Here is a 57,671-nt window from a genome sequence, read left to right as displayed (position 1 = left end):
CAAATCAATTGGCCCCCAAGTCGTATACCCCCAAAGCTCCACACCATCTTGAAGAGCTTCACTGACTTGCATCAAGTGTTTTTGAAGATAATCATCTTCAACTGTTGAACCATCAGGACCATCGACAAGGACATCCTTGGCAGCCAAACCATTTTCGACAATAAACAATGGTAATTGATAACGCTCATAGAAGTCATTCAAAACTAGACGAAGACCGATTGGATCAATTGCCCAACCCCACTCAGATTTCTCAAGGTAGGAATTTTCAACACCACCCATAATATTTCCTTTACCAATCGTATAGTCTTCTGGATTGTGGGCGGTTGCCACAGACATGTAATAAGAGAATGAAATAAAATCAACGGTATTCTTCAAGATTTCTTCATCACCAGGGACGAATTGTATTCCAATACCATCTTATTTGAAATAGCGTTTAATATAGTTTGGATATTTTCCACGAGCATGGATATCTGAGAAGAGATAGTTTTGATTTTCAAACTCGTGAACAGCCAACTGATCCAAAGGATTAGCTGTCATTCCATAAGCGGGCATGGCAAGAACCATACAACCAATCTTGGTTGCTGAAGCTGATGCGACTAACTCATGGTGGACTGCCTGATAGAGATCCTGTTTAGAGAGCTCTTCCATAGGTGTCGCAATACTACCTGACATGAATGGTGCATGTAGAACAGAGTTCACCTCATTAAAGGTCAACCAATATTTGACCTTATCTTTATAGCGTGTGAAGACGGTACGGTCATAGTTTTCATAAAAACCAATTAATTTTACGATTAGTCCATCCATTGTATTCACGCGCCAAGTTTAGAGGTGTTTCATAGTGAGACAAGGTTACAAGTGGTTCAATGCCGTACTTAGCCAATTCATCAAAGACTTTATCATAGAAGGCTAGTCCTGCTTCATTTGGCTCAGCATCATCACCATTTGGAAAATACGAGACCATGCAATTGACATACGAAAGACCTTGAAGTCCATCTCTGCCAAAAGTGCTATGTCCTCTTTATAACGGTGATAGAAATCTATACCTTCTAGCTTTAGATTATCTGGTGTTGGTTCTTCAGTAATCAAAGGATTCAAAGACCCAGGTTCAAAAGGGACACCACCTTTTGGAGTCACATACTGGACAGACAAACCTTTACCATCTAGGTTATAAGCACCTTCAAACTGGTTGGCAGCTGTTGAACCACCCTAGAGAAATTCTTTCGGAAATGTATAAGTCATCTTTTATCTCCTTGTATTGTTCAATTTACTCATAGTATAACACTTAGAAAACGATTGCAATTATATTATTGAAATCTGATACTATAACACGAAAAAACAGACCGAAGTCTGTTTGAATTAATCACTATTTTCTAAAGAAGCAACTGCTTTGGCTTCTTCGCGTGTAACCACATTATCCTTAACAATCTGATAAAGGGTTGCGGCTACTGGAACGGAAACCAACATACCCAAGATCCCCGCTAAGGCAGATCCTATGGTAATGGCAAAGATAACCCAAATTCCTGGAAGTCCGGTAGAACCACCAACCACATAGGGATAGATGAGATTTCCTTCAAACTGTTGCAGAATAACCACGTAGGCGACAAACAAAAGTGCCAAGGTCACGGAATGAGTCATAATCAAAATGGTACCAATGGTAACACCAATATAGGCACCCACAACCGGTATCATTGCTGAAAAGCCAATCAGGATAGAAATGGTCGCAGCATAAGGAAAATTAAAGATACGCATCCCAATATAACATAAGGTCCCCAAAATGCAGGCTTCAATAGACTGATAGACAAAGAAATTGCGGAAACGATTATTTAGAATACCAACCACATAGTGGAAAGTTTTACCATAACGCCCCAAATAGACATCTACTAAGCGATTAACCTGATTACCAAGTTTCTCCTTCCCAGCTAAGACATAGCAAGAAAAGACAACACTAATAAAGAGATTAATCAAAGTTGACGGTAGGCTAGTCAAGGAAGTCAAGAAATTCGTCAAACCAGTCATGATTTGTTGAAGTAACTGAGCACTGTAGCTATTGATTAGCTCTCTAACCTGTGTCACACCACCCAGGTCTTGGATAACCTTCTGCAAAGATTTGTTCTTAAGTAACCAATTAATCAAATTATTAATAGCCGAGCGATCTTGACTAATCAAGGTATTGATACTGTCAATCAAATCAGGAAGGACAGTGAATACTACCCAAGTAAAGACCAAACCGATGGTCGCAAAAGCCAAGAGCAGGGAAACGGGACGTTTAATTTTAGTGATAAAACCAAATGGTATAAACTTGACCAGTATTTTTTCATAAAAAGACATCAGGATATTGACCACAAAGGCAATTCCCGCTCCAACTAAGAAGGGCTGACTGGCGACAAATATCGTGTTACAAATCGAAACAACTGTTTCCCAATAGGTATATATCAAGAAACAGCTGAAAAACAGCACAGCCATCCAAATGAACTGATTTTTTGTAAACTTCATAGGCACTCCCAAATTTAAAATACCCTTCCATTATACACTAAAAAAGGGGTTCTTACTATCTTTTTTTAAAGAAAGAAACTAAAACTCCATGAATTCTTGATCAGTTAAAGGATCTATTAGTTTGACAAAGTGAAAGTCCGATCCATCGTAATCAAAGACCAAGATGGCACAATTGCCTGGACAAGACTGAAAAGCACGCTCTGGCTCCACAGCATGAAGAAAAGTCATCAAGGCTCCTGCGTGACTGACAGCCAAAATGGACTGGCCTGGATGTTTATCTACTATCTCCCTTGCACCATTTACAACTCGTTCTACAAACTGGGCTTGACTTTCCCCTCCAAACTTAGCATAATGGTCACCGAAATGGCCCTGAATTTGAGTTTTAGGATGAAGATACTCTGGCTGACCCTCAAAGATACCAAAATGCATTTCTTTAAGCCCCTTGATACGATGATAATCAGTACGCCCAGTAGCCAATTCAACGGTATCAGAAGCTCTTTCAGTTGTCGTACAATAATATTGATCAAAAGTCATATCATGTTTTTCAAAATAAGCACGCACCTGACGAGCTTGGTCTCTACCTATTTCAGTCAAAGGGGAATCACACCAACCTTGAATCCGATTAAGTGTGTTAAAAAGTGTTTGTCCATGTCGCATTAAATAGAATCTTGTCATTCTTCTCCTCCGTAGATATACTCTTCTTCCACAGGGTTATAAATTGAAACCAATTCAAATTGACCTTGATCATAGGTAAAATGTAAGATAGAACAATTTTTAAGGCCATGCATATCTGGAGCAGGATCTAAAACACGCCTACAGAACTGCAAAATAGATGGACCATGACTAACAAGCAAGGACTTAGAGCCCTCGGCCACACTCTCCATGATAGCTCTAACAGTCAACTCCATACGATCCCGGACTTGAGTTGTACTTTCACCACCAAATTGAACAAAGAAATCACCAAAGCCTTGTCCATCAGGTAAGGCTTTAGGGGTAAGATATTCTGGTTGCCCCTCAAAAGATCCAAAATCCTGTCCTCTAAGACCTTTAAGTCTTTCATAATCTGTTCGTCCTGTCACAATTTCTAGAGTATCGCTAGCTCTCTCAGAGGTTGACGTAAAGACATGATCAAAAATTGTCTCTTGCTTGGCTAGATACTGACCAGCCTTTTTAGCCTGTTCAATCCCGACTTCCGTCAAAGGAGCATCGCAAACCCCTTGAAGTCTATGTTGAACATTAAATCGTGTTTGTCCATGTCTCATTAAATAAAATTCTTTCATAATGTCACCTCTAAACCAGAAATCGGGTCAATCACCTGAAGAAGCTCCAATTGACCTTGGTTATAATCATAAACACAAACATTACAATTTCCAAAGCCCACTCCTTCAGGAAAGGCCAAGTCCATGAAAATGATTAACCCCCATAAAGCCGCTCCATGACTAACAAATAGAAGATTCTCAGCACCCTCCTTAATATGTTTTTCTGCTTTCTCTATGACAGTCTTTAAAACCCTCTGTCCAACCTTGCGAATATCTTCGCCACCGTATGGGACCAAGAGATCTTCAAAAGATCGTAAACCTGGACGATGTTTGGGTAGGAGATGCTCTGGTTGAGCTTCAAAAGACCCAAAATTCATTTCTTTAATTCCCTTGAGCTGGGTTACAGTGTACTCAGGCGCCACAATCTTTGCCGTGTCAGTTGCTCTCTCTTGCGTAGATGAATAGACAGCATCAAAAGAAATACCTTTCTTCGCAAAGTACTGCTTAGCTTGTTCTGCCTGACAGATTCCATTTTCAGTTAGAGGAGAGTCACACCATCCCTGAACACGCTTTTGTGTATTAAATAATGTCTCACCATGTCTCATTAAATATAACTTCATTACTTTACCACCCTTTTTTACGATAACCTAAATAATCTTCTAAGATAGTCAATACCCCTTGATCCTTATGGTGCGGTGCTATTTGGTCTGCCACTTGCAAAAGAGCAGGGCTGGCATTTTCCATCGCATAAGAATGACTAGACATACGCAGGAGCTCAATATCATTATCACCATCACCAAAGGCCATAACATTTGCCTCAAACAAATCCAATCTTAAGTGTGAACTCCTTTTTGAATGAAATCAATGGCATCAAAACCGCTTGGAACATCGACAAGATTACCATCGAAATCACGATTAAAAGCCTCTGAAACACGATTAGCTTCTTCAGGACTCAGTAACATTGTAATTTTGATGAAATCATCATCTAACTCCTCCAGCCCGTTCAAACGCTGAATGGCAGCTTCTAGGGCTTTTTGCTCTTCTTCTGTTATCTTCTCAAAATTAACCCTAGACCCTTTTAACATATAGTAGCCTTGAGCACCATTAAATATAGTTGGTCTATCTAACAAATTATAATTGAAATAGCTTAGCAGGTTTTCAACATCATTTGATGCCATAAACTCCTGACATAAGAGCTGACCATAGCTAACCACCTGTCCACCATTTTCAGCTACAAAATGCAGGCGGTCAAAAGTCTCTGCAAACATGGGTTTAAGACTACTCATACTATTAGCTGATGCAACGACAAAGTGCATATCACGCGCAGCCATAGCATCTCAAATATGATTAAAACGCTCCTTATCATAGCTTCCTTTATCCTCTAAAAATGTCCCATCCCTATCTGATGCAATCACCTTAATAGACATAAAGTACCTCCTTGACTAACTTACTCTTATTATAACCTTTTTAGAAAACGCTTACCAGTATCATGATAGGAAAACTGATACTATTCTTGGATATTTAATGTTCTTAAGATTGTGTTGCCAGCCTAGATTGTTTATAATGATAGTATGAAATTAAAAAAATTTTTAAGAATGCTATTTTATCTTCTAATGATAGGTGCTATAGTTGGTGGACTGCTCTACCTCACCATCTATTTCAACAATCGAGATATTAAAAAGCTTTCCATGCCATCAGACAAGGATGGATTGACCTTTAACATAGAAAATAAGGAGCTCCTCGACCAGTCAGTCCTACTTGAAAAAGGCAGTATTAAGAATGTAGATATGCAAATTCTATCTTTCAAAAAAGACGGAAAGTATGTCCTTCAAAAAGGGAGAACCGAAGATAATAATCCTGAACTCACAGAGCAAAGTATTAAGTACGAGGCTAATCGTAGAGAAGCTCTTGCTCTGATTAACTCAGGTTTTTGGTCTTATGAGGGTCTAGATCGTCCTTTCGCTCAAAAAGAAATCAAACTTGGCAAAACTGGCCTTCTTTATGGGGATGATCAAAATAATATAACTGCTGGGACCTATCCTAATATAGACACGGCACAAATGTTCACACACATGGGAAGTAACGGTTGGGATACAGGTGCCTTCGGAATTATCGTTAAGGATAAAAAGCTAGATAAAAATTGGGAAAAAGGTGATCCTGACCAACCGAATGCCCGTTCTATTTACGTCGAGACCTATGATGGTATTATCCGTATTATCCAAACCTACGGCCACACTTCTCTCAATAAAGGATTAAATCACGAAGATATTTATAATCTTTTGAAAAATTTAGGCTACTCAAATATTCGCCTAGCTTTCTTACTTGATGGTGGTGGAACGACTCGCATGTACACCCGATCTGACAATGGTAAAGAAAAGGTTGTTGGCGCCTTTGTTGATGACAGAACCTATATTGAGTACCTCTATCTCGCCAAGCGTGACAGCAATGCTACTGATCCATATATATGGCGTGATCAAGAGCTCGTAAAAGCAGGTAAATCCAAGTCAATCACTTATAAGGACTATATTGAAGCAATCTTTTCAAATGGAACAGTTCCAGGAACCCAATACCAATTTGAAATCTCTAAATAATACAAAAAATCCTCACAAACATGAGGATTTTCTTATTTCAAATTGTTTAATGCTGTAATCAGATAGTGACCATCACGGATGCCTTTACCAACACACTTAGCATTTTCAACCAAATCTTGATAGTTAGTATCTGAAAGATTGTCGATTGTCGTCTTCAAATCATGAAGCGACTCTACTGCAATCCCACAGCCGTTCTCAAGAACAAAGTGAGACAAGGCAGACTGTTTCCAAACCACAAGCGGAAAACCTGAGGCCAAGTATAGTGACGCCTTGTGAGAGTTGTTATAGCGTAGGTACTCACCAAATACACCACTACATGTCTCAGCGCTATCACCATCCCAGACAAGCCCAAAACCACCCTCAAGAGCTGATGGTAGCTCGTCAGGTAGGAATGACCCAAAGTAAGTCTCATTCGTAAGAGCTCTGCTCTCGTCGAAACCAACACCATAAAGGTTGTAAGCAGGTTCTTCAGGAATGGAGTAAAGATAACCAGCTTTTTCCTGAGCCAAATTACCAGCTACAATAATTGGTTGATTCTTAGTAAGCCCCGTCTTATCTTGGAAATTTGGAATCAAATAGTCGAAAATGCCAAGGCTAATAATCTTATCTGCATCGACCCCTTTATCCACCAAAACAGATTTCATAATTGGATTGTGGGCAATGATACCATCAGCTACACCTAAAAGACCTGATTCCTGGATTCTCATTCGAATTCTATGTTTTAATCGAGCAGCTTGACTATTCATAAAACGAAGTGCATCCAAATCATGGATGATAAACTGAATTTTCACACCTCTTTTTCTTGCTTTTTTAACAAGTAAAGTAGTGAAAAAACTATGATGAAGCATTGGAAATTGAATTAGAAGTTCATCCCCTTTATTCAAACGATTTAAAGACTGGCTGAATGATTTAGCCTTATGTATTTGAGCCTTTATTATACTCATATTGTACCAATTATCAACCGAAAGAACCAAGGCCTGATACCCTTCTCTCTTTACAATTTCTTCAACATCATTCCGTGCCTTATTACCTGCATTTTTAACATTGTTATCGTGTAAAAATTCTTCTTTTAAATAGTATTTCATCTCTTATTTCTCATTTTTCAAAAGCTGATTTCTCAGGATAGCGCTCTTTCAAGATTTCCTTAAAACGAATGATATTCTCCTCTTTAAAGTCAACATCGTCATTCACACAAAGTAGCTTTTTATGTTTATCTTTAAAGATACTCTCTAACCTATCAACTTGATTTACACCTATCGACTCTCCAAAATTCTTTGATACAGGATAAAACTGATTACTTTCAATTTGCCAATGCTGACAGATGTATTGATTAACATCCACTCCATAGTCTCTAATTTTATTTCGTGACGTTTTATCTAACGTTTCTGCTTCAATTTCCCATAAATGCGCCAAGGTACTCTTTTTCATAGGAACAGGTAAATGCTGGTTCACATAGCCTGTTGGCCCCCATGGCAAAAGTAGCAAGTTTTTAATAACTAAATGCCCATAGCGGTAGTTAAAAAATTTCCAGGGCGAAGACTTTAGGGCCTTCTTATTAGGAAAATGGCGATATATTAATTCAACATTATTGTGATAAGTATTAGTAAATGGTGACCAAGGAACTAAGGCATCATAAACAGCTAAAAGCTTAGGCTGACCATTTTTATAAAAATCCGAAGGCTGGCTATCCCTTATTAAGTACATATCATCATTGAAATACAAGTAGTTCTCCGACAACCCTTCAATACGATGAAGATTAAGCTCAATAGCTGCTGAATTATAGGTCGGTAGGTATTCTTTAGGCACAAATTCCCTATGAGTAACAAATTTGAGTTTTGGATGTTCCAAATTCAACCAGTCTGGCTTTTGCCCATTGGTAATCAAATAGACATTATTTACCCAAGGAGCATGTTTTTCAATCATTCGAAACCAGTAATTAAAAATACCATAATCACGATAACGTTGCTCTCCATCAATCTCTTCGCCCAAATCAGCAAAATGACCAGTCACAGCTTGTTTCTCACGGATAAACTCTGGATCACTACCATCGACCCAGGGAACAACGATATCAATCTTTTCTTGTGTCATTTAGTAAATTCTTTCTCAACGACTTCCAAGGCACGCTCAATGACCACGTGCATGTCGTAGTATTTATAATCTGCAAGACGTCCACAGAAGATAACCTTGTCATTTTTCTCAGCTTCTTCTTGATACTTAGCAAACATGGCATTGTTCTTTTCATCATTGATTGGGTAGTATGGCTCATCCCCACGTTTCCAATCAGCTGGGTATTCGCGCGTGATGACAGTCTTTGGTTGGGTTCCATACTCAAAGTGCTTATGCTCAATGATACGAGTATAAGGAATCTTACGCTCTGTGTAGTTGACTACAGCATTACCTTGATGATTTTCCTCATCCAAGATTTCGTGTTCAAAACGCAGGCTGCGGTACTCCAACTCCCCATGCTTGTAGTCAAAGTACTGGTCAATCATCCCTGTAAAGACAACTTTTTCCGCTGATGCTTCAAGCTCTTCACGATTGGCAAAGAAGTCAACTCCAAGCTCTACTTCTACATCGCCAAGCATGTTTTCAATGATAACATTGTAACCACCGATTGGAATACCTTGGTAACGGTCATTAAAGTAGTTGTTATCAAAGGTCAAGCGGACTGGAAGACGTTTGATGATAAATGGTGGAAGATCTGTTGCAGAACGTCCCCATTGTTTTTCCGTATATCCTTTGATCAACTTTTCATAGATATCCGGACCAATCAACTTGATTGCTTGTTCTTCCAAGTTTTTAGGATCAACATCCTTCATGTCGGCTGTTTGCTCCGCAATCTTGTCCTTGACTTCTTGTGGAGTCTTGGTCCCCCACATAGCGTAGAAGGTATTCATGTTGAAGGGAAGATTGTAGAGGCTCCCCTTGTAGTTAGCCACCGGTGAGTTGATATAGTTGTTAAACTCAGCGAATTGGTTGACATAGTCCCATACTTTTTTATTAGACGTATGGAAAATGTGGGCACCATACTTGTGAACATTGATGCCTTCAACCTCCTCACAGTAGATATTTCCACCGATGTGATCACGTTTGTCAATCACTTTTACTTTTTTACCACGTTTTGTAGCTTCGTATGCGAAGATTGCTCCAGACAAACCAGCACCAACGATAAGATAATCGTACATATTCTTCTCCTTAGTTTTTCATTAACTGTTGCTTCAAGTCTTTCATATCAACGACACGCAAGACAAAAATTAAAATGACATAAATAATAGCTCCCACAAAGCCATCTACTGCTACATTTGCCATAGGTTTAAATTGGACAAACATCTTAAAGACAAAGAGCCCAAGATACATGACAACTGATGCTAAAATGATTTTAGACATAGCTGGAAGGATAGACACATCTTTCATGAATCCCCTTGAAAATTTCAGTTGGATAACCCATACCAAAGCCTCTGTTAAAACTGAAACAATAGAGGCTCCGACAAAACCAAATGGAGGAATTAACAAGAGATTAAGTCCGACACTAACAACTGCCGGAATAGTCGTAGAGAGCATAAACTCACGATGTTTATTGTGTGGAATCAAAATCTGAATCCCCATAATATTTGTCCATCCGATGAAGAACATCCTAAAGACCATGATGGCAATAGCAAGATAAGCCTCTTGAAAATCTTTCCCTAGGAAGAAACTCACAAAGTCCTTATTGACAATCAAGAGACCTGCTATAATCGGGAAAATTACCAGATTATAAATCAAGAAAGAAAGTTCATGCATCTTGTTAACTGCCTTATAATCACCACTAGATAGTAGACCAGATACCCTAGGAAGCATAACACTTCCTAAAGAAGTCACTAGAGTTAAAAGGATATTGATAATCTTCAATGCTTGATCATAAATACCGACATCATTGGTAGATGATAAGGCACCTAGCATCGTACGATCCAAAGTCACGTATAATGAAATGGCAACCTGCGGAAGAAAAAGCAAGATAACAGGCTTGAGATGTATCCTAGCGTAAGACAAATCAAAATGAGGATCACCAATATAAGATCTGGCTGGTAACCACATACTCAATTGGCCTAGCAATTCGAAGAAGGTCAAAAGGAAAACATAAAGATACAAATCACCAGGTGTTTTCACAAATAGGAAGATGGAAATAACACCTAAGACCTTCACCGTTGTATTCCTTGCGGTAATACGACGAAAATCCTCCAAGCCTTGGAATAACCAAGAAATATCCATTCCTTTTGATATCAAACTTAGTCCTAAGATATAAGCCACCATATTTTGCATGCCAGGAAAGAATAAACACAAAAGCGTATACAAGGCAAGAGACAAAATAGTAGCTATCAATTGAAGAGTATAAATACCCCAGAAATTTTTGCGAATATCCTTACGATGTGCTGAAATCTCCTTGGTCCCATAATTGGCAACACCTAAAGTCGCCAGGAGAATAAAGTAGGTCACAATCGAATTAAAGTAACCATAAGTACCTAAATCCTTTGAACTGAAAATACGAGTAACATAAGGTGTCGTAATGATCGGTAAAACAATAACCAGTAACTGGTAGGAAAGATTGTAGGCGTAGTTTTTAAGAACTTTCATGATAATTCAATTCTATCTTTCGTTTTGTATTGATTTGGCAAAAGACTTGCAAATAATGCAAACATAAAGATATTATATCCTGGTCTTACCCAAAAAGCTTCAATCATACAATTCACTGTAATAAGCGATAATAAGGCCAAGAATAAAAACATACCTTGTTTATAAATCCTTTTTGATGCAATAACATAAATCAATACCAGTAATACAACAGGAACAACTCCGTAATAGAATAACATTTGAATATAAGAGGAATCTACATAATTATAACTGTATACTGACTCTGTGGTACCACCATATCCAATAAACTTAACTCCAGTTGTTCCAAATAAATGTATGTCATAGGTATCTATTGCGTTTTTTCCTAAAAACAACCTCATACTGAATAAGTTGTTCAAACTTACAAATAGAGAAGAAGACCAGGTAAAGAAATATGTCAAATAAAACATTATGGAAGAAAAAATAGCTGCAGAATAAGGTAGGATTCCATAAATTTTAAATTTTCTTTCTTTAGTCACATACATTAGAATAAAAATGACAGTTGCTAAAAGTACAGAAAGAGCATTTAGCCTAGCGTCACAAAATTTGATAATGAAAAATGACAAACTAAGACCTACCAAAGTTCGTAATACGATGAGTCTCTTACGTAGTATATATCCCCAAGCAATAAATAAATAAAAGCAGTGAGATGCAAAGTCAGTTGGATAAATGAAACCAAAGGAATTTCTAATCACTAAAACTGACGAACGGACCTGAGCAAACTGTAAATTTGGAATAACTCCCAGAATTGAAAGTACGAAAACTCCTAATACTATCGCTCCTGATACAATAACGTATGTTTTTAATATAACATCGATATCTGCATCATATAATAATAAAATTAACAATGAATAAAGTAAGAAATTAGTCCCCCCTGTACTCATAAATACGACAGAGCTTGTTGCTAGTAATAAAATAGAAGTTAAGATATAAAAGAAAGTGAATTTTTTTATATATAAAAATCTAAAACATAATAATAATGAAAAACAGATTAATAAAATAACCGGGAGATTTGGTATCGTTCTGTTTAACATTGTTGTCATAAGAGTATCGTACCCAACAATTAGGGTCAACACTAGGATAACCAAAAGGTTCTCAAACTTAATTTTTAACATAATACCTTTTTACTCTTAATAAAATAACTACACCTATTTAAAAGCAATTTTACGTAAGATTGGATTCATTTTTAATTTTTCAACAAATATGACAGTACTAAATTTTTTTCTTGCAAGAAGATCAATACATAGTCTCCGAAGAAAGGAGGAAATATCTTGCCGCCTTAATAACGTCTTATAAGACCCAATAATTTGATTCCTATTTCCTGAAAAAATATCGTAAAAAGCTTTATTAGCAATTATAGATCGCAGTAATTCTATCTTATCTTTCCTTCTCATATTTAAATTAGAAATTTGAAAGGTTGCGCTTACAATGATTTTCGTCTTAATTTCTTGAATTAATGTGGCATCTTCTAATTGGAACTGTTCAAGCAATTTATGTAATTCTTGAAGTTCATCTAATTGAATTTCAATTCTCCTAGGATGAAAACTGGTTAATGCTGAACCACTTCTACCAGCAATATAATTATAGAGTGTCGAATCAATAAATAGAATAGTATTTAAATGTCGATAAACTTGAAAATTGAATAAAGTATCTTCTCCTATTTGTTTATTAGGAAACCTAATATCATGCTTTAAAATAAATGTCTTGTTATAGATTCTTGACCAAACATTATACATCATATCAGTTTTGAATAATTCTATAAATTCATTTCTAAATTCATTCTTTCTAAGAAGACCACAATGTGTATAAAAATGAGGGCGACAAGACAATACAGTATTCTTATTTTCTTTAATTTCATTGTAGCCAAAACAAAGAACATCCCATTTTTGTTTTAAATTAGAAGAAATCTTATCAAAGAAATTATCTGACAAAAAATCATCCGGATCCATAAAATATAAATAATTTCCCTTTGATAAAGAAATACCTAAATTCCTAGCTTCTGCCACTCCGTTATTTTCGATGTGACTAACAAAAACATTTGAAAAATTACTTTGGTACTCATCACAAATCGCACCACTTTTATCACTTGAACCATCATTAATTAGCAGAATTTCATATGTGATTGATGACGGTTGCAAAAGTATTGAATCTAGACCCCTTCTTAAATAATTTTCAACATTATATACTGGAATAATAATGCTCAAATCTATATTATTCATTTACTCTTCATCCTTAACTTATGTCGAATAAAACCTAATGTCCATTTTTCTCTCTTAAACTTCTTTAAAAATGTTGACTTAACATATTCCCAATAAAATCTATTATTTGTTACTTTTTCAATCTCTTGTATAGAAATTTTATCTCCAACGACTAGTCGGTTAGGTATAACATAAAATGAATCGACAACCTCAAACTCTGGACATTCAATCGTCCTTTTTTGGAAATGTACATATAATGGATGTTTAACGACTAGCTTATTCTCTTTAATTTCAATACTCTCAAGTCCATTCTTTTCTGACCAAAAATAATAGCGTTTAGGTTCATTTTCACCATATTCTCGAAATGAGAAATGACTAATATCGATATCATGAAAGAATTTATCTTGCAGTTGTTTGAAATTACTTTTTTCAAAAATCTTTTGGATACCATCTGCTTCATCAAAAATAAAAGTTTGCTCATTAGTGAAGACATTATGATAATCTAATCGATAGTTTAAACCTCTACCAGACATGAATACATGATTAACTTCTTGTGAATTTTTAAATATTTGGAGGTGACCAAAAAGACCATATCGAGCATAATCATTCTCAAAAAAGCTATGCTTTTCCAGAAATTGATAAATATCACCAAGTAAGACATCTGTATCACAAAATCCCCAGTAATCATACTCTTTTAATTCTTCTTCAAAAATAAGCCCGTAGGCAGCCCTATAGTCACATAATTTATACGGAGTTTTGAGAGAAATTTCAAAATCAAATTTAGACTGTACTTTTTTTCTTAAATCATCAAACGAAAGAGTCTTAAATTCAATATTATCAGCGTTTAAAACTTCAAATTGGTCAACATTTTGATCAGTATAAATTAAGAAATCAATCTTTTGATTACGTTTAGCGGTCAACAAAAAATAAGGGAAAAACTTTGGAAGTTTTCCAAAATATGGAATAATGAGTCTTATCTTTTTCATTTACTTAAATCCTCTCCGCCCTTATTCAACCAGGTAACAACATTAAAATAGCGATGATACGTTTTCAAGTCGATGCCAACATGTCCTTGCTTTTCAGCTGATTTGAAATGAACTAGGGAAGGTAAATCACTATAATTCTTAGAAGAGAAGATGACTTTACTCTTGTATGGAAGCTCTTCGAACTCTTTCATCAATTCATAAGTACAAGCATCATTATCATTGAACTTGAAATACAAATTATCCCAATGAATTCTTTCTAAACGACGGTTCCATTTTTGAGTTGCTTCTTTCTCATCTGCATAATGTAAGAAATGTAATTCGATATCGTCTAAAAGGGCAAGTGGATAAGCATTATCAAAGTCTTTAATGTATTTAGATTCCTTAACAAATTTCAAGGGGATATTTCCACTCAAATAGTGTTTTAAATTCTTGAGCATCTTGATGTAATCAGGAGAGAAAACAAACATCCCTATAAATGGCGTTTGATAAGGTAAGCCCAATTCCTGATAGACTTTTCCAGCCCAACAATTATCACAAATGATAGTAAAGTTTTTATTCTTAAGTCTTCTTCTAGGAATAAAGTTAATAATTGGATAAACAATTGGTTTTAATTTATTCTTAATTTTTTCAATATTCATCTTAGTATTTCTTATATAGCTCTGAGAAATTACGAATATAACTTTGTAATGAGAAAAGTTCTTTTTGACGTTTGACCGATGCCTTGCCAAATTGCTCTCTCTTCTCAGTCTTCTCAACTAATTCTTGAATGGCCTTCGATAATTCTGCAGGCTGATTTGGAGTGGCTAGGAGACCGTTTACCCCCTCCTTAACCATTTCACAGACACCACCATGACGGTAGCCGACTACAGGTTTGCCACAAGCCATTGATTCGAGAACTACAGTTGGTAGAGGATCTGGATTAGTACTTGGCAAGACAAAGATATCAAACATATTATAGAGTTCTGTCGTCTTACTATAATAGTCGATACGCTTGATTTGTCTAGCTACTGGTAAGTCTGATATAGCTTTTTCCAACTCATCAACACGCCACTCTTCACCCTCAAATGCACTACCAGCCAAAAAGGCAACTGCTTTTGGATTAGCCTTCAAAATTGGAGTCACTGCTTCTAAAAAGTCGCCTTGCCCTTTCCAGGCATTAACTCGACCAACCATACCAATGACAAGCGAATCTTGTGCGATGCCAAACTGATCACGGACGGCCTTGGCATCCATTTCATGATAAACGGTATTGTCAACGCCATTATAGATAACTTGAACTTGGTTATTTTTTACAAAGCGAGACTGCTTGACGTGGTTAGCTACAGCATTTGATACCGTCACAATCGTATCAGCATAACGTCCCATCAAAAAGTTGATGAAATCTGAGATTGCTTTTGGTTTCACAATAATTTCATGCACATGCCAAATTAAAGGAAGTTTCAATTTACGTTTGAGATAAATCCCCTCAAGTACTGCAGTAGTATTGTTGTGAAGGAGAGTAATTCCATTTTCCTTAGCATATTCGGCGATTTTCTTTGAATAACGATTATATGAGCCAAAATACTCAAGAATCCCCTTAGGATTAAAATATTTACGACGCAAGATTGGATAATCGATAACTTTAACTTTAGCACCAACACTCTCCAATGCACCGGCTAGGACACCATCATTGGGTAAGATAACGTGTGCTTCAAATTCGTCTTTATTCAAACCTTTAATAAGCTCCAACAAAACCTTATCAGCGCCATACATTTCAGCACCAGCGTGGAGATATAAAATTTTCTGCATTTCTATCCTTTAAATACTTTTTCGTAATCTGCAACAATTTTTTCCCAAGTAAAGGCTTCAGAGATACGTTTACTTGATTTTTGATTGAGATCTTCTATAGCTTGTTCATCCAATTGCTCAGCTTGATCAATGACACTTGCTAATTGATCTTTCTTCCAATAGAGAGCACCATCTTCACCGACTTCACGGTTAAAGCCAACATCCAACAAAAGATTGAGCTTAGTAGACTCAAGAGCCTCAAGAAGGGACGGATTGGTACCACCTACTTCATGACCATGGAAGTAAGCGAAGGCATTCTCACGAATGTATTTGAGCAATTCTTGATCATAGACAGTCCCGACAAACTTAACACGAGGGTCCTTGTCAAAACCTGTTTCCTGTCGCAACTTGTCGTAGAATTTATTTTCTTCAACATTGGTAATGAGAACAAAGTCCTTGTCAGAGTTAGATGCCATAAAGCCACGAATCATAGCCTCATAGTTATTTTCAGGCACAAAACGTCCTACAACAAGGTAATAATTGTTTTCAATGACACCCTTTTCAAAATACCATGTGCGTACCTTATCATCAACTTTAGTCAATCGAGATTTAGTAGTATCTGTTCCATAGGCAATGTAGGTTGTTTGAGGACGATACTTGGCATAATCCTTCTGAATATATGATTCAATGTTTTTACTATCACAAATCAGAAGGTCTGCATGCTTAACCATAAGTTGTTCTGAAATCTTCCAATATTTACGGACAGGAAGACTCCATTTAGCACGAAGCCATTCATGACCGTCCGGGTTAACCATAAGGGTACCACCGATATCCCTGATTTTCTTTTTAATACTTGAGATAAATGGACCAATTCGGCAGGCCAAAACATAAAAGATTGGTGCTTGGTCTTTATTTTCCTTGGCAATTTCAATGGCCTTATTGAGAGCTGCGATGTCATAAGCGATGGCACGTGCAGGCCCGATATTTGGGACGTCGATATTGTAGCATTTAGCACCGTTATGTTCGAAAGTGTCTGCTGTAATACCTGATTTAGCAGAGTTTTCACGCATACAAGCTACATAATACTGAATATCTTTATCTTGTTGGAACTCTGTTAACTTCTCAACAAAGGTTTCAAATCCCCCATATTTTGCTGGAATTCCCTTAGAACCAACGATATAAACTGTTTTTGTCATTTAATCACCATCAAAAGAAATGGAGAAAGCTATCACTTTGCTCCATCCTTCTTTACTACTACTTTAATTGTCTTTAATAAGATTCTTATATCACGCCAGATTGTCCAATCGTCCATATAAGCAACATCTAGTTTGACAACTTCATCAAAATCAGTAATTTCACTACGACCACTTACTTGCCAAAGACCAGTGATTCCTGGTCTAAAGCTTAACCGACGTTTTTGTTCTGGCGTATACGATTCGTATTCGTCCAATGTTGGAGGGCGTGTTCCAACTAAACTCATATCACCTTTTAGAACATTCCAAAATTGTGGAAGTTCATCAAGACTCGTTTTACGAATAAAATGTCCAATCTTGGTAATCCGTGGATCATTATCCATCTTAAACATACCACCAGACATCTTATTTTGAGACATCAAATTCTTCTTAATTTCTTCGGCATCTACACGCATCGAACGGAATTTATAAAACTTGAAGATACGTCCATTTTCACCTACGCGATCTTGAACAAAAATTGCTGGTCCACCATCCCTACGGATAAGAGGGTAAAGAAAGATTCCGACTAAACCACATAGGAGCAAACCAAATAAGGCCCCACAGATATCAAGAAAACGTTTAGCTACGATATCACCGTAACTATAAAACTGCGTTGAAAATGTAACAACATTAAAAGGACCCAACTGTTGGATACGTTTTTTACCTTGACTCATAAATTCAAGGGAATTTAAATTAATGGATACTGGAATTCCCATAAGCTCAAAAGGCGAGGCATAGTCCCAAATTTTGTACTGTTCACTAGGTAGATTAATTAGCACTTGGTCAACAACCGAGTGTGTAGCATATTCAACAAGATTTTCAGGTTTCACACTCTTAATAAAAGGACTTGTAAAATAAGGATTATCCAAAACACAGACCGCAGTAATCCTACCATCCATATTGTCTTTCATACGAATCAAAACATCTTCCAGACGTGCTTGATCAGAAATTAAGAGGATATTTTTATTTCCTTTACGGCGCGTATAAATGGATGAGCGGAAGTACCTTAGAAGAGTATTTGTCAGATATAACAAAGTACATGTGATTAGAGTGACGTATAGAAGACCTCGTCGTGAAATCGAAAAATCACCATCTGCAAAAAATGATAGGAAGGTTACAACTAGAGCAAATATAAAACCATACTTAACAGTTGCAATAAGCTCATCTAAATAGCCCCTATATTTAAGATTTTCATAATAACTACTGATATAGTATGTGACAACATGGACCACGCCTAGAATGACCATACTTCCTTTGGTTATCTCAGTGTAAGGTAATTTACTAGCTAACCAGGCTGCAAACACAACCACAACTAACTGTACAACTCCAATTTCAATGCGACGAATTTCTTGTTTTTCTTTCACTCTTAACTCCTCTTTAAATATTAATGCATAAGGAGCCGCATTATCACCATTAACGCTATCCTTTTCTACGACGATGTGCTCTTGAATGACTTTCTTTTTGTTTTTCTTTTTTTCCGTACTCACCATATGATCCATACGAACCGTACGAACCGTATGACCCATATTTATCAACTGTCATATCAACTTTATTAAGAACGACACCTAAAAATTGAGGACTACTTTGTTCCAATTGTTCAACAGCTTTGGCTACAAAGCGACGTTTAATTTTTCCAGCTGCTGTAACTAAGATACTTGCGTCAGCCTGATGGGCAATAATAGCGGCATCAATTACCAAACCAATTGGTGGCGTATCGATGATGACGTAATCATAACGACTGCGAGCAACATCCATCAAATGTCTAAAATTATCATTTTGCAAAAGACTTGTTGGATTAGGTGGAACAGGGCCAGATGCAATGACATCCAAACCGGAAATATTAGTTTGACAAATTGTTTCATTTAAATCAGCATTTCCTGAAAGAAAATTTGAAAGACCTTTATACGGCGCATTTGATTTAAAGGTCCCTGACAAAACAGAGTTACGAGTATCTGCATCAATGAAAAGTGTTCGAAGCCCAACACTAGCAAATGAAATCGCTAAGTTAACAGATGTCGTTGATTTTCCTTCACCAGCTTCAACAGAGCTAATAGAAATCACTTTCATCTGAGCACCAGAAAATTGAATATTTGTGCGAATGGCATTGTAATATTCTTCTGTTTGTTTGGCAAACTGTACTTTAGATTTTACTAACTTTAATAGAGGCATTTCTTCTCCTTAAATTTTATCTGTATCAGGGACAATTCCAAGAAGTGTCATTCCAAGAGTCTCTTCAATATCCTCTGGACGGCGAATGCGATCATCTAAGATTTCACGACCTAATACACCAACCACTGCAAGGAATACCCCAAACACTGCTCCAATAAGTACATTACGTTTAATGTTTGGTGAAGATGGTGATTCCGGTAATTTAGCGTCTTCAAGTGTTGTAACATCTTCAACTTTTGTCACGTTCTTGATTTTTTCTGAAGCAACTTCACGTACCTTATTAGCAAGGAGTTGAGCGTCTTGACCTGTTTTAGCACTTACAGAAATCGAAATAAGACGTGTATCAGTAGGGATATTAACCGAAATCTTTTTAGCAAGCTCAGCTTCAGTCATCTTCAATTTTTCATCCTTGATAACTTCAGATAAGACATCATTAGATGTAATAATTTCTTTATAGTCTTTTGTCAAAAATGTACCAGCCTGCAAATCTTGAGCTGAAATATTTTTACTGTCATTGGTTTGATTAGCCACATATATGCGTGTAGATGACGTATATGTAGGCTGAATTAGGAAGTAAGTTCCCAAGAAAGCAAAGACAGCTACATAAAAGGCCGTGAAAAGGATGAACACCTTTTTACTCCAAAGTTTATGTAATAGTGCAAGCACATCGATTTCAACACGTTTCGTGTTTTCCTGAGTCATAGTTTCTCCTATATGTATTGATTTTCAAGTAGTGTTTGGGGGTTATCGATAAAGAGATTACGTGCGCGTCTAGTCCCATATGTTTTTTTAATAATAGCATATGCATCCTTCATAAATGGTGGTCTTGGACCAAGATTATGCATATCACTAGCAACAATATGAACTAAATTATTTTCCAAGAAAAAGCGTACACGTTTCTTTCTCACTTTTTCTTTATCGCCAAATAGCTTTGTTTTTAAGACATGAGAGCTATTAACTTGTGTGTAGCAACCCATATTGATAATTTCACGAACTCGATCAGCGTTTTCTTCGAGGGCGTCATAGCGTTCAATGTGAGCAACAATCGGTGTTACCCCTGCTCGTATAACATTACTCAGCCCGTCATGAATTTCCTTCCAAGATGTTCTGGCACTAAACTCAATCAAAGCAAATTGCGTGTTGTGCATACGCGGAATAAGATTCTTTTCAAGTTTCTCCACAATGTCTGAGGTGTAATAAAGTTCACCACCATAATAAATAGTTAAGTCTGGATAAAGTGCTTCTGCTTTTTCTTTAACTTTTGAAAAATTTGCAAAGATTTTATCCTCTGGGGTTTCAAACATCCCCTTACGACGGTGGGAGGTAGAAACAATCGTACGCACACCCTGAGCGTAACTTTCTCCAATGAGTTCCAAACTTTCCTCTAAAGTTTTAGGACCATCATCGACATCAAAAACAATATGTGAGTGAACATCAATCACTTATTTTTCCTCCATCATATTTTTGATAGCTTGAGCAGCACTTTCCACACTAGAATCATCTAGCTTCATCATGTAGAGACTAGAATTTGGCATAGCATATGAAGTCAATTGTCCTGTTGAGCCTGTACCTGTCACTGCTTGAGATGTAACTGTAAATTTAGTTCCTGAATCCAGTTGTGTATTAGCCAAGGCATTAATGGTATCCAAAGACATGTTAGTTTGAACAGAATCTTGAAGATTGTTAACAATTGACGTAAAGTTTGATACTGAATGAAGTGAAGCTATTTTGTTAACAATCGCTGAAATAACTTTTTCTTGATTTTTACCACGATCATTATCACCACCATCCAAGCTATAACGCTCACGAACAAAACCAAGTGCTTGTTCTGAGTTCATTTGAATATCTCCAACTGGGAAATCAAACTTCCCATGAAGACTTTTGAAGGCTTGATCATTATGAACGGTCACTCCACCAAGTTGGTCAATCAATTTAAGGAATGACGTGAAGTTGATACGTGCATAATAATCAATATTAATACCATAAAGATTTTCCAAAGTTTGCTCTGATGTTTCAACACCATAGATACCTGCATGAGTTAGCTTATCATACTGGTTCGCTCCACCACCAGGAATCTTAACATATGCGTCACGAGGTGTTGTTGTCAAAAGAATCTTATGCGTATTCATATTAACAGTCATAATGATATTAACGTCTGAACGTGATATTGTCGAAATAGAACCATAGGTATCAATACCACTAATATAAATATTGAAAACTTTTGAGTCCACCTGTTTCGCAGAACCGTTATTCTTCCTTTTAATTTTGTAGGTATAAATAGTTTTTAGATTTGAAGCGTAGTCACTATCAACTGATTCTAATAGGCTAGCATAAGAACCACTCAAGACCATTGCTTGAGAATTTCCAGACTTAAGATTGTCATAAGCTTCTTGATAGGAAGCGACATCATCGACTTTGACATCAACCTTTTTGTCATCCTTTAAAGCTGACATCAAAGTATCGATATTTTTCTTATCAATCTTAATCGGTGCCTGAACGCTAGTAATCTGACTCACATCTTTGATATCACTATCCTTCGGAACCACAATGCTCATTTCTACCTCTGAAAAAGCTGCAGTCTGATTCATACGATTAGTGATATCAATCAGTTGTTTAAATCCAAAAATACCAACCAAAGAAGATAGTGAAAAGATTACTAATACAACCGTTGTCACTAGTGGTGATTTTTTGGTTTTCTGAAAGAAGATACTAACCGCAAGAACCAGTAACAAACCAAAGGTAATAATTATGTTCAAAAACCTAAAAGATAGGAAGTTATAATTGAACATAGTGAATAATAAGACCGCTGCCAAAATAGCATATAGAATGGTCAATCCAAAGTTGACCATTACCCACGATCTATTGTTCGTCCGTTTTTGCTTACGCTTCGTACGCGAACTCATATAAATTTCTCCTGAATATTAAAATTAGACATTTTCCATCATCATTATAACATTAGTATAACTTCATTTCAATTGTCATTATTTTTAAAAAAGAAGAAACCGTTTTTCATAAGCCTATCAAGTATCTATTCTTTATCACTATCTCTAATATTGTAAGTATTATATCACATTTTCAAGATGTTTCATGAGATTATCAGTTACTTATCTAATCATTAAGGAAAAATTCCTTAAGATACTTTTAGAGTATTCTTGTAGTTTGAAAACTTTTAACTTTTCTAGCTATCGAAATAATATAATCTTTCGGCTAATCAAAAAAGATAGCTACAGACATCCTTTTCATAATCTAGTCTGCAATAAGAGTTTCAAGACCTACTTTCATCATGTCAGTAAAGTTATTTTGACGTTCTTCAGCAGTTGTATCCTCATCTGGATTTACCAAACTATCAGAAATAGTCATAATAGCCAGAGCATCTACTTGGTGTTGGGCTGCAAGGTAGTAAAGTGCTGCTGCTTCCATTTCGACAGCCTTCACGCCCCATTTCCCAAGCTCAATATTTTTTTCAAAATAATTTGAGTAAAAAACATCAGAAGATAGAACATTACCAACATGTGTTGTCATACCAAAATTTTTGGCGATGTGATAAGCCTTATCCAAGAGATTGAAACTTGCAATTTGAGGAAAGTCGTATTGAGGCCAGTCATTACGAATAATGTTAGAGTTAGTTGCTGCTGCTTGTGCTAGAACTAACTCACGAACGTGAACATTCTTATTCAAAGAACCGGCAGTTCCTACGCGAATTAATTTTTTGACACCGTAGTCAACAATGAGCTCACGTGCATAGATAGAGATAGATGGCATCCCCATCCCAGTCCCCATTACTGAGATACGTTCACCCTTGTATGTTCCTGTGTAACCAAACATGTTACGTACTTCGTTGAAACACACAGCATCTTCAAGGAAATTTTCGGCAATAAATTTTGCACGTAAAGGATCCCCAGGAAGAAGAATCTTATCAGCAATATCTCCTTGTTTGGCAGAAATATGAATTGACATAATTAATCTATAAAGGGCGACAGAGACGAAGTAAAAATAGGAAACTGACGAAGCATTGCAAATGCTATCCATTCTATCTTTTTCACTGTTCTCCGCCCGTATTCAGTTCAGTGAATACAGTTAACCCATCCTTTCTATTATTTATTAAGGTAAAAGAGCAACTAGAAAGTGACTGAAAATTAGGAAGGCTGACATAGCTCTACGCATCTAAGAAGGTTAGCTATTTTCTAAACTCTCCACTCGTTTTCAAATATGAATACCTGCTGCACCATCCTTAAGTTATATTTTTTTAAAGTTTTCTACTATTATATAAATAGTATATGAGCTACTTAAATGTTTAGATCTGGATTAGTGAATCTAGAAAAGCAAATAACTTTTTGTTCATTTCAGAATAATCGTTTTTACGTAATTGATCTGGTGTTTGAACAAAAGGTAACTGTTTATTTTGCTGGCACAAGTGCTCTTCACCATCAGCAGCTATCAGTAAATCAATCGCTTCAAGGTCAAACTCTAAATGTGCTTGGAAGGCATAATGTTTAGGGCTAAAGCGAACTATTTGGCGTGGACAGCCCTGACTGGTCGCAAGAACAACTGCCTTGTCGGTCAAACCAGGCATATCTCCATGCCAGTGACCCGTGTTTAAAGTAGAACCAAAATCTTTAATGTGCTCATCAGCTAATCCTTCCTCTGTTAAGGTCAAAGGGAAAACGCCAATCTCGCGTTCTGGACTATGTTCATATTTCCCACCATAAGCTCCAGCTAACAGTTGAGCCCCTAAGCATACCCCGACAATATAGATATCAGCATCAATAGCTTTTTGAATTAATGTAATTTCAGCCTTTGGATCATAGTATGGAAAGACTTGACGATCTTCATCAGGTGACTGAGGTCCGCCCATTACTATAAGGAAATCAATATCATCAACAGTTTCTGGAAGTTTCTCTTTCTCATAAACCTTTGTTGACGAAATATGGTGTCCACGCTTTTGAGCCCATTTCAAATAAGCTCCTGGAACCTCAAATTTTTCGTGTAAAATAAAATGAATATTCATAATCTTTTCTTCCATTTATTGTTTATTATCCTTGATAGGATACTCGCTAGTATAAGAGGGAATACGATAACACCTCCAGTACCTGTAAAACCAACAACTAAGGCTATTCCTGTTAGAGGGGCATCAAGCGTTGTTCCTAAAAATACGGTTGCCCCTAGTAACATTCCTAAACTAAGACTATGAGAAAATCCAAAATTTCCAAGAAGTACCGTTATCAGATAACCCGTACCTACACCTAAAGCAAACGATGGCGTCAGAGTTCCACCATAAGCACCACTCCTTAAAAGTAGACAGACCAATAGACATTTGATGATGAGAATGACAGGAAGATATGCTGAAGAGTTCCCAGAAAAAATCCATTGAGCTAGAACCTGTCCATTTCCCATAAAGATAGGAAGGTTAGCTGATAGTCCACCAAGAATTAGAAAGGCAAAGGGCAACGTCCAAAGAATTTCTTTACCTGTAATACGATGGCTACTGGCCTTCTTTGCAAAATATCCAAATATTATGGCAAATGGTGTTACAAATAACGCTAAGATGATTGCCTGTATGAAACTGGAAGAATCAATAGTCACTGTATCGACTATATATAAGGCGTGTCCACCAACAATTGGTTTAGCACAATAAGCAGATACATAAGTAGTCGCAAAAATAATGATAATATTCTTTAGTGTCCAAGAGACTCCTAATGTTTCCAAAACAAATAAAGCGCTAGCAAAAGGCACTTGGTAAACAGAGGCTAGCCCTGCACCAGCACCACAAGCAATTAATAATTGTCTATCGGAAATGTCTAAATGCAATCCTTTAGAAAGACTACCACCAAAGAGAGCACCCAATTCTCGAGGTGCTCCTTCTTTGCCTATTGAGGCCCCAGCAGCAACGATTGCCACCTGGATTAATGCATGTAGAGACTGACCTAGAAAATTTGGACTCCTTTTACCAACGAGTTTTTTAGCTTTGCTAATAGAAAGTAAGGTGACACGCCGTTGAAGAAAATACCAAAATAAACTAGATAAGACCCCAACAACAAGTAAGACTGAGAGCCTTCGAAAAGCACTCACTGATTGAAACTGTAACAAGAGGTTCCCTTTATCTTTACCAAACGCAAGAACTTGTATAAATTCTAGAAGATAGTGGCAAAAAATTCCAACAACCCCTGAAGCAACGCCAGTCCCAATAACAGCTAAACTCAGCTTAAGGAATTTTAGTAACAACCTTAAACGTCTCCTTACCTGAGAAATCATTTCTTAGAGTTCCGCCAAAATAGCTTTAAGCAATCCTTTGAAGTCCCCCTTGATACGTTCAGTCACTTCTACAACTTCTTCGTGGTTGAGTTCTTCTTGGAAACCAGCAGCATGGTTAGTGATACATGAAATTCCTAGAACTTTCAAGCCTGAGTGAGCTGCCACAATAACTTCAGGAACAGTGGACATACCAACTGCATCTGCCCCCAATGTCTTATAGGCACGAATCTCTGCAGGTGTTTCATAAGTCGGACCAGTTACACCGATATAGACACCTTCATCAAGCTTGATACCAAGTTTCTTAGCCACTTCATGGGCAGTAGCACGGTATTCTGGTGTGTAGGCTTTAGACATATCAGGGAAACGTGGGCCAAAGTCATCCAAGTTTTCACCGATCAATGGGTTTTGACCAGTCATATTGATATGGTCAGTAATAGTCATCAAAGTACCAGGACCGAAGCCAATACCACCAGCAGCATTAGTTACAATAACACCTTCACAACCAAGAGCTTTCATAACACGTACAGGGAAAGTTACCACTTCAAGAGGATTTCCTTCATAAAAATGGAAACGTCCTTGAAGAGCCAATACCTTACGTCCAGACAAAGTACCATATACAAGTTTACCTGCATGACCGACTACTGTTGATTGTCCCCAGTTTGGAATATCTGCGTAATCGATTACAATAGCATCTTGGACCTCTTCAGCCAATTCTCCAAGTCCAGAACCCAAAATCAAACCAAACTCAGGTTTTTCAATTCCTTTGCTTTCCAAAAAGGCTTGCGTAACTCTAATTTTTTCAAGTAGTGACATCTAAATCTCCTTTAGTTCCTTATTTTTTTAAATAATGACCAATGTTTGAAAAAGTTCTTGCATTTCGAATCGTAATATAAGGATAAAATGATGACTTTAATAGATTTTTATGATAAGCCGTTTGATTGTAGCTTGTCTTATCATATTTCCCCCAGTAAATTCCTAATTCCCCAAAATGAAGAGTCTCATCTGCCAAATCAAAAGAATTTATTACTCTCTTTAATTGATCCTTGTCTAATTGTACTGTATAAAAGAGGACATCTTTTCTGTACAAATCATTTTCCCACCATTTTGGTAGAGATTTACACTCATTTTGGTATTCCTCTAGTGTGAAAAGGGAAAAGACAGTAATAAATGAGTAAGACTTATTCAGAAATTCTTCTATTACAAAAAGTAATTCTTCTTTCATCATGGGTGAATCAAAGAAAAAATTTCCACTATTAATATAGGAGGAAACATTCTTAAAACCAAGTTTCTCAAGGTCATGGCGGAATTTTTCCATGACTACCTTATTACGACCGCCGACATTTATCCCACGAACCAGAAGTGCATAACGTTTCATTTTAGACAAGTTTATCTAAGAAACTTTCACCAATCATGGCTTTCTCAACACCGAAGTTATCCGCAATTGTTGCTGAGATGTCGGCGAAGTGTCCAACTGGAATCAAGCCACTACCTTTGAAGGCTGGACTGTAAGCCAAAAACGGGATGTATTCACGCGTATGGTCTGTACCAGCATAAGTTGGGTCATTACCATGGTCTGCAGTAATCATCAAGAGATCATCTTCTTTCATAGCAGCGATGATTTCAGGCAAGCGCTCATCAAATTCATGCAAGCAATCGCGATAGCCATGTGGATTACGACGGTGTCCGTAAAGGGCATCAAAGTCTACTAAGTTTGTGAAAGAGAAACCATGTTTAAACTCTTCTGATGTCATAACCTTAATCAAATTGTCTACACCGTGGCTATTTGATTTGTTGTGGCCCATATCGTGGTTGATACCTTCACCATTGAAGATGTCACTAATCTTACCAACTGAGTAAGTATCGATACCAGCCTCATTCAATTTGTCCAAAACAGTTGGAGCAAATGGTGAAACAGCCAAGTCACGACGGTTAGATGTACGAGTAAAGTTTCCAGGCTCACCAACGTAAGGACGAGCAATGATACGACCAAGAAGAGCTGGACGTTCCAAAGTGATAGAACGAGCAAATTCACAAATACGATACAATTCTTCAACAGGAATAATATCCTCGTGAGCTGCGATTTGAAGAACCGGATCAGCTGATGTATAAATAATCAATTCGCCTGTTTCCATTTGGCGTGGTCCAAAATCATCGATAACTGCTGTACCAGAATAAGGTTTGTTGGCCTCGCGGATGACCTTGCGTCCTGAGAATTCTTCGATTTGAGTAAGAATTTCCTCTGGGAAGCCATTCCAGAAAGTATCGAAAGGCTCTGTAATATTAAGTCCCATGATTTCCCAGTGACCTGTCATGGTATCTTTTCCAAGAGAGACTTCTTCTAACTTAGTTGCGTAACCAGTTGGATTGCTCTCAGCTGGAACAGTTTTCAAGGCTTGTTCGCGAGGAATATTTCCAAGACCAAGTTTAGCCATGTTTGGCACATTCAAACCAACAGTTTTAGAAATATGTCCAAGAGTATCTGAAGCTCCGTCAGGAACACCAGCATTGACAAAGTTATTGGCATCTGGAGCTGCACCAATACCTACTGAGTCAAGAACGATTAAATGCATTCGATTAAATTTGGACATAACAACACCACATAGAGCTAAAATCTTTCGAAATTACCTCTTTCCTTTCTACATAATAATCTAGTAATAACATAACTATTAAGCTACTTTATTCATTTACAATTTAAAAGAAAATTAAACAGGACTAATCCTTAGCCTCAACAATCTTAACACCGTCTTTTCCAGCAACGATAACCTTGTTAACCATTCCATTGAATAAACCATGATCAACAACACCAGTCATAGCTTTTAGTTCGTCACCTAAAGCAACTGGATTATTAATTTTGCCGAGATCCAAATCAATAATGAAATTCTTCATATCTGTAACAAAGCGATCACCTTGTTCAGTTAATCGGAATGATGGCTTATAACCCTTAGATTCAAAGACGCGATATAATCGATCAGCACCATATTGAACAACTTCGACTGGTAATTTAAAAGCACCAAGTTGTTCAACCATCTTAGACTCATCAACTACCCAGATGTACTCTTTAGTAGGTGTAGCAACGATTTTTTCCATCAAGAGGGCACCACCGCCACCTTTAATACCGTTGAGTTGAGGATCTACTTCGTCGGCGCCATCAACGGTAACATCAATACTATCAATATCATCCACTGATTTCAAAGGAATACCTAGACCTTCAGCTTGCTTCGTTGTTTGACTAGATGTCGTTACACCTACTACACTAAGACCTTCCTCCTTTATTCGACGACCAATCTCCTCTACAAAGAAATAAGCTGTTGAACCAGTACCTAGTCCAACAACCATGCCATCTCCAACAAAACTAGCAGCCCTTACACCAGCGAGCTTTTTCAATTCTTCCATGCACATCTCCTTGCATCTTTCTATACATTTAGTTAGACTCATTATAACATGAGTCTTCTTTAAATTGCAACGATAAGTATGAAAAGGCTATCAAAAACTTTAAAACAATAAAACTAGACCCTAAAATTAGAATCTAGTTTGGACGGAGAAATAATATAATAGCACCACTTAGTCTTCTTTACGACATTTGAAGAATTCTACGAAAGCTGAAAAAAATCATTGCGCTGTTGTAAAATGAAGTGCAACAGGGCAATTTCTTTAGTCTAAAAAATAGTTATTTTAATTTTATATGTTGCTCTTATTGAAATTAAAATTATATTGCAATTAATGCGTTTGGTATTGAAGTTTTTATTAATTATATTTTTCAAATAATTTTGTTAGAAGATCAAAAAAAGCCCCAAAGGGCCAAAATCTTTACAATATTTGGGTATGCTCTGATAGTTGCTTCATTGATTTGAAACAATACCTAGTGACAATCCAAGTTCAGATATCTGAATTCATTGACTCAAGATTTTTTGAACCAATGCTTTTAAATCTGGAACCACTTCTTTCATAAACCATGGATTTTTCGCTTGCCAGATATTATTTCGTGGTGACGGATGCACTAAAGGAAAATAGTCTGGAAGATAATCTTTGTAATGCTTAACTGTATCTGTTAACTTAGCTGATGACTTTTGATGCAAATAGTAACGCTGAGCATAGTTTCCTACTAGTATGGTTAATTGAATATTTGGAGCTAAATCTAAAACTCTCTCATGCCATTTATCTGCAAAACCTTTGCGAGGCGGTAAATCTCCCGATTTTCCGTGACCCGGGAAATAAAAATCCATTGGTACAATGGCAAACATACCCGATTCATAAAAATCTTCTCTCGAAACACCCATCCAATCCCGTAGATTATCCCCACTAGGATCATTCCAATAAAGCCCAGACTCTTGAGCACGGATACCAGGAGCTTGTCCGACGATATTAATCCGTGCCGTTTTTGGAATACTAAACAAGGGTTTGATACCTTGTTCAGTATAAGTTTTATTTTGTTCATCATCCATAATTGCTTGTGTCAATTCTTCAAGTGTTTCCATATTTTCCTCCAAAAAAAGAGACAAAATGTCTCTTCTTTTTTATTTGATCAACTCATAGATAGCTTCTGCATAAATAGCAGCTGCACGGTACAAGTCCTCAACTTCAGTAAACTCATTTGCTTGATGCATGGTATTGACATACCCTGGGAACATAGCACCATAAGCAACACCACGTTTAAGCAGACGCCCAAAGGTTCCGCCACCAATGATTTGTTCATGACCTTTAAGGCCTGTCTGTTTCTCATAAACAGAAAGAAGTGTCTGTACCATAGGATCACTAACTGGTACATAGTGCGGTACGTGACCATGTTCTGAGAGACTGACTGCCTTAGGCTCTTCAAGTTTTTCAAGACAAGTCTTAATATCATCCGTATCAACCCCTTGAGGGTAGCGGAAATTCAAAGCAATTGTATTATCTTCAGATTCCTTGTTGAAGGTAAAGACACCGGCATTCATAGTTAACTCACCCATTTTAGAATCTGTATAGGCAAGACCTGTCTTTTCAGCAAAGAAATCTTGATGAAGTGTTTCAGCAACTAAATTCAAATAAGTCTTAGCATTAGCCTGAAAATCAAATTGGCTAAGGAAGAGTGCTAAGTATGTTGCCCCATTGATACCATTTTGAGGCATCATACCATGAGCTGATTTCCCATGAATAGTCACATGGAAAGCACCTGCTTCTTCAGTCACTTGACCAGTTACTTCTTGATCAGCAACAAAGTCATTAAGTTTAGACTCAAGTTCCTGTAAAGTGATAGGTGCCGTAAACTCTGCACTTGCAGATTCAGGAACCATATTTTCACGCATGCCACCATTAAAGCTTACGAGGCTAAAGTCACCATCGTTTTGTCCTTCAAAATGAAGATAGGCAGTAATATTTCCTTTTTCCCCATTGATAATTGGAAATTCTGCATCAGGAGAAAAACCAAAATCAGGATCTTTCAATCCATTATGAGCGAAATAATAATCCATATCACCCCAACCAGATTCTTCATCTGTACCAACAATAAAGCGAACGCGCTTAGATACTGGAAGCTCAAGCTCTTTGATAATTTTCAAGGCATAATAACAAGCCATTGTGGGCCCTTTATCATCTGATGAACCACGAGCATAAAGCTTTCCTTCTTTGATGACTGGCTCATAAGGATCAGTGTCCCATCCGCTACCCGCTGGAACCACATCCAAGTGTGCAAAGATACCCAATACCTCATCTCCTTGACCAAATTCAAAGTCACCAGCGTAATTATCAATATTACGAGTTTTATAACCATCACGTTCAGCTAAAGCAAGAAAATGTTCCAAAGCTTTTACTGGTCCAGGACCAAATGGGTGCTTTTCATCAACCTTACTGTCATCACGTTCTGAATTAATACGCAAAAGACCAAAAAGGTCCTCCATCAAAGCTTCTTTACGTTTATCAACTTCGGCGCGAAAATCAATTGTCATAATTTACTCCTTACTGTCTTTAGTTAGCACTATTTTACCATTTTTAGTAAGAGTTTTCATCTCTTTGAATATACCAAATTAAAAAGGCAAATAGTTTTCTAAGATCACAAGACACCTACCTCTTTCAAAATAATTCATAGCTAGCATTATTTCAAGAATTTCTAAAAACTTTAGAATATTCTCTTAATTCATGCTATAATAGGACTATCAAAACTAAGGAGATGCATTATGCCATTTGTAAAAATTGATCTCTTTGAAGGTCGTTCAGAAGAACAAAAGATTGAACTTGCTCGCGAAGTTACTGAGGTTGTATCACGTGTTGCAAAAGCCCCTAAGGAAGCTATCCATGTTTTCATTAACGATATGCCAGAAGGGACTTACTACCCACACGGTGAAATGAAAAAGAAAAACTAAATCAAAAAGCAGTCACAGATGTGACTGCTTTTTGATATAAAATCTGGAGTCTAACTTCAGTTCACAACTTAAATAATAGTTGGTAATTCGTCATCGTCGTCAAAATTCTCAACGACTCCTTCACCAGGCAAAGGTTTTTGTAGTTTTCCCAAGATAAAACGTGAGATTGGACCAACCACTAGAAAATTAAGTGGTAAAGCCATGATAACATTTGTCAACCAAGCACGACCATAGGATAATAGCGTCACCAAATGACTGTTGTAAACTAATCCATAGAATGACATAAAGGTTACCATGAATAGCGCCATGGTTCCAGAAATCACTAAAATCTTTGCCCATCGTTTATCATGGGCTTTTACTTTATGTAAAATCGCAAATGCTATTGTCTTGGCTAGTGGTCCCACCAAAAGCATATCCAGTAAGAAAGCAACTACAAATCCAGGAAGATAACCTTGGAAAAAGTGACCCCAAACAAAGGGAACTACTCCAGTCCAATCAAGGATGAGAAGATTCCATAGACCATCATTCCACACATCAAAAACGTACAAAGCAAAGCTTCTTTAAAATTACGAGGCATTAAAATTCTCCATTTCTAAAAGTTCTCTTTTAGCATATCAAAAATATTTTCTCCTCGTAAGTTAAATTTCTCTCATGAAAACATATTATTTTAGGATAGTTTCCATTTCTGTATATCTCGGTTTCATACCTAAACGTTCGTAAAAACGTAGAGCACCCGCATTATCATTCCATACGTGAAGTGTCAGATTATAACACCCTAACTCCTTAGCATAGTCCAAGGCAAATTGGTAAAGCTTTTCTCCTAATTTTTGACCTCGAGCCTCCTTATCAACGCATAAATCATCAATAAAAAGAGTCTTAACAGCCTTTAGTGGACCATTATTATCAGATACTTCTTTAATCATTAAGAACAGATGACCCAAGATACGCCCATCTTTCGCCTCATAAACAAAAATAGGTTTATTTGGATCATTAATCACTGCTTCTAACTCTACATCTGTAAATTTACTGCCTTCTGACTTAAAAACATCAGGACGTGCTTGATGATGAACTAGAAGAATCTGCCCCAATAACTCCTGTAATCTTGGGATATCTTCTGCTCTTGCTAAACGAATCATAATTACCTCCATAAAAAAAGATGGGTAAAACCCATCTTAATTCTTATTTACCAAGTTTTGCTTTAGCTGCATCTGCAAGAGCTGTGAAAGCTGCTGCATCGTTAACTGCCAAATCAGCAAGCATTTTACGGTTAACTTCGATTTCAGCCAATTTCAAACCGTGCATCAATTGTGAGTATGACAAACCGTTCAAACGAGCTGCCGCATTGATACGTGTAATCCAAAGTTTACGGAAATCACGTTTCTTTTGACGACGGTCACGGTATGCATAGTAGTAAGAATTCATTACTTGTTCTTTTGCAGTACGGAACAAGATGTGTTTTGCACCATAGTAACCTTTAGCAAGTTTCAATACACGTTTACGACGTTTGCGTGATACAACGCCACCTTTAACACGAGCCATTTATATATTCCTCCGAATTAGTTCTAGTTTAGTTAATTTGTAATGCTTGTAGCGGATTAACGCATTTGTGAAAGCATTGATTTGATACGTTTAAAGTCACCTGAATGTACCATTGACGCTTTACGAAGGTGACGACGTTGTTTTTTAGTTTTACCGTGGAAACGGTGAGATGTGAAGGCACGGAAGCGTTTCAATCCACCTGAACCTGTACGTTTGAAACGTTTAGCTGATGCGCGGTGTGTTTTTTGTTTTGGCATTTTAAAATTCTCCTCTTAAAATAGTGTTAGTTTGACAATTATTTTTTGTCAGGAATTGGTGCAAGTTGCATGAACATTTGACGTCCATCCATCTTCGCTCTTTGCTCAATAATCGCAATATCTTGCGTTTTTTCAGCAAATTCCGCCAATACCTTAGCTCCGATTTCTTTATGAGTAATCATACGACCTTTGAATCGGATAGAAACTTTAACCTTGTTTCCTTTTTCAAGGAATTTACGGCCGTTACGAAGTTTTGTTTCAAAGTCACCTTTATCGATGACTGGGCTCAAACGAACTTCCTTAACGGTAACAACGCTTTGTTTCTTACGTTGTTCTTTTTGTTTCTTTTGATACTCAAATTTGAACTTACCATAGTCCATAATCTTAGCAACAGGTGGCGTAGCTTGTGGTTGGATAAGAACCAAGTCAACATTTGCATCATCTGCAATAGCTTGTGCTTCTGACAATGGTTTAATTCCCAATTGTTCACCATCAAGACCAACAAGACGAACTTCACGAACGCGAATTTCATCATTAATGAATAGATCTTTCTTAGCTATGATCTTCACCTCTTTATTTTTTTAGAGAAAAACAAAGCGGACTTGATATACAAGCCCGCACACATAATATCCCTTTAAGGATTTGACATGTTGGGCCAGACAACCTAAGTCGCAAGGCGAGAAGTTCTCACTTCTGCTTTTCTCATTGTTAATAGTATAACAAGTGAGTCATCCTTTGTCAATAATTTTTTTTGCTTTTTCTTGAATAAATTCCACAACACCCTCAATTGACACTCCTGTAGTGTCAAAAGTAATGGCATCTTCCGCTGGTTTAAGAGGTGATACCTTACGATGACTATCTTTATAGTCACGTTCAGCAATTTCTTTTTTTAAAGTCTCAAGGTCAGTAGAAATTCCTTTTTCGATATTTTCCTTATAACGGCGTTCCGCACGTTCATCAACTGAAGCAATCAAGAAGATTTTGAGTTCTGCATCAGGCAAAACCACAGTCCCAATATCACGACCATCCATGATAATAGCACCATCTTGAGCAATACGTTGTTGTTGTGCAACCAGTTCTTGGCGCACTTCAGGAATGGCTGCTACCCAAGAAACATTATTTGTGACTTGGTTATCACGAATGGGGTGTGTAATATCAACATCACCAACATAAACCTGCTGACTACCATCTGCTGCTTTTCCGAATGAAATCGGATGTTGAGATAGTTGCTCCAAAATTTCTGGTACATTTTCCTCAGTCAAACCATTCTGCAAGGCCAAATAAGTTGCAGATCGGTACATAGCACCTGTATCAAGATAAGTATAGCCAAGATTTTTTGCAATAATCTTGGCTACTGTACTTTTTCCACTTGACGCAGGACCATCAATAGCAATTCTAATATCTTTCATGATGTTCCTTTGCTTTTAAAATTATTGAACATTAACGACATCACCTGGGTTAGCATACCAGTAACCACTTGTCATGTGATCAGGGTTAAGACGTTCCAACTCATCTACAGAGATACCTGCACGTGCAGCGATTGAACCGGCACCTTCACCAGATTGAACAACGATTGATGAACCGTCGGTTGCTGCTGCAGCACTTGATGGTGTTGTTTCAGCTGACCCAGTTGCATAGTCTTTTTCAACATGTTTAGAAGAGCTTGATACTTTCGTTGATGAAGATTTCTCTTTAGTAGATTTCTCACTATCTTCACCCTTACCTGAATCTTTTTCGCTTGATGAAGATTTAACAACTTTGCTAGTTGAAGTTGAAGAGAAACCTGAAGATTCCTTAGACGCTGCAGTTTTGCTTCCTCCAACATTTGATGTGTAGAAAACAAAGAACAAAATACATACAACAATAATAAAGAATAAGCCAAGCAAGACTGTCAAGAATGACGAATTGATGAAGCCACCTTTTTCTTGCTTCTCATCTGAAGGAGTGTCCTCCTCTTCTTCAAAATCCTCAAACTCATCTTCGTCATCTAGAAAATCAGCATCAACTACTTCTTCCAACTCTTCTTCAGAAACCTTATCTTCCCATGGTTTTTTACTCATGATTTTCTCCTTGTAAAAACAATAAATCTATTTTAAAATAATACTATGAAAGTATCATTAATTCCAGAAAAATGTATCGCTTGTGGTTTGTGCCAAACCTACTCTCCTGTCTTTGATTATGATGACGAAGGAATCGTTAGGTTTAAAGATAGCGACCAACTTATTAGAACGATTGAAAATAGTCCCGAAACTTTGACAGCTGTCAAATCTTGTCCTACCAAAGCCCTTATTTGCGAAGTTTAATCTTGAGGGCTTTTTTTGATTCCTCATAAAAGGCAAAATAATCAAAATTAGTCATATAATCCATTAGTTCTACCTCACCTTTGAAATCAGGATGAAGTGCTAAAGCATCTAAGAAATATTTCTTAGGCCACTTTCTCATATAAAACTGACGTTTCTTTCCATTTTTAAAAATGAGACACAAGCCGGTTTTGATAACTTCCACTTTTTCAATATCACTAATCTGCACCTTACGCGGTTTAAAAATATTGAAAGAAACAATACGCAGTATTCCATAATCTTCAATAATAAAGTAACGATGGAACCCTAGACCAAATAAAGCAACAAAAATAGTGAAAAGCATCAAAATATGTGAGGGCACCGAGTACAACTCGAACAGAAGGGCGGCTGCAATAAAGATTGGCGTGATGGCTAAAGACCAATAAATGATAAGCCAAGACAATTCAGGTTGCCAATGGTAACGATACTTGCCGAAAATTTTAATCATCTCAGCACCTCCATTACATCTAATTCTACCATAAAATCAGTTTTTAGCAAGCGCAATTAGGGATTACTGACAATTCCAAGAATAACATCTACAGCTTTTTCCATTGTTTGTAAAGAAACGTACTCATAACGACCATGCATATTTTCACCACCTGCAAAAAGGTTTGGTGTCGGAATTCCCATGAAAGATATCTTTGAACCATCAGTTCCACCACGAATTGGCTCAATGACTGGAACAATTCCTAGGTCCTCCATAACCTCCTTAGCCAACTCAACAGGCATCATATCTTTTTCAATGACTTGACGCATGTTATAATATTGATCTTTGATCACCAAATCAACTCGCGTTTGACCGTAGGCTTGATTCATTTTATCGGCAATTTCTTGGAAAGTTGCTTTTCGATTTTCAAAAGACTCTGTCTCAAAATCACGAATGATATATGATGAATTTGCTTCTTCAACAGTACCTGTCATTGTTTGAAGATGGTTGAAACCTTGATAACCATCCGTCAACTCTGGACGATCTTCTGCGGGCAACTGATTATGAAAATCAATTGCCAATTGCAAAGCATTGACCATCTGACCTTTTGCTGTTCCAGGGTGGACATTACGGCCATGAAAAGTCAGCTCAGCACCCGCGGCAGAGAAGGTTTCATACTGTAATTCACCCAATGGACCACCGTCAACAGTGTAGGCAAAATCGACATCAAAATCATCAACATCAAATTTATCTGCGCCAATTCCAATTTCTTCATCAGGACCAAAGCCTACACGAATCTCACAATGCTTGATTTCAGGATGTGCCTTCAAATGAGCTAATGCTGTCATAATCTCAGCAATACCAGATTTATCATCAGCTCCAAGAAGAGTGGTGCCATCTGTCGTAATAAGTGTATGACCGATGTAATTCTGGAGATTTGGAAAATCAGTTGGATTTAGGTTGTAACCTGAGGTCCCCAGAGGAATAATGCCTCCATCATAGGATTCAATAACTTGGGGTGATACTCCTTCTGCATTAAAATCTGCAGTATCCATATGAGAGATGAAACCAATCTTACGTGTTAATTGGTCATCGTTAGCCGGCAGGGTTGCCACTAGGTAACCATTACTTTCCAAATAATGGACGTTACTTAAACCAAGCTCTTCCAATTCTGGTTTTAGAATATTCAAAGCAAAATCTACCTGGCTTTGTGTTGTTGGCGTTCTTGTCGCATTTTCATCACTACGTGTATTTATTTTGACATAGCGTAGAAAACGTTCTAAGAGTAAATCGTAGGCCATAAGTACTCCTTTTATTGTATTTACTATTTATCTCAATTATAGCATAAAAACCCATCATATTGATGGGTTGACCGTATGACTGAAACTTTAGTTTCTTTTTCGTAATAAGCCTTAGTCCCCATCACAATTGCATTTGCTAAAGACAATATCACTAAAAAAGCTAGAAACTTATCAAAAGTTTCTAGCTTTTCAGTAGTATTGAAATATTAATCGACATCAACGAAACCAAAACGTGATAGAGGATACAATCTGAAAGAGATAACACCTTTAATTTGGTCCTTTTCAATAAGACCAAACTTACGACTATCATCTGTATTACGACGGTTATCGTTCAACACAAGGTATTGACCTTTTTCAATCTTAGTTTGTTTATTATCTGTCAATGTTGCAATGGAAAAATCATCAGTAAAGAAATTCCCAGGTGACACTGTCGCCAAATAAGCTGATTTATCTTTGCTAATATAGGTTTCGTCAACTGACTTATCATTGATATAAAGGAAATCATCCATAGCTGTCACGCTCTTGCCCTCATCAGCAATAACACGGCCGATATATTCCTTACCATTAACCGTATACAAGATAAAGTCCTTATTATGCGGTTCAACATTTTTATTGAAAGTAACATAATCACCTGCATGAATATAGTCATTTGCCTGACCTTCGGTTACACGGTGTGTTGATAACACAAAAGCTCTTAACAATAAAATCACTACAATGGCAAGAACTGCTATGATAATATTTCGAATTAAATCTCTCTTAACCATATTTACTCCTTATGGGTTCTAATAAAATCATAACATAAATAGACAAATAAAAAAAGAGGAGGTTGAGTAAGATTCGCACTCCCCTCCTTCTATTTAAACAACCAATTAAAACATTTTAAAGCTTAGTAATCTTCAAGAAACGTTTGCATATTGACATCGTCTGGCACCAAGGCAAGGTATTTTTCTGCTGTTACACGCGCCTGGTCTCTGTAACCAAATTCTCTTAGAATATATGCATAATCCTGTAAGAATTCAGGATTATCAGCCAAATCTTTAGACAAATCTTGATAAATTTGAAAAGCTTCTTCATCATCATCAAGTGCTTGATAGGCTCTGGCGATATTCCAACGAGCCAAAACAGAATCTACCTCGTAATCAGCTAAAGCTACCAGGTCCTCGTAACGTTCTTCTTCCAAATAGAGAGTACTTAAACGTAAGACAATCTCATCCTGGTCCTCAGCCAATGGCAAGGCTTGCTTCAAATAAGATTCAGCAGATTGAGTATCATGCAACTCGTAGGATAACTGTGACGCTAACAAAAGTAATTGAACATCAAAGGCATTTTTTGAAATCCCTTGTTGTGCCATACGTAAGGCTTCTTCGGTTTTATGTTCTGCATGTAACGACAAAGCGTAAACATACTCATAACCTTCGAAATCTGCAGACATGGTTTCTATCTGCTTAAAGTAAAAATTAGCTTTTTGATACTCTTCTTGATCATAGAGCAAAGTGGCTAATTCAAAAGCAGTGGTATCATCGTACTCAATTTCAATAGCTTTTTCCAAAAATTCACGAGCAGCTTCAAACTTTCCAAGACTGGCATAAGCCTTACCAATGCGTTCATAAGTAGAAACCCCAGTCATTGCCAGAAGGTCACGATTATCCAATTTAGCATAGTATTGAATAGCTTGTTCAAAATTTCCAAGTTCAAATTCCATCTCAGCCAAACCAAAAATAATCAATGAATCATCTGATAATTGACTTGCCTCTAACAACTTGTCACGTGCTACATCCGTCAAGCCCTCTATTTGGTAGAGGTCTGCCTTTACAATCAACGCAGACAAATAGTCCTCAGACTCCTCAGGAATAGCGTCTAAATAGAGAAACGCTTCTTCAATATTGCCATCTTCGGCTGCAATTTGTGCTAGATTGACATTAACCTCTGGAAAATCAAAACGAACTTTTTCGTAAATTTCCTGTGCCTGTGGTAAGAAACCAATAGACTCTAAGTATTGGCCCAACTCAACAAGAACCTCTGCAGGGTCTTCTCGTAAAGCTTTTTTAAAATATTTGTCAGCGTGGTCTAAATCTTGGTTTCCGATAGAGGCAACCATTTTTTCACTATTTAACATCGTCTTTTTGTCCTTCAATTTCAATGTCATCTTGGTAAAGATTACTTACAGAACGGTACCAATCAAAAATCTCTCTAACAACAACCTTGACAGAGGCATAGATTGGAATCCCTAATAGGACACCCCACACACCGTACAGAGAGCCTGCTGTCAAGAGAATAAACATAATGGTGATAGGGTGAATGCTTAGTTTATTTCCCAAAACAAGTGGAGAAACAAAACGTCCTTCAATAGTTTGCTCGATAACAAAAATGATGAGGACCTTGATTAGCATAGCAGGACCTTGAACCAATCCCATAATAACAACGGGTACCATAGCTAGAAAGCTTCCAAGATAGGGAATCATATTTAGAAATCCTGCTAAAATACCAAAAGTCATTCCATAACGAAGCCCAACAATCTTGAACATGATACAGAACATAATTGCCACGACAATCGCTACTGTCACTTGACCTTGAACATAACCTTCAAGCTGATTATTGATATCTGAAAGCATACGGACAGTCGTTTTACGAAAACGTGTCGGTAAAGCTGAGACAAAGCTATGTTTCATCTTTTGACTATCTCTTAAGAGATAAAAAAGAATGAATGGTGTCAAAATGATAGCAACTGTTACTCTTGCTACTGTGCTAGCAAAGGTCCCAATCCAAGTCAGAGCTGAAGTAGAAAAGTGCTCGGCATAATTGACCATTCTCGCTGAAAAATCACTGAGCACAGCCTCTAAATCTCCATGAAAATTGGAAAGAATAGGAAGTTTCAACCAACGTTCCGTTTCACTGTTTGCCCGAGCAATGTATGATGGTGCATTTCTAATCAAAATCAAAATTTGATCTTGTAAGTTAGGAATAGCCGTCGAAATTCCCCAAACTAGGAGTAAGGCAAGAATAGCATAGATAAGCAAGATAGACATGGTCCGATTTAAACCAGTTTTTTCGACTAATAGCACCAAAGGTTTTATCAGATAATAAAGGAGCATGGAAATAACCAGCGGCAACATAATAATGGTCAGAAATTGAATAACTGGTGAAAAAATTGGACTAATTTTGGTAAAAATCAAGACCGTCAAACCAATCAAGAGTAAGATTAGAAAGGCCATTACCACCTGATTATTCAAAATCCACATAAAAAACCATGTTTCTGAAAATTTTTCTGTCTTTTTACGGCTCATAGTTTCTCCTTATTTATCATAAAAAGTTACAGTTTTATCTACCAAGTTCTGGTTAGAATCATAAACAAATTTTGCAGAGAAGAAAGGTCTATCTTCAAGAATCCACTTAAAAATCTCATAGTCACCTTCCCAGGTTGGCTTCGTTAAAACCTGATCATATGGCACCCATTCAAGTGTCCCTTCGCGAGATTCCTCATCTGAGATGAGTTCTCCTTCAAAATCAGTCACCTTAAAGACATAGGTATACCAATCGTGGCCCGGAGTAAATTCAGGGAAGGTAATCATACCTTTGAAGTCCATCTCAGTTACTGTAAAATTGGTTTCCTCGAAAATTTCACGACGAGCACATTCATCTGGTGTCTCTCCAGCTTCTAGTTTTCCCCCGACAGAAATCCACTTTCCTTCATGAACATCATTAGGCTTTTTATTACGATGTAGGAGCAAAAGCTCCTTTCCATTGTCAATATAACAAATGGTAGCTAACTTTGTCATAATGCATCTCTTTTCCAATGTTTTTTAAATATTATACCAAATATAGTCTTTGATTTGGACTTTGAGCAGACGATTTTCAGATAAAGCTGAAATCTCTGCTCCTGAATCTCTTGACAAGCAAAAAGAGAACCAGAACGGCTCTCCTTTAATTGCATTAATACTTCAAATAACGGCGCATTGCCATACGTGACCCAATCGAACCGATAATGATACCGACTGCGAAAAGGGTTCCGATAACCGCATAGACAAACCAGTCTGCGTCATACATAGAAATACCACCTTTAACGAAATCAGGGTTCAAAGATGAGTATACCATATGATACAAAAGGTAAATGAGGCCAGAAGGAATGATAGCACCAAGTGCTCCAATCCAAGCACCTTCCATCAAGTAGGGACGACGAATGTATGAATTCTTAGCACCTACCAAACGCATGATTTGAATTTCAGTCGCACGTGACATAATGGTAATACGGATGGTATTTGAAATCAATAGGACAGCCACAATAGTTAAGAGAGCTGTGGCAATGATTCCCCAAAATTGAACACGTTTCATAGTAGACATCAGAATTTCGGTATCGGAACCACCAAAGTTAGCGTTATCAACACCCTGAATGGCTTTTGCTTCCTTGGCAACACGACTGACATCATCTGGTGATTTCGTTTGGACGATGTAAACATCTGAAAGAGGGTTGGCATCTCCAGTAGCTGTCTCGAAACTTGAACCCATTGTTTCAATGAGTTGTTTCTTTTGTTCTTCTTTGCTAGAGAAGGTAACCTTATCTACACCTTTGATTTTGGTCAAAGCATCATAAATCTTATGGTAGTCTTTATTAGCAACAATCTGTCCAGAAAGTTCCTTGACTGTTTCTGAAGCATCTGCTGAATCAGGCTGCAAGTACACATTGACCTGAATATTTTTTTCAATATCTGAAGCCAATTTTTGCGTGTTAAGAATAACAGAACCAAATACACCTAAAAGCGAAAGAACAATCATTACCGAAAATACTGCGGTAAGTGTCGACAATAGATTACGTTTGAGATTCTTAATCGATTCTCCTAAATGGCGGAAAAAGCGTCTAATCATGGTAACCGTACTCTCCTTCCTCTTCATCACGAACAATACGTCCTTCCTCAATCGCTAAAACACGATGACGAAGGTTATTAACGATAGTTGAGTTATGGGTTGCCATTATAATGGTAGTCCCTTGCAAGTTGATACGTTCAAGTACCTGCATAATTTCCCAAGAAATCTCTGGGTCCAAGTTTCCTGTTGGTTCATCTGCGATCAAAACTTTAGGATTATTAACAATGGCACGCGCAATAGCGACACGTTGTTGCTCACCACCAGACAATTGATTTGGGAATGAACGCATCTTGTGTTTAAGACCAACCAACTCGAGTACTTCTGCCACTCGTTTCTTGATATGACGAGGTTTCTCACCAATAACTTCCATGGCATAAGCAACATTTTCAAAAGCTGTTTTCTTGGGAAGAAGTTTATAATCCTGGAAAACAACCCCAATAGAACGTCGCAAGAGTGGTACATCTTTCTTACGAAGACGGGTTAAATCAAACTCCCCAACCTTCATAGAACCACTCGTTAATTTTTCTTCTTGGTAGAACAAGCGAATTAAACTTGATTTACCAGCACCAGAAGGGCCGACTAAGTAAACAAACTCCCCTGAGTTGACAGATAAATCAATATGTCTTAGAGCTGTTGTTGACTTATCATACTTCTTAGTAACATCTTTTAATTCAATAAGAGCCATAATGTCAGTATTCAACTATTAAAGTAGCTGAACGCCTTCCTTTCATTAAGATAAAGTATCTAAATACTTAAAAATAGTATATCGTTACTATTCTTCCATACGCCACTTGAGGTAGGCATCGATGAAGCCTTCAATATCTCCATCCATTACCTTATCAACCTGGGCAACTTCGTAGCCTGTACGGTGATCTTTAACCATGGTATATGGCGTGAAAACGTATGAGCGAATTTGACTTCCCCAAGTGATTTCTTTCTTATCACCTTTCAAAGCATTCACTTCTTCTGCTTTCTTTTCTTGCTCCATTTGATAGAGCTTAGCTTGTAGCATCTTCATCGCACGGTCGCGGTTTCCGTATTGTGTACGGTCGACCGTTGAAGCTACAACAATACCTGTTGGAATGTGGGTCAAACGCACACCTGTAGACACTTTGTTGACGTTCTGACCACCAGCACCACCTGAGCGGAATGTATCCATCTTGATATCATCATCACGAATCTCAACTTCAATGGTATCATCCAATTCAGGCATGACTTCCACTGATGTAAAAGAGGTATGGCGACGTTTGGCAGAGTCAAATGGTGAAATACGAACCAAACGGTGGACACCCATTTCTGACTTAAGGAAACCATAAGCATTAGGTCCTTCAAAAGCAAGGGTTACAGATTTGATTCCAGCCTCATCACCCGCCTGATAATCCAAAGTCTCAACTTTGAAACCTTTGGCATTTCCATAACGCTGGTACATCCGGAGTAACATATCTGCCCAGTCTTGAGCCTCTGTCCCACCAGATCCTGGGTGAATTTCAAGAATGGCATTACTATGGTCATATGGCTCAGACAGGAGCAGCGTCATCTCGTAACTTGTCATAATCTTATCAAGCTTTTCGAGAGTTTCTTCGAGTTCCTCTTGAATGCTATCATCTTCTTCCAACATTTCCAAATAAAGCTCTGTCTCGTCAGAGAGTTCTTGCATATTGTTGAAAGTTTCGTACTTCATTTTGAGCTCATTTAAATCTTGTGAAGTCTTTTGAGCTGCAATATTATCATTCCAAAAATCTGGCTCAGTCATTCGGTTTTCAAGGAGCGCAATGTCCTCTTCCAAACGATCTAAGTCAAAGAGACCTCCCGAAGCTCACGAGCTTCTCTTGATTTTCAGAGATTTTTTGGCGAATTTCTGCCACTTCCATGGATAGGTTTCCTCCATTTTATAGTATTATGCTTAATTCTAGCATAAATCACTTAAATTTGCCATTTTGCACACACAAGCTCCCACTCTGCTTGGGCGTCTTCATCTTTAAGTGAAAGATTGCTCATATAGTCTAACATGGCCTCATCAGGCTTCTTAACAATCTCACCGAGAGCCCAAATAGCAGTTGCCGTGTGAATGGGATTATTATTCTTATCGATAATCTCCATCAGTTTAACAATAGCATTGCGATCATGTAGGTTGGCCAAGGCAATAATAGCATTACGCTGAAGAATATTCTTCCCGCGCCATGAACCGGCAATCATCCCAAATTTCTCCTTGAAGGATTTGTTGGTCAGCTCAAGAAAAGGAAGTAATTCAGGCATGGCAAGCTCAGGATCAATGTCTGAAGCCAAGGGATTGTCGATACCTCTGTTATATGGACAGGAAATCTGACAAATGTCGCAACCATAGATAACAGTCTTGATCTTCTTTCGAAACTCCATATCCATCATACCTTTATCCTGTGTTTGGAAGGATAGGCAACGACGAGCATTCATCGTACCATCACCAATGAGACAAGATGTCGGACAAGCATCCAGACAACGACGGCAATCCCCACAACCATAGTCAACTTCTTGATCTGGTTCAATCTCTAGATTAGTGATAAGCTCGCCAAGATACATGTAGGACCCGTATTCTTTCGAGATAACTAGTCCATTTTTCCCTATGAAACCAATACCAGCTCGCTTGGCCACTGCTGTATCGACCAGGGCTCCAGTGTCCACCATACCTTTATATTCGAAGTTTTCCGTCAGTTTTTCAATGCCTTCTGCCAGACGCTTCAATTTATCCTGCAAGACATAGTGATAATCTAGACCCCATGAATTTGGAGTGATTTTGCCACGCTTATATTCTGTTTTTGGGGGTTGTTGTGGCAGCTTATGCGGATAGGCAACTGCAATGGAAATGATGGTTTTAGCTGATTCCAAGGTCAACTTAGGATAAATACGCTCTTCAATATTTTTATGTTCAAAACCTGTCGTTCGCCCTTCTTCGACTCCAAGTCGAAGGGATTTCTCCAGATAGGCAAAATCATCGGCGGTTGTAAAACCAATTTTTGAAATGCCAATCTCCTTGGCCATCTTTTGTATTTCTAACTTGATATCCATATTCTTATCATAATGAAATTATAGCCCTAGGGCAAGTATTTTCCACCATCTTCATTTACAGACAAGACTTAACCTTTTTGTTACAATGTTCCTATGACAAGACTTGCAGTAATGAGTGATTTACATATTGATTTGAATCACTTTGAAACATATGAAATCGATACTCTAATAAAGTGCCTAAAAGATCAAGAGGTTAGCCACCTCCATATCGCTGGTGATATCTCCAATCATTTTTTTATTGACACGAAACCTTTTCTACGAAAACTGTCTAAGGCGGTCAAGGTCACCTATAATTTAGGCAATCATGATATGCTTGATTTAGAAGACAAACTTATTGATAATCTTGATTTTCAGGTGATTGATTTAGGTAGCAAGACCTTATTGGCTTTTCATGGATGGTATGATTATTCCTATTCTGATGAAAAATTGGATAAGATTCTTAAACGTAAGAAACAACTTTGGTTCGACCGAAGACTTAAGCGTTTAGGTACTGATCCGGAAATCTGTCAAAGGAGTCTCAAGAAGCTCGATAATATCTTAAGTGAATTAAACACTCGTAACCTTATAGTTGCCATGCATTTTGTTCCTCACAGTCGCTTTACCATGACACATGAACGTTTTGCATCGTTTAATGCCTACTTAGGCTCGGAAGAATTCCACCAGATTTTCGTCAAGCATGGCGTTAAAGATGTTATTTTTGGTCATGCCCACCGCAGTTATGGGACGGTAACTATTGACGGTGTAACCTATCACTCACGACCTCTTGGATATCGACGAGAATGGGATTTAACCATCGACTTTGTTTCCAATCACCCTGAACTCAATCCTACTGGAACGTGGAACCTCTCCAAACGTTATAATCTGGTCAAGAAACGACCAGAGTTTTTAGAGTATGAAAAAAAGGAACTGGCAAATGAGTTCCTTTCATCAATGACACTATTTGATTTGTAGAACGACTCTTTAGGAGTCGTTTTTTAGTCGGTGAAAAATCCCTGCTTTTGAAGGTCCTTCAAAGTATTCGCACGATTGGCAACGGATTTATCCATTGTCGTTGCAATCTGAGTCGTAAATTCATCAACCCTATTATTGAGATCGCGAAGGTCATAATACTCATGGACTTCAGCATCGTAATCTTTTAGCTCCTCCAAGGGATTTTCTAAATCCTGATAATAATTTTCCATATGGATGACGTGACGTGGCAAACGAGGTTTAAGCTGTGGTTCCTGATCTGGCCAACCAACTGCTAAGCCCACTGCTGGATAGACATACTTTGGAAGTTTGAGAAGCTCTGAAAGTTTGGCATTATCATTTAAAATACTCCCCAAATAAACTGTTCCCATACCTAAACTCTCAGCAGCTACTACCACATTTTGAGCAGCAATCATTGCATCCGAGAAGGCTGAGATAAAGCGTTCGGGACTACCTTGCACCAAGGCTTCAGCACCTTTTGCCTCTGCAATCAAAGTATTACGTCTTTGGTCCACAACAAATACAAATAGGTGCCCAGCATTTGGAATATAAGGCTGATTGGCAATTTCAGCAATTTCTTCCTTCAATTTTTGATCAGTAATACTGATAATCGAATAGGATTGTCTAAAATTACTCGTTGATGTATGGCGAGCAACATCAACAAGAAGGTTAACCTCTTCTTGTGTCAAAGTCACAGGTTTAAACTGACGAATACTGCGGTGATTGAGTTGTGTTTTAATGGTTTCATTCATAGCCTTCTCCTTAACTTATGATTAGTTCCTTTCAATTATAAACAAGACCCCTCCTGAATTCAAGATGTGATAAGAAAAAGCCAGAGACCATTATCTCTGACTTTATGTCTTAAATAGCGTCTTTATCCTTACCAAGGGCACGTTGAATAGCTTTGACTAATTCAACCGAAACCACAATCAAGAATGAACCTACAATAACAGCAAGCCATTGTGTCAGACTAAGGTGTGATACATGGAAGAGATTATTAAACCCAGGAACTACGATAGTTGCCATCAAAAGAACAAAGGCTACTGGAATTGCCCAGTTGAAAGTCTTGTTTCTAAAGAGACCAACTTTAAAGACTGATTGATAAACAGATTTAACGTTAAAGGCATGGAGCAACTGGATTAATCCAAGGGTAGCAAAGGCCATTGTAAGGGCATCCGCATGAATTTCTGCTTGCGTATGATGCTCTGGAAAGGCAAGACCCCAACCATATACTGCCAGAACAAGGATAGTTTGGAAAACACCTTGATACATAATCGCTCCGAAGACACCACCATCAAAGAAGTTTGATTGGCGACCACGAGGTTTGTGAGTCATAATACCTGGTTCAGCTGGTTCAACCCCAAGAGCGATGGCTGGAAGGGTATCAGTTACTAAGTTAATCCAGAGAAGATGCACCGGTTGAAGCACATCCCATCCAAATAATGTAGCAAAGAAGATAATAAAGACTTCGGCCATGTTGGCTGACAAAAGGTATTGGATTGATTTTTGAATATTTGAGAAGACCTTACGTCCTTCTTCTACTGCAACGATGATTGTCGCAAAATTATCATCGGCAAGAACCATATCTGAAGCTCCCTTAGAAACCTCTGTACCTGTAATTCCCATACCGATACCGATATCAGCTGTCTTAAGTGAAGGCGCATCATTAACTCCGTCACCTGTCATAGCAACAACCTTGCCATCATTTTGCCACGCCTTAACAATACGAACCTTGTGTTCAGGAGACACACGCGCATAAACAGAGTACTGTTTAAAGACTTTTTGGAACTCTTCATCAGAAAGCTCATTAAGCTCAGCTCCAGTAAAGACATGATCTTCCGTATCATTTGGATCAATGATACCGAGACGCTTAGCGATTGCTTCCGCTGTATCTTGGTGGTCACCTGTAATCATAATTGGACGGATTCCCGCTTCTTTAGCGACACGAACAGCTTTTGCTGCTTCAGGACGTTCTGGGTCAATCATCCCTACCAAACCAGAGAAAATCAAATCAGATTCAACAACTTCAGATTCCAAAGTAGGAATTTCACTCGTTGTCTTATAAGCCATCATCAAGACACGGAGAGCTTGTTTGGCCAAGTCTTTATTAGTTGCAAGGATAGCTTTCTTGTCTTCATCCGTGATAGAACGAACCTCACCATTGATTTCAATTTGAGTCACACGTTTGAGCAATTGGTCAGGTGCACCTTTAACAGCTACAAAGTATGTGCCATCCGCTTCTTTATGAATAGTAGACATGAGCTTACGGTCAGAGTCAAATGGCAATTCTGCCACACGAGGCTCTGATTTCAAAACTTCGCGAACATCAAAATTGTGATCCAAACCAAACTGTACAAGGGCTGTTTCTGTTGGGTCCCCGATTAATTTACCATCTGGATCCACCTTCGTATCATTAGCAAAGTTCATAATACGAAGGGTCGTATTGTCAGCACTAAGTTCTGTATCAGCGTTTTGCAATTGACCGTTTGTATAGACTTTTTCAACAGTCATCTGGTTCATGGTTAAGGTACCAGTCTTATCAGATGCGATAATTTCTGTTGAACCAAGGGTTTCAACGGCTGGCAATTTACGAACAATTGAATTGCGTTTGGCAAGAGTCGTTGTTCCAAGTGACAGGAGAATCGTTACAATGGCAGGCAAACCTTCAGGAATGGCTGCAACGGCAAGCGCAACGGCAACCATCAAGCCTTCAAGAGGCTGTTCACCACGAATGAAGACACTAACCAAGAATGTCACCAAGGCAATAGCGACAATCAGATAAGTCAAGGTCTTAGACAATTGCTCCAAGCTTTGTTTCAATGGTGTTTGTGATTCGTCCGCATTAGCCAGCATATCTGCAATCTTACCAACCTCAGTATACATACCAGTATTGGTTACAACTCCAGTACCACGACCATAAGTAACGTTAGAGTTTTGGTAACCCATATTCACACGGTCACCAATACCTGCATCAGCTGCAACCGTTTCAGTAATATCCTTTTCAACTGGAACGGATTCACCTGTAAGGGCTGCTTCTTCAATCTTAAGTGAGGCAGCTTCGAGCAAGCGCATATCCGCAGGAACAACATCACCTGCTTCAAGCAAGACGATGTCTCCAGGAACCAATTCGCGTGAATCAATTTCAACCACATTGCCATCACGGCGAACACGAGCCATCGGACTAGACATGTTTTTGAGAGCTTCAATAGCCGCTTCTGCTTGTCCCTCTTGATAAACACCAAAGGCAGCATTCAAAACAACAACGGCTAAAATAATGCAGGCATCCGTCAAACCATGAATACCTTCTGTAATAACAGAAAGGGCGGCAGCGACAAGCAAGATGATGATCATCAAATCTTTAAACTGATCAATGAATTTTGACAAGAGGCTGCGTTTTTCACCTTCATCCAACTCGTTATAGCCATAGGCATCTAAACGTTCCTTGGCTTGTGCAGTGGACAAACCATCAACAGAAGTGTCCAAGTTTTTTAGGACTTCTTCCTCTCCTTGTGTGTAAAACAAGGCTTTATTTTGTTCTTTAGACAAAATAATCTCCTCCTTCTCTATAGGGAAAAATGGCTAACAAGACTCTTTTCATATAAAAAATCATACAAAAAGAGACTTGTTTAATAAAAAACAAGTCTCGCTGTTTAAGAATATGCCGGAAATGTAAAATTTCGTAATGACGACATAATCGCAACTGTTAATCAAATCTCATGATTACAGTCACCTGCTACTCCCTTATTTGTACTAAACATTTTATCATAAATTATTCGTTATTCAAGCAAAATGATTCTATTTTTTCAAAAATTAAAACCAAGAAACTTCTAATTCATAATCAGCAAAAACATCTTCTGTTTCTGGATGTTTCAATTGATAATGAATATCAACTGTCTGTCCATTTGGGTCATGGGCAAATAAACTAGTGTCTGTCAGAAAATGCTGAGTACCAAGCGGTGTCGGAATGTGGACCAAGGCAGGTACTTTAGCAGAAAAACGCATGATGGATTTAGGGTTAGAAAATCGTGTCATCACTAGCTCATCCTGATTCAACTTAATAACCACTTTTTCTTTCTCGGAATTATGATGAACAAGATAGGTATAATCCCCTTTTTCCATAACCTCACAAGTGTGGATTTCTTCGATAATTTCCGTTTGATCGCCTACTTTAATTTTGTTTTTGATTTTAATTTCCATTAATTACTCCTTTTGTTACTATACCTATTTTGACAACTCTAATGCGATACTGACAGCAATCTCCAAACAAGTCATTAAATCTGTTCCAAGTAAACCACTTGGGTTTGTTTGATAAAGCCGATTTTTTCATACAAACGTTTTGCTCCAATATTGTCATCTTCCACTGCAATTTGGAAGGACTTGTCATTTTCTGCAATGAATTGATTTACGACTGATTTAGCCAGATAACTACCATAGCCTTGGCCACGATAGGCTTCTGCTACGGCAAGTCCATAGAGATAGTTGCTATTTCCAGATAAATCGACCGTACAAACTCCAATCACTTGACCTTCTTTGAGTAGGATGTAAAGTAGGCCATCAGAGTCCTTCAGTGCCTCTGTAATGTATCTCCGACTTACTTCAAGTGTTTCCTCTGCATCAGAAAAGGCTTGGTGGTGAAGTTGAGTAATTTCTTCAAGATAAGAGGGTTCTGCTAAGAGCACCTTAACATCTGAACGGGACTCCAAAACATATGGTGTCCTATCCCTCCCTAGCCAGGTTTCCGTCTCTTCATTCTCAATCAAACCCCAATGACTTGCCAAATCAGGATGACGATCTAGAAAAACACGCTCTGTCTGAAAAGTCACTGATTGAATAGAATAAGATGCCGTTTCTTCTTTGAAACTCTTAATCAAGGCACGTGCAATGCCCTGACAACGATGATTGGGATGAACTAGGATACTCAGTTCAACATCTACATCATCCGCATAAACCATTAATAAACCAAGCAACTCTCCCTCTTGATAATAGAGGAAAAAGGCCGGCATATTGGGGTCAAAATTAAGCATATTGGAGAGATAAGGTTCTCGAAAGGTTTGATCATGGGCTTGGCAGCTAGCAATCAATGCTTTTGCTTCCTTACGTTCTTGCTCCGTCAATTGGTTGGTTGCTCGAATCACTATATCTCTCCTTTATTTGTCTGACCTTATTTTACCAATTAAAAAGCATTTGGGCAATTCTTACCTAATCTACTTCTTTAAAGAGACAATAATACTTTTATCAGGAAGAACTATGACAAAGCACCTAAATTTTAGTAAAATAGAAGGGAAACTTACTAAACGAAACAGGTACTTATTATGTCTATTAAACTTATTGCTGTTGATATTGATGGAACGCTTCTAAATAGCCAACGTCAAGTTACACCGGAAGTCTTTCAAGCGATTCAAGATGCTAAAGCCGCTGGTGTAAAGGTTGTTATTGCGACTGGTCGCCCTATTCCAGGAGTACTTCCACTTCTTGAAGAGCTTAACCTCAACCAAGACGGAGACTATGTTATCACTTTTAATGGTGGTCTTGTCCAAGAGACTTCTACTGGTAATGAATTGATTCGTGAGACACTCTCATACGAAGACTACCTTGATATTGAGGTTTTGGCTAACAAACTTGGTGTTCATTCACATGCTATTACTAAAGATGGTATCTACACAAGTAATCGAAATATTGGACGTTACACCGTTCATGAGTCTACACTTGTTCATATGCCAATTTACTATCGTACACCTGAAGAGGTAGCTGACAAGGAATTCGTTAAGGCCATGTATATCGATGAACCTAAAATTCTTGATGCAGCCATTGCCAAACTTCCACAGGAATTTTATGACCGCTTTACCATTGTAAAATCAACACCATTTTATCTAGAAATTCTCAAGAAAACAGCCAACAAAGGTATCGCTGTAACCCATCTTGCTGAAAAACTCGGTCTTTCGAAAGAAGAAACAATGGCTATCGGTGATGAAGAAAATGACCGTGCTATGCTTGAAGTCGTTGGCTCTCCTGTTGTTATGAAAAATGGAAATCCAAAAATCAAGAAAATCGCCAAACACATCACAAAATCAAATGATGAATCTGGTGTCGCTTACGCTATTAGAAAGTGGGTGCTAGACTAATATGTATACCTATAAAACTGGTCTCAGTACTTCCGAGCATGACCGCTTTGTGATTGATAGTCCTCAAACCAACTTATTACAAAGTAGCTCATGGGCAAAAATCAAGGATAGTTGGGGCAATGACCGCCTAGGTTTCTATCAAGATGGTAATCTCGTTGCTGTCGCTAGTGTCCTTATTCAGCCACTTCCTCTTGGCTTTTCTATGATTTATATTCCTCGTGGGCCTATTATGGACTATCAAAATAAAGAGTTGCTCGCCTTTGTTATGGCTTCACTAAAAAAATATGCCAAAACAAAGCGTGCCCTCTTTGTGAAATTTGACCCAAGTCTCTTCGTGACTAAAAGCTTGATTTCACAAGAAGCTGAAATCCGTAAAGAGACTATGGCAATTGCCAAATACATCCAAGCTCTTGGCGTTGAATGGACAGGCCTCACTGAAGATATGGCTGAAAATATCCAACCTCGCTTCCAGGCTAATATCCATAAGGAAGATTTCACTGAAGAACAACTCTCTAAAAGTACCAAGCAGGCTGTTCGTACTGCTCGAAACAAGGGGATTTCAGTCCAATTTGGTGGTACTGAACTTCTTGAACAATTCGCATCTTTGATGAAGAAGACAGAGGCCCGTAAGAACATCCACCTTCGTGGCATTGACTATTATGAAAAGTTGTTGACGACTTACCCAGAGTCGTCATACATTACACTCTCGACACTAGACTTGCCAGCTCGTCTCAAAGATCTTAATAAACAACTGGAAAAGAACATCGCTGATGCAGCCAAGTTCACTGAAAAAACTAAACCAGGAAAAATCGAGAACAATAAGCAAGAGCACAAAAGACTTAAAGAAGAGATTGACTTTCTTCAAGAAAAGGTTGATGCTGGAAATAAGACTGTCCCACTTTCAGGTACATTAGTTCTTGAATTTGGCAAGACGTCTGAGAATATCTATGCAGGAATGGATGAAGACTACCGCCGTTATCAACCGGCTATTCTGACCTGGTATGAAACAACTAATCACGCCTTTGACCGTGGTTCCGAATGGCAAAATATGGGGGGAATTGAAAATTCACTTGATGGTGGTTTGTATAATTTCAAGTCTAAATTTAACCCACGTATTGAACAATTCATTGGGGAATTCAACCTTCCAGTTAGCCCTCTTTACGGACTAGCCAATTTTGCCTATAAAGTCCGTAAGAAATTACGTAGCAAACATTAATGGATAGTATTTAAAATGAGACTTCCTTTTGGAAGCCTCATTTTTTATCTTTTATTAGTCTTTATCAGGAATAACCTTAAAGAGATAATAAGTGATGAAGATCGTCAGGCAAAAGAGTCCGATTTTCACCCATAGGATGGGGGCGAAAAAGATTGATATTCCCATTAAAACATAGATTTGGATAATGATTCTTTTCTTTCGTTCTTTGGCAATCGATTTTGTTTCTCGAAAATCGGCGACATAAGTTTGGTAAAGTTTGGTATTATATAACCATTTCTCAAAACGTTTGGAACTTCTAGCAAAACAAGCAATGGCTAAAAGTAGAAAAGGTGTTGTGGGCAAGATAGGAAGAGGAATTCCAAGAATGCCCAAACCAAGCGATACCATCCCTAGCGAGAGATAAATTATTTTCATATATACTGTCCTTTTAAAAAGCCGCACTAAACGTATTAGTGCAGCTCTTCTGCTATTATTTTAAATATCTGTTAGTGGGGTCGCCGTGTCTGGTGAGGTATCAAAAACCTTAAAGTCAGTTCCAACACCAAAGTCAGCTCGAGCCAACTGATTTTCCATGGTCATGTGGGCCAACTCCTTGATATTATTTTCTTTGGAAAGGTGACCCAAGTAGATCTTTTTAGTTTTATTACCAATGCTACGAATCATAGCATCCGCTCCATCTTCATTACACAAGTGACCTTGATCAGAGAGGATACGTTGCTTAGTTGACCAAGGATAAGAACCTGCCCTAAGGATTTCAATATCATGATTGGACTCAATCAGATAACCATCAGCATTCTCAATAATACCTGCCATGCGATCAGACACATAACCCGTATCCGTCAACATGACAAAACTCTTCCCATCTTTCATAAAACGGTAAAATTGTGGATCAATGGCATCATGACTAACTCCGAAAGATTCAATGTCGATATCACCAAAAGTTAGAAGCTTATCGCGAGAAAAAACATGTTTCTGACTATTATCAACCTTACCCAGCATATTCTTACTATCCATAATTTGCCAGGTTTTCTCATTCGCGTAGATATCCATACCGTATTTACGAGCTAAAACACCTACACCATGGATATGATCCTTGTGCTCATGCGTTACTAAGATGGCATCAAGATCACTTGGATCACGATCAATCTCTGCTAGCAAACTTGTAATCTTTTTTCCTGATAAACCAGCATCCACTAGAATCTTCTTTTCTGGAGTTTCCAAATAAAAGGAATTCCCGGTTGACCCTGAAGCCAAAATACTGTATTTAAACCCTAAATCTGAGGTCATTTCTACTACATCTCCCATTCATCAACCATCATGGCATCCTTGTCATATGGAAGCACAATTGTAAAAGTTGAACCCTTACCATACTCACTCTTAGCCCAAATAAAGCCCTTATGTTGTTTAACAATTTCTTTTGCAATGGACAAGCCAAGTCCTGTTCCACCTTGAGCACGACTTCTGGCCTTATCAACGCGGTAAAAACGGTCGAAAATCAACGGCAAATCCTTCTTAGGAATACCCAAACCTTGGTCAGAAATAGAAACAATCAACTGTGAATCAGTCGTCTTCATAGACACTGTAATCTTACCACCATCAGGCGAATACTTGATGGCATTATTAAGTATATTATCTACGACCCGAGTCATCTTATCAGTATCAATTTCCACCCAAATAGAGTTTACTGAGTAATCTCTAATGATTTCATAAAACTTACCTGGATTAGTTTCTTGACTCTTAATTTGATCAAACCGATTCAAGATATAGGTCATAAAGGCTGTAAAGTTTGTCATTTCGACATCAAGCTGTGTGCTTTTATTGTCAATTCGAGACAATGCCAAGAGGTCAGAAATCATACGCATCATGCGGTTGGTTTCATCTAAAGAAACTTTAATAAAGTTTGGAGCAATTTCTTCGTGGAGAGCACCATCATCAAGCGCTTCAAGATAGGATTTCACTGAAGTCAAAGGTGTCCGCAATTCGTGACTAACATTTGATACGAAGAGACGACGTTCACGCTCCTCTTTTTCCTGTTCAGTGGCATCATGAAGAACGGCTACCAGACCTGAAATAAAACCAGATTCCTTACGAATTAGTGCAAAATTAACACGTAGCGTCACAAATTCATCATTAGCATCTCGACGCGACAGATGGATTTCGGGGGTCTTAGACAACAATTCACTATAGGTGTAGGGATTCTCACCATCTAATAAATCCAAAATAGACATCTGAGTCGCACTTTCGCGATCTAAATTCAACAAGCGTTGAGCAGTGCTATTAATCATGGTAATCTGACCACGGCGATTGGTCGCAATAACCCCGTCACTCATGTACGAAAGGACAGATGATAAGCGGTTTTTTTCCTGGGCTAGATTTTCATGTGTCAAACGAAAGACGTCCGACAAATCATTCAAGCGATCCGCTAGCTCTAAAAGCTCTGAATCTCCCTTTATGCGTAATTTTTCATTATAATTACCTGCCATAAGGGACTTGACTCTCTTAGTCAACTTTCGGATATTTTTAGCTTGTCGATAATCACGATAAGCTAAAAAAATAAAATAGAAAGCAACAAATAGGAGCGTAAAGAGTAAGGCTAGTTCAAAGCTTGTAATATTTAAGCCAATACTAGTCATAATTCTTCATGTAATAACCGACACCACGACGCGTCAAGATATATTCAGGACGGCTAGGTGTATCTTCAATCTTTTCACGCAGACGACGAATAGTTACGTCCACAGTACGAACATCCCCAAAATAGTCATAACCCCAAACGGTTTCAAGCAAATGTTCACGCGTCATAACTTGTCCCATATGTGTTGCCAAATGGAAGAGCAACTCAAATTCACGGTGGGTCAACTCAACTTCGTTTCCACGTTTTTTAGCGACAAAGGCATCCGGAACAATAATCAACTCACCAATTGAAATTTCCTGCTTGCCAGAGTTAGAGCTCTCTTCTACTGCAGTTTCAATAGTTTCTGTACGACGCAAGTGGGCTTTAATACGTGCCAACAATTCACGGTTAGAAAATGGCTTAGTCACATAGTCGTCTGCCCCAATTTCTAATCCGATAACCTTATCAAACTCACTATCTTTAGCTGAAAGCATAATAATCGGTGTGTGGCTCGTTTTACGGATTTCCTTGGCTACTTCCAAGCCATCCAGTTCAGGCAACATCAAGTCCAGGATAACCAAGTCTGGTTTTTCAGCTTCAAATTGTTCTAAAGCTTCTCGACCATCAAAGGCCGTAACCACTTCATAACCCTCCTTAGTAAGGTTAAACTTGATGATATCCGATATTGGTCTTTCATCATCAACAACTAGAATTTTTTTCATAATAAACACCTCATCGGTTTTCTTAAGTCATTCAATTTAGTAAAGCCAAAAACTTTACGTATCAAAGGTATTATACCAAAAAATAGGTCAAGGACCAAGTTTCTACTATAGATATTAAGCTGATATACAAGCTTTCTTTGTTTTTTGAGATAGCTTTGCTATGTGTAATCGGTAAAAAGACGAACACTATGATTGAATTTTCAAACATTTTTGACATTTTGCTATATCTATAGTAAAATACACTCTTGTTGTTACATATATTAATGTAAAATTTTAGGAGGCTCTTATGGCACTTATCGAATTTAAAAATGTCAATAAATACTACGGAGATTATCAT

At 37.8% G+C, this 57,671-nt stretch carries 61 protein-coding genes, 1 pseudogene and 1 other annotated feature (1 of these 63 running past the window's edge); of the genes and pseudogenes, 6 read left to right on the top strand and 56 right to left on the bottom strand.

Features of this window, described 5'->3' with window-relative positions; genetic code table 11:
* From ADF62_RS11585 to ADF62_RS11710, 7 genes and pseudogenes are all read right to left on the bottom strand, one after another.
* Window positions 1-1,239 (bottom strand): annotated as a pseudogene (locus ADF62_RS11585) (glycoside hydrolase family 1 protein); it reaches 156 nt to the left of the window's first position.
* A gap of 117 nt (window positions 1,240-1,356) precedes the next feature.
* Window positions 1,357-2,493, bottom strand: coding sequence for an AI-2E family transporter (locus tag ADF62_RS08355; RefSeq protein ID WP_003092608.1), 1,137 nt, complete (start codon window positions 2,491-2,493; stop codon window positions 1,357-1,359).
* Between the two features lie 78 nt (window positions 2,494-2,571).
* On the bottom strand, window positions 2,572-3,168 hold the full coding sequence (locus ADF62_RS08350) for a histidine phosphatase family protein (protein WP_003092777.1): 597 nt from the start codon (window positions 3,166-3,168) through the stop codon (window positions 2,572-2,574).
* On the bottom strand, window positions 3,165-3,773 hold the full coding sequence (locus ADF62_RS08345; protein ID WP_003093088.1) for a histidine phosphatase family protein: 609 nt from the start codon (window positions 3,771-3,773) through the stop codon (window positions 3,165-3,167). The genes ADF62_RS08350 and ADF62_RS08345 overlap by 4 nt, the downstream gene beginning before the upstream one ends.
* On the bottom strand, window positions 3,770-4,372 hold the full coding sequence (locus ADF62_RS08340) for a histidine phosphatase family protein (protein WP_003092493.1): 603 nt from the start codon (window positions 4,370-4,372) through the stop codon (window positions 3,770-3,772). Before ADF62_RS08340 ends, ADF62_RS08345 begins: the two co-directional genes overlap by 4 nt.
* Before the next feature lie 4 nt (window positions 4,373-4,376).
* Window positions 4,377-4,583, bottom strand: coding sequence for an HAD hydrolase family protein (locus ADF62_RS11715; RefSeq protein ID WP_003092621.1), 207 nt, complete (start codon window positions 4,581-4,583; stop codon window positions 4,377-4,379).
* Between the two features lie 2 nt (window positions 4,584-4,585).
* Window positions 4,586-5,083, bottom strand: coding sequence for an HAD hydrolase family protein (locus ADF62_RS11710; protein WP_003092907.1), 498 nt, complete (start codon window positions 5,081-5,083; stop codon window positions 4,586-4,588).
* Window positions 5,084-5,323: 240 nt separating this feature from the next.
* Between ADF62_RS11710 and ADF62_RS08325 the strand changes: the two genes are divergently transcribed.
* Window positions 5,324-6,343: a phosphodiester glycosidase family protein gene (locus ADF62_RS08325; RefSeq protein WP_179944332.1), complete on the top strand. Its 1,020-nt coding sequence runs from the start codon at window positions 5,324-5,326 to the stop codon at window positions 6,341-6,343.
* Between the two features lie 32 nt (window positions 6,344-6,375).
* Here the strand turns inward: ADF62_RS08325 and ADF62_RS08320 are convergent, their stop codons facing one another.
* The 24 genes from ADF62_RS08320 to pepV all read right to left on the bottom strand — a co-directional run bounded on the left by ADF62_RS08320 (window position 6,376) and on the right by pepV (window position 31,515).
* The gene (locus ADF62_RS08320; protein WP_003092924.1) at window positions 6,376-7,428 is read right to left on the bottom strand and encodes a sugar transferase; all 1,053 of its coding nucleotides are present in this window, start codon (window positions 7,426-7,428) and stop codon (window positions 6,376-6,378) included.
* A 10-nt stretch (window positions 7,429-7,438) separates the two neighbouring features.
* Window positions 7,439-8,431, bottom strand: coding sequence for a stealth family protein (locus tag ADF62_RS08315; protein ID WP_003092875.1), 993 nt, complete (start codon window positions 8,429-8,431; stop codon window positions 7,439-7,441).
* Window positions 8,428-9,528, bottom strand: a complete 1,101-nt coding sequence (gene glf, locus ADF62_RS08310) for a UDP-galactopyranose mutase (protein WP_003092984.1) — start codon at window positions 9,526-9,528, stop codon at window positions 8,428-8,430. Before glf ends, ADF62_RS08315 begins: the two co-directional genes overlap by 4 nt.
* A 10-nt stretch (window positions 9,529-9,538) precedes the next feature.
* On the bottom strand, window positions 9,539-10,954 hold the full coding sequence (locus ADF62_RS08305; protein WP_003092703.1) for a flippase: 1,416 nt from the start codon (window positions 10,952-10,954) through the stop codon (window positions 9,539-9,541).
* Window positions 10,951-12,105, bottom strand: a complete 1,155-nt coding sequence (locus ADF62_RS08300) for a hypothetical protein (protein WP_003092555.1) — start codon at window positions 12,103-12,105, stop codon at window positions 10,951-10,953. The genes ADF62_RS08305 and ADF62_RS08300 overlap by 4 nt, the downstream gene beginning before the upstream one ends.
* Window positions 12,106-12,138: 33 nt before the next feature.
* Window positions 12,139-13,209 carry a glycosyltransferase family 2 protein gene (locus ADF62_RS08295; protein ID WP_048788580.1) on the bottom strand — a complete coding sequence of 357 codons (1,071 nt, stop codon included), beginning with the start codon at window positions 13,207-13,209 and terminating at the stop codon, window positions 12,139-12,141.
* On the bottom strand, window positions 13,206-14,174 hold the full coding sequence (locus ADF62_RS08290) for a DUF6625 family protein (RefSeq protein WP_003092708.1): 969 nt from the start codon (window positions 14,172-14,174) through the stop codon (window positions 13,206-13,208). The genes ADF62_RS08295 and ADF62_RS08290 overlap by 4 nt, the downstream gene beginning before the upstream one ends.
* A complete protein-coding gene (locus ADF62_RS08285) occupies window positions 14,171-14,812 on the bottom strand; it encodes a DUF1919 domain-containing protein (protein ID WP_003092873.1) in 642 nt (213 codons plus the stop codon). Before ADF62_RS08285 ends, ADF62_RS08290 begins: the two co-directional genes overlap by 4 nt.
* A gap of 1 nt (window position 14,813) precedes the next feature.
* On the bottom strand, window positions 14,814-15,962 hold the full coding sequence (locus ADF62_RS08280) for a glycosyltransferase family 4 protein (RefSeq protein ID WP_003092407.1): 1,149 nt from the start codon (window positions 15,960-15,962) through the stop codon (window positions 14,814-14,816).
* 2 nt (window positions 15,963-15,964) lie between these two features.
* A complete protein-coding gene (cps2T, locus tag ADF62_RS08275) occupies window positions 15,965-17,137 on the bottom strand; it encodes a beta 1-4 rhamnosyltransferase Cps2T (protein ID WP_003092705.1) in 1,173 nt (390 codons plus the stop codon).
* A gap of 32 nt (window positions 17,138-17,169) precedes the next feature.
* A complete protein-coding gene (locus tag ADF62_RS08270) occupies window positions 17,170-18,537 on the bottom strand; it encodes a sugar transferase (RefSeq protein WP_037621455.1) in 1,368 nt (455 codons plus the stop codon).
* Window positions 18,538-18,592: 55 nt separating this feature from the next.
* A complete protein-coding gene (locus tag ADF62_RS08265; protein ID WP_048788579.1) occupies window positions 18,593-19,342 on the bottom strand; it encodes a tyrosine-protein kinase in 750 nt (249 codons plus the stop codon).
* A 9-nt stretch (window positions 19,343-19,351) separates the two neighbouring features.
* On the bottom strand, window positions 19,352-20,044 hold the full coding sequence (locus ADF62_RS08260) for a capsular polysaccharide biosynthesis protein (protein WP_003092954.1): 693 nt from the start codon (window positions 20,042-20,044) through the stop codon (window positions 19,352-19,354).
* A gap of 8 nt (window positions 20,045-20,052) precedes the next feature.
* A complete protein-coding gene (gene cps4B, locus ADF62_RS08255) occupies window positions 20,053-20,784 on the bottom strand; it encodes a capsular polysaccharide biosynthesis protein Cps4B (protein ID WP_003092817.1) in 732 nt (243 codons plus the stop codon).
* Window positions 20,785-22,245: an LCP family protein gene (locus ADF62_RS08250; RefSeq protein ID WP_039976217.1), complete on the bottom strand. Its 1,461-nt coding sequence runs from the start codon at window positions 22,243-22,245 to the stop codon at window positions 20,785-20,787. It abuts the gene before it with no gap.
* 343 nt (window positions 22,246-22,588) lie between these two features.
* Window positions 22,589-23,299, bottom strand: coding sequence for a purine-nucleoside phosphorylase (gene deoD / locus ADF62_RS08245; protein ID WP_048788578.1), 711 nt, complete (start codon window positions 23,297-23,299; stop codon window positions 22,589-22,591).
* A gap of 337 nt (window positions 23,300-23,636) precedes the next feature.
* Entirely contained in the window at window positions 23,637-24,350 is a 714-nt protein-coding gene (locus tag ADF62_RS08240; RefSeq protein ID WP_003092952.1) for a type 1 glutamine amidotransferase, read from the bottom strand.
* Complete coding sequence (locus ADF62_RS08235) at window positions 24,347-25,594, bottom strand: chloride channel protein (RefSeq protein ID WP_003097083.1); 1,248 nt, start codon at window positions 25,592-25,594, stop codon at window positions 24,347-24,349. Before ADF62_RS08235 ends, ADF62_RS08240 begins: the two co-directional genes overlap by 4 nt.
* A 3-nt stretch (window positions 25,595-25,597) precedes the next feature.
* Window positions 25,598-26,407, bottom strand: coding sequence for a purine-nucleoside phosphorylase (locus ADF62_RS08230; protein ID WP_003092568.1), 810 nt, complete (start codon window positions 26,405-26,407; stop codon window positions 25,598-25,600).
* Window positions 26,408-26,426: 19 nt separating this feature from the next.
* Window positions 26,427-26,969 carry a DUF1697 domain-containing protein gene (locus ADF62_RS08225; protein WP_048788577.1) on the bottom strand — a complete coding sequence of 181 codons (543 nt, stop codon included), beginning with the start codon at window positions 26,967-26,969 and terminating at the stop codon, window positions 26,427-26,429.
* A 1-nt stretch (window position 26,970) separates the two neighbouring features.
* A complete protein-coding gene (locus ADF62_RS08220) occupies window positions 26,971-28,182 on the bottom strand; it encodes a phosphopentomutase (protein WP_048788576.1) in 1,212 nt (403 codons plus the stop codon).
* Between the two features lie 124 nt (window positions 28,183-28,306).
* Window positions 28,307-28,987, bottom strand: a complete 681-nt coding sequence (gene rpiA, locus ADF62_RS08215; RefSeq protein ID WP_048788575.1) for a ribose-5-phosphate isomerase RpiA — start codon at window positions 28,985-28,987, stop codon at window positions 28,307-28,309.
* Between the two features lie 497 nt (window positions 28,988-29,484).
* A complete protein-coding gene (locus ADF62_RS08210) occupies window positions 29,485-30,069 on the bottom strand; it encodes a uracil-DNA glycosylase family protein (protein ID WP_003092921.1) in 585 nt (194 codons plus the stop codon).
* Between the two features lie 39 nt (window positions 30,070-30,108).
* Window positions 30,109-31,515 carry a dipeptidase PepV gene (gene pepV, locus ADF62_RS08205; protein ID WP_048788574.1) on the bottom strand — a complete coding sequence of 469 codons (1,407 nt, stop codon included), beginning with the start codon at window positions 31,513-31,515 and terminating at the stop codon, window positions 30,109-30,111.
* Window positions 31,516-31,743: 228 nt separating this feature from the next.
* Between pepV and ADF62_RS08200 the strand changes: the two genes are divergently transcribed.
* Window positions 31,744-31,929, top strand: a complete 186-nt coding sequence (locus tag ADF62_RS08200; protein ID WP_002950885.1) for a 4-oxalocrotonate tautomerase — start codon at window positions 31,744-31,746, stop codon at window positions 31,927-31,929.
* A 68-nt stretch (window positions 31,930-31,997) separates the two neighbouring features.
* Here the strand turns inward: ADF62_RS08200 and ADF62_RS11800 are convergent, their stop codons facing one another.
* The 7 genes from ADF62_RS11800 to ADF62_RS08165 form a co-directional block, all read right to left on the bottom strand.
* On the bottom strand, window positions 31,998-32,213 hold the full coding sequence (locus ADF62_RS11800) for a hypothetical protein (RefSeq protein ID WP_081448749.1): 216 nt from the start codon (window positions 32,211-32,213) through the stop codon (window positions 31,998-32,000).
* Window positions 32,214-32,591: 378 nt separating this feature from the next.
* Entirely contained in the window at window positions 32,592-33,065 is a 474-nt protein-coding gene (locus ADF62_RS08190; RefSeq protein WP_037621450.1) for a GNAT family N-acetyltransferase, read from the bottom strand.
* 43 nt (window positions 33,066-33,108) lie between these two features.
* The gene (gene rplT, locus ADF62_RS08185) at window positions 33,109-33,468 is read right to left on the bottom strand and encodes a 50S ribosomal protein L20 (RefSeq protein WP_002885090.1); all 360 of its coding nucleotides are present in this window, start codon (window positions 33,466-33,468) and stop codon (window positions 33,109-33,111) included.
* 56 nt (window positions 33,469-33,524) lie between these two features.
* Entirely contained in the window at window positions 33,525-33,725 is a 201-nt protein-coding gene (gene rpmI / locus ADF62_RS08180; RefSeq protein WP_002885093.1) for a 50S ribosomal protein L35, read from the bottom strand.
* 38 nt (window positions 33,726-33,763) lie between these two features.
* Window positions 33,764-34,294 carry a translation initiation factor IF-3 gene (gene infC, locus ADF62_RS08175; RefSeq protein ID WP_002885108.1) on the bottom strand — a complete coding sequence of 177 codons (531 nt, stop codon included), beginning with the start codon at window positions 34,292-34,294 and terminating at the stop codon, window positions 33,764-33,766.
* A 13-nt stretch (window positions 34,295-34,307) separates the two neighbouring features.
* Window positions 34,308-34,430 (bottom strand) — a sequence feature (ribosomal protein L20 leader region).
* 23 nt (window positions 34,431-34,453) lie between these two features.
* Window positions 34,454-35,134, bottom strand: coding sequence for a (d)CMP kinase (gene cmk, locus ADF62_RS08170; protein ID WP_048788573.1), 681 nt, complete (start codon window positions 35,132-35,134; stop codon window positions 34,454-34,456).
* A 21-nt stretch (window positions 35,135-35,155) separates the two neighbouring features.
* Window positions 35,156-35,785 carry an SAG1386/EF1546 family surface-associated protein gene (locus ADF62_RS08165; RefSeq protein ID WP_003092648.1) on the bottom strand — a complete coding sequence of 210 codons (630 nt, stop codon included), beginning with the start codon at window positions 35,783-35,785 and terminating at the stop codon, window positions 35,156-35,158.
* 45 nt (window positions 35,786-35,830) lie between these two features.
* Here ADF62_RS08165 and ADF62_RS10490 point away from each other — a divergent pair, with 45 nt between their 5' ends.
* Window positions 35,831-36,028, top strand: coding sequence for a ferredoxin (locus ADF62_RS10490; protein WP_003093080.1), 198 nt, complete (start codon window positions 35,831-35,833; stop codon window positions 36,026-36,028).
* Here ADF62_RS10490 and ADF62_RS08160 read toward each other — a convergent pair.
* From ADF62_RS08160 to queG, 10 genes are all read right to left on the bottom strand, one after another.
* Window positions 36,012-36,512, bottom strand: a complete 501-nt coding sequence (locus ADF62_RS08160) for an EbsA family protein (RefSeq protein ID WP_003092896.1) — start codon at window positions 36,510-36,512, stop codon at window positions 36,012-36,014. The two genes, ADF62_RS10490 and ADF62_RS08160, sit on opposite strands and share 17 nt — an antisense overlap.
* A gap of 56 nt (window positions 36,513-36,568) precedes the next feature.
* The gene (gene pepT, locus ADF62_RS08155; RefSeq protein WP_003093077.1) at window positions 36,569-37,792 is read right to left on the bottom strand and encodes a peptidase T; all 1,224 of its coding nucleotides are present in this window, start codon (window positions 37,790-37,792) and stop codon (window positions 36,569-36,571) included.
* Window positions 37,793-37,998: 206 nt separating this feature from the next.
* Window positions 37,999-38,556, bottom strand: coding sequence for a signal peptidase I (gene lepB / locus ADF62_RS08150; protein ID WP_003097070.1), 558 nt, complete (start codon window positions 38,554-38,556; stop codon window positions 37,999-38,001).
* A 122-nt stretch (window positions 38,557-38,678) separates the two neighbouring features.
* The gene (locus ADF62_RS08145) at window positions 38,679-39,908 is read right to left on the bottom strand and encodes a tetratricopeptide repeat protein (protein ID WP_037621448.1); all 1,230 of its coding nucleotides are present in this window, start codon (window positions 39,906-39,908) and stop codon (window positions 38,679-38,681) included.
* On the bottom strand, window positions 39,898-41,076 hold the full coding sequence (locus ADF62_RS08140; protein WP_003097067.1) for an AI-2E family transporter: 1,179 nt from the start codon (window positions 41,074-41,076) through the stop codon (window positions 39,898-39,900). Before ADF62_RS08140 ends, ADF62_RS08145 begins: the two co-directional genes overlap by 11 nt.
* A 9-nt stretch (window positions 41,077-41,085) precedes the next feature.
* Window positions 41,086-41,568, bottom strand: coding sequence for an NUDIX hydrolase (locus tag ADF62_RS08135; RefSeq protein WP_003097065.1), 483 nt, complete (start codon window positions 41,566-41,568; stop codon window positions 41,086-41,088).
* A 154-nt stretch (window positions 41,569-41,722) separates the two neighbouring features.
* Window positions 41,723-42,652: a permease-like cell division protein FtsX gene (gene ftsX / locus ADF62_RS08130; protein ID WP_003097062.1), complete on the bottom strand. Its 930-nt coding sequence runs from the start codon at window positions 42,650-42,652 to the stop codon at window positions 41,723-41,725.
* Window positions 42,645-43,337, bottom strand: coding sequence for a cell division ATP-binding protein FtsE (gene ftsE / locus ADF62_RS08125; RefSeq protein ID WP_003092794.1), 693 nt, complete (start codon window positions 43,335-43,337; stop codon window positions 42,645-42,647). The genes ftsX and ftsE overlap by 8 nt, the downstream gene beginning before the upstream one ends.
* Window positions 43,338-43,424: 87 nt before the next feature.
* Window positions 43,425-44,523 (bottom strand): peptide chain release factor 2 gene (prfB, locus tag ADF62_RS08120; protein ID WP_152901338.1). Its coding sequence is split into 2 segments (ribosomal slippage): window positions 43,425-44,450 and window positions 44,452-44,523, totalling 1,098 coding nucleotides; the frame shifts between segments, so codons are not numbered across the junction.
* A 52-nt stretch (window positions 44,524-44,575) separates the two neighbouring features.
* Window positions 44,576-45,694, bottom strand: coding sequence for a tRNA epoxyqueuosine(34) reductase QueG (gene queG / locus ADF62_RS08115; RefSeq protein ID WP_003092460.1), 1,119 nt, complete (start codon window positions 45,692-45,694; stop codon window positions 44,576-44,578).
* 93 nt (window positions 45,695-45,787) lie between these two features.
* On the opposite strand from queG, the gene ADF62_RS08110 reads away from it, so the two are divergent.
* Window positions 45,788-46,645, top strand: coding sequence for a metallophosphoesterase (locus ADF62_RS08110; RefSeq protein WP_003097057.1), 858 nt, complete (start codon window positions 45,788-45,790; stop codon window positions 46,643-46,645).
* Between the two features lie 23 nt (window positions 46,646-46,668).
* On the opposite strand, the gene ADF62_RS08105 is transcribed toward ADF62_RS08110, so the two are convergent.
* From ADF62_RS08105 to ADF62_RS08090, 4 genes are all read right to left on the bottom strand, one after another.
* The gene (locus ADF62_RS08105; protein WP_003097054.1) at window positions 46,669-47,415 is read right to left on the bottom strand and encodes an NADPH-dependent oxidoreductase; all 747 of its coding nucleotides are present in this window, start codon (window positions 47,413-47,415) and stop codon (window positions 46,669-46,671) included.
* Window positions 47,416-47,524: 109 nt separating this feature from the next.
* Window positions 47,525-50,209: a cation-translocating P-type ATPase gene (locus tag ADF62_RS08100; RefSeq protein WP_003097052.1), complete on the bottom strand. Its 2,685-nt coding sequence runs from the start codon at window positions 50,207-50,209 to the stop codon at window positions 47,525-47,527.
* Window positions 50,210-50,473: 264 nt separating this feature from the next.
* Window positions 50,474-50,860: a DUF1934 domain-containing protein gene (locus ADF62_RS08095; protein ID WP_002884910.1), complete on the bottom strand. Its 387-nt coding sequence runs from the start codon at window positions 50,858-50,860 to the stop codon at window positions 50,474-50,476.
* Window positions 50,861-50,934: 74 nt separating this feature from the next.
* Window positions 50,935-51,798 carry a GNAT family N-acetyltransferase gene (locus tag ADF62_RS08090; RefSeq protein WP_048788572.1) on the bottom strand — a complete coding sequence of 288 codons (864 nt, stop codon included), beginning with the start codon at window positions 51,796-51,798 and terminating at the stop codon, window positions 50,935-50,937.
* A gap of 177 nt (window positions 51,799-51,975) precedes the next feature.
* Between ADF62_RS08090 and yidA the strand changes: the two genes are divergently transcribed.
* Together yidA and ADF62_RS08080 are read left to right on the top strand one after the other, a co-directional pair.
* Window positions 51,976-52,785 (top strand): sugar-phosphatase, encoded by an 810-nt coding sequence (gene yidA / locus ADF62_RS08085; protein ID WP_003097045.1) that lies wholly within the window; start codon window positions 51,976-51,978, stop codon window positions 52,783-52,785.
* Between the two features lies 1 nt (window position 52,786).
* A complete protein-coding gene (locus tag ADF62_RS08080; RefSeq protein ID WP_003097042.1) occupies window positions 52,787-54,001 on the top strand; it encodes an aminoacyltransferase in 1,215 nt (404 codons plus the stop codon).
* Between the two features lie 54 nt (window positions 54,002-54,055).
* Here the strand turns inward: ADF62_RS08080 and ADF62_RS08075 are convergent, their stop codons facing one another.
* From ADF62_RS08075 to yycF, 4 genes are read right to left on the bottom strand one after another with little or no spacing between them, the layout of a single operon-like run.
* A complete protein-coding gene (locus ADF62_RS08075; RefSeq protein WP_003097039.1) occupies window positions 54,056-54,415 on the bottom strand; it encodes a YbaN family protein in 360 nt (119 codons plus the stop codon).
* A 60-nt stretch (window positions 54,416-54,475) separates the two neighbouring features.
* Window positions 54,476-55,288, bottom strand: coding sequence for an MBL fold metallo-hydrolase (locus ADF62_RS08070; RefSeq protein WP_037621682.1), 813 nt, complete (start codon window positions 55,286-55,288; stop codon window positions 54,476-54,478).
* 5 nt (window positions 55,289-55,293) lie between these two features.
* Window positions 55,294-56,634 (bottom strand): cell wall metabolism sensor histidine kinase VicK, encoded by a 1,341-nt coding sequence (vicK, locus tag ADF62_RS08065; protein ID WP_003097035.1) that lies wholly within the window; start codon window positions 56,632-56,634, stop codon window positions 55,294-55,296.
* Window positions 56,627-57,334, bottom strand: coding sequence for a response regulator YycF (gene yycF, locus ADF62_RS08060; RefSeq protein ID WP_003093060.1), 708 nt, complete (start codon window positions 57,332-57,334; stop codon window positions 56,627-56,629). Before yycF ends, vicK begins: the two co-directional genes overlap by 8 nt.
* Window positions 57,335-57,671: the final 337 nt, after the last annotated feature.

The organism is Streptococcus sp. 1004_SSPC, from assembly GCF_001069025.1.
GTDB classification, from domain to species: Bacteria; Bacillota; Bacilli; order Lactobacillales; family Streptococcaceae; genus Streptococcus; species Streptococcus vestibularis.
This window is presented reverse-complemented; position numbering and strand designations above follow the sequence as displayed.

Bases quoted from the DNA above. Each gene is read 5' to 3' on its own strand.
- ADF62_RS08355 (WP_003092608.1), bottom strand. From the start codon at position 2,493: ATGAAGTTTACAAAAAATCAGTTCATTTGGATGGCTGTGCTGTTTTTC.
- ADF62_RS08350 (WP_003092777.1), bottom strand. From the start codon at position 3,168: ATGACAAGATTCTATTTAATGCGACATGGACAAACACTTTTTAACACA.
- ADF62_RS08345 (WP_003093088.1), bottom strand. From the start codon at position 3,773: ATGAAAGAATTTTATTTAATGAGACATGGACAAACACGATTTAATGTT.
- ADF62_RS08340 (WP_003092493.1), bottom strand. From the start codon at position 4,372: ATGAAGTTATATTTAATGAGACATGGTGAGACATTATTTAATACACAA.
- ADF62_RS11710 (WP_003092907.1), bottom strand. From the start codon at position 5,083: ATGGCTGCGCGTGATATGCACTTTGTCGTTGCATCAGCTAATAGTATG.
- ADF62_RS08325 (WP_179944332.1), top strand. From the start codon at position 5,324: ATGAAATTAAAAAAATTTTTAAGAATGCTATTTTATCTTCTAATGATA.
- ADF62_RS08320 (WP_003092924.1), bottom strand. From the start codon at position 7,428: ATGAAATACTATTTAAAAGAAGAATTTTTACACGATAACAATGTTAAA.
- ADF62_RS08315 (WP_003092875.1), bottom strand. From the start codon at position 8,431: ATGACACAAGAAAAGATTGATATCGTTGTTCCCTGGGTCGATGGTAGT.
- glf (WP_003092984.1), bottom strand. From the start codon at position 9,528: ATGTACGATTATCTTATCGTTGGTGCTGGTTTGTCTGGAGCAATCTTC.
- ADF62_RS08305 (WP_003092703.1), bottom strand. From the start codon at position 10,954: ATGAAAGTTCTTAAAAACTACGCCTACAATCTTTCCTACCAGTTACTG.
- ADF62_RS08300 (WP_003092555.1), bottom strand. From the start codon at position 12,105: ATGTTAAAAATTAAGTTTGAGAACCTTTTGGTTATCCTAGTGTTGACC.
- ADF62_RS08295 (WP_048788580.1), bottom strand. From the start codon at position 13,209: ATGAATAATATAGATTTGAGCATTATTATTCCAGTATATAATGTTGAA.
- ADF62_RS08290 (WP_003092708.1), bottom strand. From the start codon at position 14,174: ATGAAAAAGATAAGACTCATTATTCCATATTTTGGAAAACTTCCAAAG.
- ADF62_RS08285 (WP_003092873.1), bottom strand. From the start codon at position 14,812: ATGAATATTGAAAAAATTAAGAATAAATTAAAACCAATTGTTTATCCA.
- ADF62_RS08280 (WP_003092407.1), bottom strand. From the start codon at position 15,962: ATGCAGAAAATTTTATATCTCCACGCTGGTGCTGAAATGTATGGCGCT.
- cps2T (WP_003092705.1), bottom strand. From the start codon at position 17,137: ATGACAAAAACAGTTTATATCGTTGGTTCTAAGGGAATTCCAGCAAAA.
- ADF62_RS08265 (WP_048788579.1), bottom strand. From the start codon at position 19,342: ATGCCTCTATTAAAGTTAGTAAAATCTAAAGTACAGTTTGCCAAACAA.
- ADF62_RS08260 (WP_003092954.1), bottom strand. From the start codon at position 20,044: ATGACTCAGGAAAACACGAAACGTGTTGAAATCGATGTGCTTGCACTA.
- ADF62_RS08250 (WP_039976217.1), bottom strand. From the start codon at position 22,245: ATGAGTTCGCGTACGAAGCGTAAGCAAAAACGGACGAACAATAGATCG.
- deoD (WP_048788578.1), bottom strand. From the start codon at position 23,299: ATGTCAATTCATATTTCTGCCAAACAAGGAGATATTGCTGATAAGATT.
- ADF62_RS08240 (WP_003092952.1), bottom strand. From the start codon at position 24,350: ATGAATATTCATTTTATTTTACACGAAAAATTTGAGGTTCCAGGAGCT.
- ADF62_RS08235 (WP_003097083.1), bottom strand. From the start codon at position 25,594: ATGATTTCTCAGGTAAGGAGACGTTTAAGGTTGTTACTAAAATTCCTT.
- ADF62_RS08230 (WP_003092568.1), bottom strand. From the start codon at position 26,407: ATGTCACTACTTGAAAAAATTAGAGTTACGCAAGCCTTTTTGGAAAGC.
- ADF62_RS08225 (WP_048788577.1), bottom strand. From the start codon at position 26,969: ATGAAACGTTATGCACTTCTGGTTCGTGGGATAAATGTCGGCGGTCGT.
- ADF62_RS08220 (WP_048788576.1), bottom strand. From the start codon at position 28,182: ATGTCCAAATTTAATCGAATGCATTTAATCGTTCTTGACTCAGTAGGT.
- rpiA (WP_048788575.1), bottom strand. From the start codon at position 28,987: ATGGAAGAATTGAAAAAGCTCGCTGGTGTAAGGGCTGCTAGTTTTGTT.
- ADF62_RS08210 (WP_003092921.1), bottom strand. From the start codon at position 30,069: ATGGAAACACTTGAAGAATTGACACAAGCAATTATGGATGATGAACAA.
- pepV (WP_048788574.1), bottom strand. From the start codon at position 31,515: ATGACAATTGATTTTCGCGCCGAAGTTGATAAACGTAAAGAAGCTTTG.
- ADF62_RS08200 (WP_002950885.1), top strand. From the start codon at position 31,744: ATGCCATTTGTAAAAATTGATCTCTTTGAAGGTCGTTCAGAAGAACAA.
- ADF62_RS11800 (WP_081448749.1), bottom strand. From the start codon at position 32,213: ATGTCATTCTATGGATTAGTTTACAACAGTCATTTGGTGACGCTATTA.
- ADF62_RS08190 (WP_037621450.1), bottom strand. From the start codon at position 33,065: ATGATTCGTTTAGCAAGAGCAGAAGATATCCCAAGATTACAGGAGTTA.
- rplT (WP_002885090.1), bottom strand. From the start codon at position 33,468: ATGGCTCGTGTTAAAGGTGGCGTTGTATCACGCAAACGTCGTAAACGT.
- rpmI (WP_002885093.1), bottom strand. From the start codon at position 33,725: ATGCCAAAACAAAAAACACACCGCGCATCAGCTAAACGTTTCAAACGT.
- cmk (WP_048788573.1), bottom strand. From the start codon at position 35,134: ATGAAAGATATTAGAATTGCTATTGATGGTCCTGCGTCAAGTGGAAAA.
- ADF62_RS08165 (WP_003092648.1), bottom strand. From the start codon at position 35,785: ATGAGTAAAAAACCATGGGAAGATAAGGTTTCTGAAGAAGAGTTGGAA.
- ADF62_RS10490 (WP_003093080.1), top strand. From the start codon at position 35,831: ATGAAAGTATCATTAATTCCAGAAAAATGTATCGCTTGTGGTTTGTGC.
- ADF62_RS08160 (WP_003092896.1), bottom strand. From the start codon at position 36,512: ATGATTAAAATTTTCGGCAAGTATCGTTACCATTGGCAACCTGAATTG.
- pepT (WP_003093077.1), bottom strand. From the start codon at position 37,792: ATGGCCTACGATTTACTCTTAGAACGTTTTCTACGCTATGTCAAAATA.
- lepB (WP_003097070.1), bottom strand. From the start codon at position 38,556: ATGGTTAAGAGAGATTTAATTCGAAATATTATCATAGCAGTTCTTGCC.
- ADF62_RS08145 (WP_037621448.1), bottom strand. From the start codon at position 39,908: ATGTTAAATAGTGAAAAAATGGTTGCCTCTATCGGAAACCAAGATTTA.
- ADF62_RS08140 (WP_003097067.1), bottom strand. From the start codon at position 41,076: ATGAGCCGTAAAAAGACAGAAAAATTTTCAGAAACATGGTTTTTTATG.
- ADF62_RS08135 (WP_003097065.1), bottom strand. From the start codon at position 41,568: ATGACAAAGTTAGCTACCATTTGTTATATTGACAATGGAAAGGAGCTT.
- ftsX (WP_003097062.1), bottom strand. From the start codon at position 42,652: ATGATTAGACGCTTTTTCCGCCATTTAGGAGAATCGATTAAGAATCTC.
- ftsE (WP_003092794.1), bottom strand. From the start codon at position 43,337: ATGGCTCTTATTGAATTAAAAGATGTTACTAAGAAGTATGATAAGTCA.
- queG (WP_003092460.1), bottom strand. From the start codon at position 45,694: ATGGATATCAAGTTAGAAATACAAAAGATGGCCAAGGAGATTGGCATT.
- ADF62_RS08110 (WP_003097057.1), top strand. From the start codon at position 45,788: ATGACAAGACTTGCAGTAATGAGTGATTTACATATTGATTTGAATCAC.
- ADF62_RS08105 (WP_003097054.1), bottom strand. From the start codon at position 47,415: ATGAATGAAACCATTAAAACACAACTCAATCACCGCAGTATTCGTCAG.
- ADF62_RS08095 (WP_002884910.1), bottom strand. From the start codon at position 50,860: ATGGAAATTAAAATCAAAAACAAAATTAAAGTAGGCGATCAAACGGAA.
- yidA (WP_003097045.1), top strand. From the start codon at position 51,976: ATGTCTATTAAACTTATTGCTGTTGATATTGATGGAACGCTTCTAAAT.
- ADF62_RS08080 (WP_003097042.1), top strand. From the start codon at position 52,787: ATGTATACCTATAAAACTGGTCTCAGTACTTCCGAGCATGACCGCTTT.
- ADF62_RS08075 (WP_003097039.1), bottom strand. From the start codon at position 54,415: ATGAAAATAATTTATCTCTCGCTAGGGATGGTATCGCTTGGTTTGGGC.
- ADF62_RS08070 (WP_037621682.1), bottom strand. From the start codon at position 55,288: ATGACCTCAGATTTAGGGTTTAAATACAGTATTTTGGCTTCAGGGTCA.
- vicK (WP_003097035.1), bottom strand. From the start codon at position 56,634: ATGACTAGTATTGGCTTAAATATTACAAGCTTTGAACTAGCCTTACTC.
- yycF (WP_003093060.1), bottom strand. From the start codon at position 57,334: ATGAAAAAAATTCTAGTTGTTGATGATGAAAGACCAATATCGGATATC.